Here is a 57,522-nt window from a genome sequence, read left to right as displayed (position 1 = left end):
CTCGTCGCCTCGGGCCGCGAGCTCCCCGTCGCCGACCTCACCCGCCGGGTCGCCACCGACCCGCACCCGGGCCGCGTCGAACACGGCCGTGCCCTCGCCGACTTCACCGGCGGCGCCACCGCCGTCACCGACGCCACCGCGAAGGCCTCGCCCGCGCCCCCGCCGTCCGTCTTCCGCTAGTACGCCCGCTCGGACGCCCGCCGGTACGTCCGCCGGCGCGCCCGGCTAGTGCGTGCGGTCGTCGACCTCCACCCGGGGCGCCGAGTCGTGCCACACGCAGAAGACCGACACCTCGCGGCCGTCCCGCGTGAAGGTCACCCGGATCCACGTCGGCTGCTTCCACACCTGCATCTGCCAGCCCGAGGCCGGGATCGCCGAGACCAGCTCGGCGGAGCTCGCGCCGAGGTCGAAGGTGACCCGGCCGCCGTCCACCGCGGTGGTCTTCAGGGAGGAGGCCGCCGTGGCGGGCGGCGGGGTGGTCCGCGGCGGGGCCGCGGGCCGGGTGGACGGAGCGGCGGCGGTCCTCGGCGACGACGGCGAGGGCGACGCCGGGGAAGGCGACGGAGGAGGAGCCGAGGGAGGGGAGGGGCGGCGCGTCGAGGCCGTCACGGGGTCGCCGATCGCCGTCTCGGCCGGCACCAGGTCCTCCGGCGAGCCGACCGGCAGCGGCAGGGCGCGCGGAGGGTCGTAGACGGTGCCGGACAGCACGGTGTGCACTCCCCACCAGGAGAGCGTGACCGCCGCGCCGGTGGCGAGCGACCAGGCCAGGGCGTGAACGAGTCCTCTTCGCATCGGGGCCATAGTGCACCACGCCCGGCCGGCGCGGACCGGAAGGTACGGAGTGGCCGGGGTGTCCCCCGAATGGCGTACGGTGCGGGCCATGGCAAGTGTGCTCGTGGTCGAGGACGACCAGTTCGTGCGCTCCGCCCTCATCCGGCAGCTGACGGAAGCCTCCTACACGGTACGGAGCGTCGGCACGGCCCTGGAGGCGCTGCGCGAGGTCGCCCATTTCCGCTTCGACGTGGTCGTCCTCGACCTCGGTCTGCCCGATCTGGACGGGTCCGAGGCGCTGAAGATGCTGCGCGGGATCACCGACGTACCGGTGATCATCGCGACCGCCCGCGACGACGAGGCGGAGATCGTCCGGCTGCTGCACGCGGGCGCCGACGACTACCTGGTGAAACCGTTCTCCGTCGAGCACCTCACCGCCCGGATGGCCGCCGTGCTGCGCCGCTCCCGGGCCGTCTCCGGGGAGCCCGCGCCGACCACGGAGCTCCGCGTCGGCGGGCTCGCCATCGACCCGCTGCGCCGCCAGGCCGAACTCGACGGCGTCCCGCTCGACCTGACCCGGCGCGAGTTCGACCTGCTCGCCTTCCTCGCCGGCCGGCCCGGCGTCGTCGTGCCGCGCAAGGAGCTGCTCGCCGAGGTGTGGCAGCAGGCCTACGGGGACGACCAGACCATCGACGTCCACCTGTCGTGGCTGCGGCGCAAGCTCGGCGAGACGGCCGCCCGGCCCCGCTACCTCCACACCCTGCGCGGTGTCGGCGTGAAGCTGGAGCCGCCCCGGGAGCAGCAGCGGTGAGACGGGAGCACCGGCCGTGAGATGGGCCCTCGTGAAGGTGTCGCTGGCCGTCACCGCCATGGTCGTCATCGCCTTCGCCGTCCCCCTCGGCCTCGTCGTCAAGGAGATGGCCCGCGACCGGGCCTTCTCCAACGCCGAGCGGCGCGGCGCCGGGCTCGCCCCGGTCCTCGCGATCACCACCGACCGGACGGAGCTGGAGAAGGCCGTCGCGACCACGGAGGACGGCGCCGCCGGGCGGCTCGCCGTGCACGTGCCGCCCGCCACGCCCGACGGGCAGGCCCTGGAGATCGGCACCCGCCGGGCCGGTGCCGAGGAGCTGACCGCCACCCGCACCCTCGGCCGCGCCTCGATCGCCGAGGTGCCCGGCGGTTACGCCCTGCTCCAGCCGACCGCGCTCAGCTCCGGGAAGGTCGCCGTCGTCGAACTCTTCGTCCCCGAGGGCGAGGTGACCAACGGCGTCGCCACCGCCTGGCTGGTCCTCGCCGGGGTCGGCGTCGCCCTGATCGTCGGCTCCCTCGCCGTCGCCGACCGGCTCGGCATCCGCATGGTCCGCCCCGCGCAGCGCCTCGCCCGCGCCGCCCACGAGCTCGGCGAGGGCCGGCTCGGCGCCCGGGTCGCCGAGGAGGGCCCGCCCGAACTCAAGTCGGCCGCCGTCGCCTTCAACTCCATGGCCGACCAGGTCGTCCAGCTCCTCGCCAACGAACGCGAGCTCGCCGCCGACCTCTCCCACCGGCTCCGCACCCCGCTCACCGTGCTCCGCCTCAACGCGGCCTCGCTCGGCTCGGGCCCCGCCGCCGACCAGACCCGGGCGGCCGTCGAGCAGCTGGAGCGCGAGGTCGACACCATCATCCGCACGGCCCGCGAGGCCAAGCCGCAGACCACCCCGCCGACCGGTCCGGGCGCGGGCTGCGACGCCGCCGAAGTGGTGCGCGCGCGGATGGAGTTCTGGTCCGCGCTCGCCGAGGACGAGGGGAGGCTCGTCCGCGTCGCCGGGGTCGAGCGTCCGGTACGGATCCCGGTGGCGCGCCCCGAGCTCGCCGCCGCGCTCGACGCGCTGCTCGGCAACGTCTTCCGGCACACCCCGGAGGGCACCGCCTTCTCCGTCGACGTCCACAACGGCGACGACGCCGTCATCGTCCTCGTCTCCGACGCCGGGCCCGGCATCGCCGACCCGGACGCCGCGCTCGCCCGCGGCAACAGCGGCACCCGGGCCGGTTCCACGGGCCTCGGCCTCGACATCGTGCGCCGCATGGCCGAGACCACCGGCGGCGACGTCCGCCTCGGCCGCTCGGTCCTCGGCGGCACGGAGGTACGCATCTGGATCGGGCTCGGCGGCCACCGCGCCGACGGCTCCGCCGGCCGCCGCTCGCACCGCCCGGCACGGCGTCGCAAGGCCGCCCGGCGCTGAACCTTTGCCCGTGGTGATGGCCGCCTTAAGCGGATCCTAAGAATCCCGACCGGGGTCCGCTCTGCGGCAATTGCCGGGATGCCCGGCGCTAGCGTGCTGCCCGCACCCCCACACCGCACCCCCCACACCCCGCACCACGGAGGCAGCACGCATGGGCAGCAACGGGCACCGGCGCAGGACCAGCGGCCGTACGAAGGCCGTCGGCGCGGTCGTCGCGGCGGCCGTCACGGCGGGCACGGTCTTCGCCCTCACCGGCACCGCCCAGGCCGCCGCCGTCGGCGCCGCCTACACCCGGACCTCCTCCTGGACCGGCGGCTACACCGGCCAGTACGTGATCACCAACGAGACCTCGGCGGCCCAGTCCGACTGGACGCTGGAGTTCGACCTGCCCGCCGGGACCACGATCGGTTCCCTGTGGAACGGCGACCACACGGTCTCGGGCCGGCACGTCACCGTGAAGCCCGCGAGCTGGAACCGGCAGCTCGCCCCCGGCCAGTCCGTCACCGTCGGTTTCGTGACCTCGGCGGCCGGACAGGCCGGGGACCCGGCGGGCTGCCTCATCAACAAGGCCGCCTGTTCGGCCGGCGGCCCCGCCCCCACCCCCAGCGGCCGCCCCACCGACCAGCCCACCGCCACGGCGGCCCCGACCGCCACCGCGAGCCCGAAGCCGACCGCCACCGCCACGACGAGCCCGAAGCCGACCCCCACGGCCACGGCGACGACCACCGCGCCCCCCAAGCCGACCCCGACCCCGACCCCGACGCCCACCCCGACCCCCACCGGAAGCCCCGCCACCGGCGCCCGGTTCGCCCCCTACGTCGACACCTCGCTCTACCCGGCCTACGACCTGCCGGCCACCGCCGACGCCACCGGGGTGAAGGAGTTCAACCTCGCCTTCATCACCTCCGGCGGCTCCTGCGCCCCTCTGTGGGGCGGGGTCACCGACCTCGGCTCCGACAAGGTGGCCGCCCAGATCGGCGCCCTGCGCGCCAAGGGCGGCGACGTGCGGGTCTCCTTCGGCGGCGCGGCCGGCCACGAGCTGGCGCTGAACTGCGCGAGCGCCGCCGACCTGGCGAAGGCGTACGGCAAGGTCGTCGACCAGTACGGGCTCACCAAGGTCGACTTCGACGTCGAGGGCGCCGCGCTGCCCGACACGGCCGCCAACACCCGCCGCTCCCAGGCCATCGCCGCGCTCCAGAAGGCGCACCCCGGACTGAACGTCTCCTTCACCCTGCCGGTGATGCCCGAGGGCCTCACCCAGCCCGGGGTGAGCCTGCTCGCCGACGCGAAGCGGAACGGCGTCCGGGTCGACGCGGTCAACATCATGGCGATGGACTACGGCCCGGCCTACAGCGCCGACATGGGCACGTACGCGATCCAGGCGGCGACCGCCACCCAGGCCCAGCTCAAGGGCGTCCTCGGCCTCTCCGACGCCGCCGCCTGGAAGGCGGTCGCCGTCACGCCCATGATCGGCGTGAACGACGTCACCACCGAGATCTTCAAGGTCGACGACGCCGCCCAGCTGGTCGACTTCGCGCGGTCCAAGGGGCTCGGCTGGCTGTCGATGTGGTCCTCGACCCGGGACAAGCAGTGCGCGGCCGGCGCCGTGAACCACGCGGACGCCACCTGCTCCTCGATCCTCCAGCAGCCGCTGGCCTTCACGAAGGCCTTCGCCGCCTACCGGTAGACCTTCCCGTCCCCCCACACCGCGTGCCCCGGCCGGACCACCCCACCTTCGGCCGGGGCACGCTTCCGTCGTGCGACGTCAGGGCGTCGGGCGGGCGTCAGACGCCCCGTGAGGTCTTCCACTCCTGGGCGTAGTCGTCGAAGATCGCCCGCAGGTGGTGGCCGATCTTCAGGTAGTCGAGGTCGTCCAGGTTGGCCAGCGAGACCCGGACCGACCACTCGGGGCCGTCGAAGCCGCCGCCGTTGAGGAGGACGACGCCGGTCTGTTCGGCGAGCCGGAACAGCGGGTCGACGGGCTCGTACTCCTTCTCCAAGAAGTCGGCGAAGTCCTTGCCGTGGACCCGCTCGGCCTCCGCCAGCAGGTCGAGCTCGATGTAGTACCCGGCCCGCTTGTCGTCCTCGGCGATCTTCATCCGGGCGCCTTCGAGGAGCAGGTCGAGCCGCTGCCCGACGATCGTCCGCAGCCGCTCCTTGTACGCCTGGCCCTCGGGGAGCATGTCGAAGAGCGAGAACAGCGTCATCATCACCTGCTGCGGCAGCGACAGGCCGGCGGTGTGGTTGAGGGCGACCTGCCGGGAGTCGGCGACCAGCCGGTCGATGAAGCGGATCTTCTCCGGCTCCAGGGAGAGCGTCCCGTACCGCTTGTCCAGCCGTTCCTTCTCGGCCGGGGGCAGGTCGGCGATCATCCGGTCGATGACGTTGTCGTCGTTCAGCCCGATGACGCCGAGCCGCCAGCCGGTGGCGCCGTAGTGCTTGGAGTACGAGTACACGAGGAGGGTGTTCTGCGGCAGGTCGGCGGCGACCGAGCGGAAGCCGGGGACGAAGGTGCCGTAGACGTCGTCGGTGACGATGACCAGGTTCGGGTTCTTCTCGGCGACGATCTCCTTGAGCTGGTTCGCGACCCGCTGACTGAGCGCCAGGGACGGCGGGTTGGAGGGGTTGACCAGGCAGAGCAGCTTGATCGACGGGTCCTCCAGCTTGGCGACCTCCTCCGCCGGGTAGCGCCATTCGCGGACGCCGGTCTCGGCGAAGAGGGAGGCGTTGACGTGGACGACGTCGAACTCGTACGTGTCGAGCTCGGGGATCTCGATGTACGGGGTGAAGACCGGCACCATCAGGGCGATCCGGTCGCCCTTCCTCAGGATCCCGTTCTTCATCAGGGAGTCGAAGACGTAGCACATGGCGGCGGTGCCGCCCTCGGTGGCGAAGTACGAGACGTTCCCCGCGGGCGGCCGCCGGTCGAACATCTCGTCCTCGACGTAGCCGCGGACGACCTGCTCGGTGTGGGTGAGGATCCGGTCCGGCACCGGGTAGTTGTCGCCGATGGAGCTGTCGGTGAGCTCGTGGACGAAGGCGTCCTTGTCGAAGCCGAAGCGCTCGACGGCGTACTCGACCGACTTCCGGAGCAGTTCGATGCCGGGCAGGTCCGGGTGCTGCCGCACGAAGGTGTCGAAGCGGGCGCCGGAGCCCCTGAGCTCGGGCATGCCGCCGAGGTCGTCGGCGGTCCACACCCGGCGGGACTCGGAGAGCGCGAAGTAGCCGAGCGCGTGGAAGGCCTCGCGGGGGCTGGTGGCGGTCCAGTTCGGGTTGCCTCGGCCGGCGTTGAGCATCTGGACCGAGGACTTGTCCTTCTGGCCCGGCTGGTCGGCCTGGGCGGCCCGGGCGAGGGTGATGAACTTGTCCTTCAGCTCGAACGGCGAGAGCTGGGCGAAGGACGTGATCTCCTCGCGGGTGAAGCTGGTCCTGGGCATGGTGCGTCCTTACGTACGGCGGTCAGTGGTTGAGGATGACGATCACGGCGCCCCAGATGGTCAGCAGCACGTTGCCCACCGCGTAGGGGATCGTGTAACCGAGCGTGGGGATCTGGGACTTGGACTGCTCGTTGATCGCGCCGATCGCCGCGGTCGTGGTCTGGCCGCCGGCCAGCACGCCCATCAGGATCGGGAAGCGGATCTTCTGTACGTAGTGGCCGACGAGGAAGCCGACGACCAGCGGGATCAGGGTGGCGACCGCGCCCCACAGGAGCAGCCCCCAGCCGGCCGTCGACAGGCCGCTGGTGAAGCTCGGACCGGCGTTGATGCCGACGACGGCGACGAAGGCGCACAGCCCGAAGGTGTCCATGAACCACTGGGCGCCCGGCGGGACGTTGCCGTACGTGGGGTACTTGCCGCGGATCCAGCCGAAGACCAGGCCCATGATCAGCGCGCCGCCGGAGGTCGACAGCGAGATCGGCACGCCGGAGACGGTGAGCGCCGGGATGCCGACGCAGCCGCCGAGGAAGACGCCGAGGCCGACCCAGAGCATGTCGGTGGCGAAGGAGGTCGGCACCGGCTTGCCGATCTCCCTGCCCGCCGGGTCGACGAGCCGCTTGGGGCCGGTGAGGACCACGGTGTCGCCGCGCTCCAGCCGGGTGGAGAGGCGGTAGGGGAACTCGGAGCCGGACCGGTAGATCTTGTCGATGTAGACGCCGACCATGAAGGGCTCGCGGCGCAGCTCGGCGACGGTCTTCCCGAGCTGCCGCTTGTCCGAGGCGACGACGTGCAGGCTCTCGGTCTCGTAGCCGAGGAGTTCGACGTCGTCGGTCTCGGGGCCGATGTGGGTGCGGGCGTCGAAGTCGACGAGGGAGCCGCGCAGCGCCGAGACGGCGACGGTGTCGCCCTCGCGGAGCACGGTCCCCTGGTCGTGGGGGAGGACCGTGCCGTCGCGCCGGACCCGGGTGACGTAGATGCGGTGGCCGAGCTCCTTCTGCTGGTTCTCGAAGTCGTCGATGGTGCGGCCGACGAGGTCGGGGCGCCGGATCGTGTACGCCCGGAGCACGACCTCGTAGTAGCCCTCGGCGAGGTCGGGGTCGTCGCCGGGGGCGTCCAGCTCCTTGGCGAGGGCGGCGGACTCGGCGGCCAGGTCCCGCTTGTAGAGCCGGGGGAGGATGTTGGCGAGGAGGATGGCGCAGAGGATCGTGCCGAGCGGGTAGGTGACCGCGTACCCGATGGCGACCAGGTTCTCCTCGGTCTTCATCTGGTCGGCGGACAGGCCCGGGAGGTTGCCGATGGCGTCCTGGGCGACGCCGATGACGGCGGACTGGGTGAGCGCGCCGCCGAGCAGGCCGGCCGAGAGCCCGGGGCCGTACCCGAGCATCACGGCGAAGCCCCAGGAGACCAGCAGGCCGGTGACGCAGACGATGATCGCGTTGACGACCTGCGGCAGGCCGTCCTTCTTCAGGCCCCGGAAGAACTGGGGTCCGACCTTGTAGCCGAGGGCGAAGAGGAAGAGCGTGAAGAAGAGGTTCTTCACCGTGGCGTCGATGGTGATCTTGAACTGGGCGCCGAGCAGCAGTCCCGCGACGAGACAGCCGGTCACGGCGCCCAGCGCGATCGCCCGGTAGCGCAGCTTCCCGAAGAGGAAGCCGAGGGCGACGGTGAGGAAGACGAGCAGCTCGGGGTGGGGCTGGAAGATGTTCCGGTTCAGGAAGTCGATCATGGAGGGGGAGGCCGCCTCTCAGGCTCCGAGGATGCCGACCAGCAGCGGTCCGGTCAGCGGGAGCAGGAAGTTGGAGAGGGTGTACGTGATCGTGTAGCCGAGCATCGGGACCGAGCTCTGCGCGACCTGGGTGACCGAGGTGATCGCCGGCGTCGAGCACTGCTGGCCCGCGATGGCGCCGATCAGCAGCGGTTTCTCGATCTTCAGCAGCGTGCGGCCGACGACCAGCGAGATCGTCGCCGGTACGAGGACCATGGCGATGCCCGCGAACGGCAGCAGCGCCCCGTACTCCTTGAGCAGCGGCCCCGCCTGCGGGCCGGAGACGAGCCCGGTGCAGGCGATGAAGATGGCCAGGCCCATGTCCTTGAGCGTGGTCGCGGCCTGCGGAGGGAAGGCGCCGAAGGTCTGGGTGCGGGAGCGGAACCAGCCGAAGAGCAGACCGGAGATGAGGCAGCCGCCGCCGGTGCCCAGCGACATCGGGACGTCGCCGAACTCCACCACGACCTGCCCGAGGAGGGAGCCGGCGGCGATGCCGAGGCCCAGGTAGATGAAGTCGGTGGCGTCGTTCTTCACGATCGAGCCGACCTTGGAGGCGAGCCTGCCGAGCGAGGAGCGGGCGCCCACCAGGGTGAGCACGTCACCGCGCTGGACGACGGTCTCCGGGGTGGCGGGCAGGTGCGACTCGTTGCGGAGCACGTCCGTCACGTAGACGCCGCCGGAGGCGATCTCCGGGTGCTCGGTGGTCAGCTGGTCCAGGGACTTGCCGGCCGCGGACTTGTCGGTGAGGGAGACCTGCTGGGTGGCGAGCGGGGTGTCGAGGCCCGGCACGGCCGGGGTCTCGGGGCCGATCAGCCGGCCCGCCTCGATGATGTTGGCCCGCCGGCCGACCGCGAGGACCAGGTCCGAGAGGGTCAGCTCGAAGCCGGGCGGCGGCGGGGTGAGGATCTCGCTGCCCCGCTTCACCGCCTCGACGGTGACCCGGTTCCCGAACTGCCGCTCCAGGTCGGAGACCTTGGCGCCGTCGGCGAGGGTGACGAGGAAGGTGCGGCCGACCATGCCGGGCAGCGCCTCGCGCTCGTCGGACTCCAGGCCGCCGCCGGTGCCCCGCATCTTCTCCCACAGCTCGCGTGAGGCGTCGCGGAGGTTGATCCGCAGCATCATCGGCATGATCTGGCTGGTGTAGATCACGATGGTGATGAGGCCGAAGAGGTAGCAGACCGTGTACGCGGTGGCCACGTGTCCCTGGTACTGGGTGATCTGTTCCTGGGTCAGGTCGGAGAGCTTGCCGATGGCCTCGGTGGCCGTGCCGACGACCGCGGACTCGGTGGCCGCGCCCGCCAGGATGCCGGCGGCGGTGCCGACGTCCAGGTCGAAGGCCTCGGCGAGTCCGAGGGCGATGCCGACGACGCAGACGACCTCGATGAGGCAGAGGGTGAAGTAGCGCAGGCTCTTCTTGTTGAGGTTGGCGAAGAACTGGGGTCCGGCCAGATAGCCGAGCGAGAAGATGAAGAGCGCGAAGAAGATCGTCTTCACGTCGTCGGAGACGGTGACCTCCGCCCAGGCGCCCATGAGCAGCGACACGATCAGCGTTCCGCAGATGCCGCCGAGCGTGATGGGGCCGACCCGGAGCTTGCCGAGGAGGTAACCCGCGGCGAGGCAGACGAAGAGGGCGAGTTCGGGATGGTCGCGCAGCACACCCATCCGGCCTCACCCCACCCACATGGGGTAAAACCCTTTGATAGCGGACATAAGTGGACGCTAACAGTGGAAGATCGTCAAGGGGCCGCCGCCGCGCCCATCCGGGTGAACACCCGCGCACCGCCGCCGCGCTCCTCCCCCCGCCCCCGTCACCCCTTCACCGCCCCCCGCATCACCCCGCCCACGATCTGCCGCCCGAACAGCGCGAGCACCACGAGCAGCGGCAGCGTCCCGAGGAGCGCCCCCGCCATCACCACCGAGGTGTCCGGCACATAGCCCCGGCCCAGCCCCGTCAGCGCCACCTGCACCGTCGGGTTGCCCGTCTGGGTGAGCGCGAGCACCGGCCAGAAGAAGTCGTTCCACGCCGCCACGAAGGACAGCATCCCCAGGACCGCCATCGCCGGCCGCGCCGCCGGCAGCACCAGGTGCCACACCACCCGCAGCGTCCCCGCCCCGTCCATCCGCGCCGCCTCCAGGAGCTCCGGGGGCAGCGCGCCCCGCAGGTGCTGGCGCATGTAGAAGACGCCGAAGGCCGACACCAGCGAGGGCAGCACCACCGCCTGGAGCTGGTCGGTCCAGCCGAGCCGGGCGACCAGCAGATAGAGCGGCACCACCCCGAGCTGCGGCGGCACCAGCATCGTCGCCCCCACCAGGAGCAGCAGCGGCCCGCGGAAGCGGAACCGCAGCCGGGCGAAGGCGAAACCGGCGAGCGTCGAGAAGAGCACCGTCCCCACCGCCACCGACCCGGCCACCACCGCCGTGTTGGCCAGCGCCTCGCCCATCCCGCCCTCGCCCCAGGCCACCGACAGGTTCCGCGGCAGGTTCCGCCCGAACCAGAACGGCGGCGGCGACTGGGCGAGCCGCCCGCTCGTCCGCGAGGCGGCGACCGCCGTCCACAGCAGCGGGAAGACCGACACCGCCGTGAAGAGCGCCAGGAGCAGATACGTACCCCACCCGCCCCGCTCGTACGACTCCGGGCCCGCGTCCCGCCGCCTCACCGCGCACCCCTCCCGCGGACGAGCCGCACCAGCCCGAAGACCGCCACCAGGAGCAGCAGCATCGCCCAGGCGATCGCCGCCGCCCGCCCCAGGTGCAGGTTCACCCAGCCCTGCTCGTACAGATAGAGCCCGAGCGTCTGGTACTGGTGGTCGGCGCCGCCCGAGGCCCCCGCCCCGCTGCTGAAGAGCAGCGGCTCGCCGAAGAGCTGCACCGCCCCGATCGTCGACACGAGCCCGGTGAAGGCCAGCGCCGGCCGCAGCCCCGGCAGGGTGACGTGCCGGAACCGCCGCCACCGCCCGGCCCCGTCGAGCGCCGCCGCCTCGTACAGCTCGTGCGGGATCGTCTGCATGGCCGCCAGGTAGATCAGCGCGTTGTAGCCGGTCCAGCGCCAGATCACGATCGACGCGACCGCGAACTTCGACGCCCACGGCCCGTTCTGCCAGTCCACCGGGTCGAGCCCGACCAGCCCGATCGCCCAGTTCACCATTCCCTGGTCCCGCCCGTAGAACAGCGCGAAGACCAGCGTCGCCGCCGCCACCGAGGTCGCGTACGGGGCGAGCGCCGCCACCCGGAAGAAGAGCCGTCCGCGCAGCCGCGCGTCGAGGAGGTGCGCCGCGCCGAGCGCGAGCAGCAGCTGCGGCACGGTGGCGAGGACCCCGATCAGCACCGTGTTGGCCAGCGCGTTCCAGAAGAACTCGTCGGTGAGCAGCCGCGCGTAGTTGTGCAGCCCCACCCACTCCCGGGCCTCCGGCGCCGTCAGCTCCACCCGGAACAGCGAGGTCCAGGCCGTCGCCACCAGCGGGAACAGCCCGAAGGCCCCGAACAGCACGAAGAACGGCGCGACCAGCGCGTACGGCGCCGAGCGCGACCGCAGCCTGCCGAGCCGGTCCCGCCGCTCCCGCCGGCCCCGGCCCGCCGGCACCACCGGCGCGAGCGCCCGCTCCACCACCTCCTCGGCCACCGCGCTCACCGGTCCAGGGCGTTGTCGATGGCCTTCATCGCCGCCCGCCACGCCGAGTCGGGCGAGCGTCCCGTCTGGTCGACCTGGAGCATCCCGGTGTCCGACAGGATCTGGTTCACCAGGCCGTCCTTCGGCCCGACCGGAGCCACCGGCACCCCCCTGGCCGCCTCCGAGTAGATCCGGCCCACCGGCGCGTCCCCGAAGTAGGGGTGCCGGGCGTTCCGTACCTGCGGCAGCCCGAAGGCGGCCTCGGCGCTCGGGAAGCTGCCGCGCCGCTCGAAGAGCACCGCCTGCTGCTCCGGCGCGGTCAGCCAGGCCGCCAGCGCGGTGGCCTCCTCGACGTGCCGCCCGGCGGCCGGCACGACCAGGAAGGAGCCGCCCCAGTTCCCCGGCCGGGGCGCCGTCGCGATCTCCCACTTCCCCTTGCCGTCCGGGCCGCCCTTGTCCTGGATGTAGCCGAGCATCCACGCCGGGCAGGCGATCGAGGCGAACCGGCCCTGCGCGAAGCCCTGGTCCCAGTCGGGGGTGAACTGCTGGAGCCGGGCGGTCAGTCCGTGCTCGGCGAACCGCGCGCCGAGGTCCCAGGCGGCCCGCACCGCCGGATTGACCGCCACCACGAGCCGCCCCTCGGCGTCGTAGTAGCGCAGCCGGGCGCCCGAGATGACGGCGCCCATCACCCCGGACGCCGAGTCGGTGAACGCCACGCCCTCCGGTGCCCGCGCGACGAACCGGCGGCCCGTCTCCAGGTACTTCTCCCAGTCCCCGGCCCACAGCCGGCCCACCTCGTCCCGGTCGGTGGGCAGCCCGGCGGCGGCGAAGTGGTCCTTGCGGTAGCAGACGGCCAGCGGCCCGATGTCGGTGCCGAGCCCCAGCACCCGCCCGCCCTCCGTCCGCGCCTGCGCCCACTTCCAGGGCAGGAAGTCGGCCTCCCGGACGCCGGGCGCGCGGGCCAGGTCGACGAGCCGGCCGGCCTGGGTGTCGACGACCTCCGCGATGTTCCCGACCTCGACGGCCTGGACGTCGGCGAGGCCCGCGCCGGCCGTGAGGTGGGTGAGCAGCTGCGGGTAGTAGACGTCGGCGCGGGCGAGGGAGGTCTGCCGGATCGCGATGTCCGGGTGCAGCCGCATGTACGTGTCGTACAGCCCGGCCTCCTTGAGCCCGAAGGTGCCGTACACGCCGACGGTGAGGGTGACCGGCCGCCCCGAGCCGTCGACGGTCTCCCCGCCGCCGGCCGCCGGCGGCACCGGCGGGTCGTCCGCGCAGCCGCCGAGCAGCGCGGCGGCGAGCAGCAGCGCCAGGGCGCGGGCGCGAGCGCCGGTCCGTCGTGGTGTCCCGTTCCTCCGCCCCATGGCCCCGACCGTAGGCGGCGGGGGAGGGGCGGCCGGTGGGGCGGCGCCGGGGTCCGGGCGCGCCTCACCCGTTCGGCCCACCGGCCGCACCGGGTCGTCGAACGTCTTCGACGGTTCCCGTGTATTGACCGTGTTCTGACAGAACTCGGATAGTGGGAGCGCTCCCATACTTCACTTCCCGACGGGATACCCATGCGCAGACCACGACTCCTCGCGGGGCTCGCGGGCCTGGCCCTCACGGGCGGGCTCCTCGCCGGCGCCCTTCCGGCCGGCGCCGCCGAGACCGCCGCACCGGCCCGGACCGCGGCGGCCGCCGCGTACACCTGGAAGAACGTCCGCGTCGACGGCGGCGGCTTCGTCCCCGGCCTGGTCTTCAACCGGACCGAGAAGAACCTCCTCTACGCCCGCACCGACATCGGCGGCGCCTACCGCTGGGACCAGTCCGCCTCCTCCTGGATCCCGCTCCTCGACCACGTCGGCTGGGACGACTGGGGCCACACCGGCGTCGTCTCCCTCGCCTCCGACACCGCCGACCCCGACAAGGTGTACGCCGCCGTCGGCACGTACACCAACGACTGGGACCCCGGCATGGGCGCCGTCCTGCGCTCCGCCGACCGGGGCGCCACCTGGCAGCGCGCCGACCTCCCCTTCAAGATCGGCGGCAACATGCCGGGCCGCGGCATGGGCGAACGCCTCGCCGTCGACCCGCACGACAACCGGATCCTCTACCTCGGCGCCCCCAGCGGCAACGGCCTCTGGCGCTCCACCGACTCCGGCGCCACCTGGGCGAAGGTCACCTCCTTCACCAACCCGGGCAACTACCAGCAGGACCCCACCGACACCAGCGGCTACAACTCCGACGAGCAGGGCATCGTCTGGGTCACCTTCGACGAGTCCACCGGCACGGCGGGCGGCGCCACGCGGACGATCTACGTCGGCGTCGGCGACAAGGAGAACGCCGTCTACCGCTCCACCGACGCGGGCGCCACCTGGACCCGCCTCACCGGCCAGCCCACCGGCTACCTCGCCCACAAGGGCGTCCTCGACGCCGAGAACGGCTACCTCTACCTCGCGTACAGCGACACGGCGGGCCCGTACGACGGCGGCAAGGGCAAGGTCTACCGGTACACGACCGCCACCGGCGCCTGGCAGGACATCAGCCCCGTCGCCGAGGCCGACACCTACCACGGCTTCAGCGGCCTCACCGTCGACCGGCAGCACCCCGGCACGGTCATGGTCTCCGCCTACAGCTCCTGGTGGCCCGACACCCAGATCTTCCGCACCACCGACTCCGGCTCCACCTGGACCAAGGCCTGGGACTACTCCTCGTACCCCACCCGCGCCAACCGCTACACCATGGACGTCTCCTCCGTCCCGTGGCTGACCTGGGGCGGCAACCCCACCCCGCCCGAGCAGACCCCCAAGCTCGGCTGGATGACCGAGGCCCTGGAGATCGACCCCTTCGACTCGGACCGCATGCTGTACGGCACCGGCGCCACCGTCTACGGCACCACCGAACTCACCCGGTGGGACACGAACACGAACTTCACCATCCGGCCCATGGTGAAGGGCCTGGAGGAGACCGCCGTCCTCGACCTGGTCTCGCCGCCCTCCGGCGCCCCGCTGATCAGCGCCCTCGGCGACGTCGGCGGCTTCCGCCACACCGATCTGTCGGCCGTCCCGCCGATGATGTTCACCTCCCCGAACTTCACGTCGACGACCAGCCTCGACTACGCCGAGACCGCCCCGAACACGCTCGTCCGTTCCGGCCACCTCGACGGCGGACCCCGGGTCGCCTTCTCCACCGACAACGGCGCCCACTGGTTCGCCGGGCAGGAGCCCGCGGGCGTCACCGGCGGCGGCACGGTCGCCGCGGCCGCCGACGGCGGCCGCTTCGTCTGGAGCCCCGAGGGCGCCGCCGGCGTCCACGCCGCCACCGGCTTCGGCACCTCCTGGACGGCCTCCGCCGGCATCCCGGCCGGCGCCACCGTCGAGTCCGACCGGGTCGACCCGAAGACCTTCTACGGCTTCAAGGGCGGCACCTTCTACGCCTCCACCGACGGCGGCCTCACCTTCACCGCGAAGGCCACCGGGCTGCCCGCCAAGGGCAACGTCCGCTTCAAGGCCGTCCCCGGCAAGAAGGGCGACATCTGGCTCGCGGGCGGCGCCCCCGACGCCGCCTACGGCCTGTGGCACTCCACCGACGGCGGCGCCACCTTCACGAAGGTCTCCGGCGTCGACCAGGCCGACGCCATCGGCTTCGGCAAGGCCGCCCCGAACGCCTCCTACCCGGCGCTCTACTCCAGCGCCGAGATCGGCGGCGTCCGCGGCATCTTCCGCTCCACCGACGCCGGTGCCACCTGGGTCCGGGTCAACGACGACGCCCACCAGTGGGGCTGGACCGGCGCCACCATCACCGGAGACCCGCGCGTCTACGGCCGGGTGTACGTCGCCACCAACGGCCGCGGCATCGTCTACGGCGACACGAGCGAGACCGGCGGAGGCGACGGGGGCGGCGGCACGGACCCCACGGACCCGCCGGACCCGACCGACCCGCCCACACCCCCGGCGGGCGCCTGCAAGGTCTCCTACAAGGTCACCAACCAGTGGCAGGGCGGCTTCCAGGCCGACGTCACCGTCACCAACACCTCCGCCGCCGCCTGGAACGGCTGGACCCTCGGCTGGTCCTTCGCCTCCGGGCAGACCGTCGGCCAGATGTGGAACGCCACGCCCGCCCAGACCGGCACGGCCGTCACCGCGAAGAACGCCGGCTGGAACGGCGCCGTCGCCGCCGGGGCCTCCGCCTCCTTCGGCTTCACCGGCTCCTGGACCGGCAGCAACCCCGCACCCGCCGCCTTCACCCTCGGAGGTGCCACGTGTTCCGCCGGCTGACCGCCACCGCGGCGCTCCTCGCCGCCGTCCTCACCCCCGCCCTCGCCGGGCCGGCCTCGGCCGCCGACGCCCCGCTCCGCGACCTCGCCGACGCCCGGGGCGTCTACCTCGGCACCGCCGTCACCGGCGGGAAGCTCAGCGGGGCGTACGCGGACACCGCCGCCGCCCAGTTCGACTCCGTCACCCCCGGCAACGAGATGAAATGGGGCTCCGTCGAACCCGTCCGGGGCCAGTACTCCTGGACCGGCGCCGACCGGATCGTCGACTTCGCCGAGGCGCACGGGCAGGAGGTCCGCGGCCACACCCTGGTCTGGCACAGCCAGCTGCCGTCCTGGGTGTCGAACGGCACCTGGACCCCGGACGCCCTCCGCACGGTCATGACCGACCACGTCACCACCGAGGTGAGCCGCTACAAGGGCCGCGTCGACCACTGGGACGTCGTCAACGAACCCCTGAACGAGGACGGCACCCTCCGCCGGTCCGTCTTCGGCGCCACCCTCGGCGAGTCGTACATCGCGGACGCCTTCCGGGCCGCCCGGGCCGCCGACCCGGCGGCGAAGCTGTACGTCAACGACTACTCGACCGACGGCATCGGCGCCAAGAGCGACGGCATGTACGCCCTGGTCCAGCGGCTCCTCGCCCAGGGCGTGCCGATCGACGGGGTCGGCTTCCAGGCCCATCTGATCCTCGGCCAGGTCCCGTCCACGATGGAGGCCAACCTCCGCCGCTTCGCGGACCTCGGCGTCGACGTGGCGATCACCGAGCTCGACATCCGGATGACCCTGCCGGCCACCGAGGCCAAGCTCGCGCAGCAGAAGGCGGACTACGCGGCCGTGACCCGCGCCTGCCTGGCCGTCACCCGCTGCGCCGGCCTCACCGTCTGGGGCTTCACCGACTCCGACTCCTGGATCCCGGACTTCTTCCCGGGCGAGGGCGCGGCCACCCCGTACGACGAGAACCTGAACCCTAAGCCGGCCCGGGCGGGGATCGCCGAGGCCCTGGCCCCGGTCACCCCGCCGGGCCCCGCGGGCTGCACGGCCACGTACACCGTGCAGAGCCAGTGGGGCGGCGGCTTCACCGGCCAGGTCACCGTCCGCAACACCGCCGCCGCCCCGCTGACCGGCTGGAAGGTCGCCTGGGAGTATCCGGCCGGCCAGCGGATCACCCAGGCGTGGAACGCGACGGCCGCCCAGACCGGCACCGCCGTGACGGCGACGAACCTCTCGTACAACGGCACGGTCCCGGCCGGCGGCTCCGTGACCTTCGGCTTCAACGCCTCCTGGACGGGCACCAACCCGCCCCCGGCGACCCTCACCTGCTCCTAGGGGGGAACGCGGAAACGACCGAGGCCCCGGTTCTTCCGAACCGGGGCCTCGGCCTTCAGGGTGAGTAACGGGACTCGAACCCGCGACATCCTGGACCACAACCAGGTGCTCTACCAGCTGAGCTATACCCACCACGACCGGCGGTTTTCCCGAAGGTTTCCCCGACCGGCCGAGAAGAAGTCTACAGGGTTCCGAGGGGTGCTCGCGCACACGTTTTCCCCGGGTGCGCGAGCGGGCCCTTCCGGGGGGTCCTACTCCGCCGGGACGACGTGCCGGGCCGCGATCTCCTTCGCGGTCTCCGAGTCCGGACCGGGCTGCGGCACGAAGACCGCCTCCCGGTAGTAGCGCAGCTCCGCGATGGACTCGCGGATGTCCGCGAGCGCCCGGTGGTTGCCGTTCTTCTCCGGACTGTTGAAGTACGCCCTCGGGTACCAGCGGCGCGCCAGCTCCTTGACCGAGGACACATCGACGATCCGGTAATGGAGGTGGCCCTCCAGGGCGGGCATGTCGCGGGCGAGGAAGCCGCGGTCGGTGGAGACCGAGTTCCCGCACAGCGGAGCCTTGCCGGGCTCCTTCACGTGCTCGCGGATGTACGCCAGGACCTGTGCCTCCGCGTCGGCCAGCGTGGTGCCGCCGGGCAGCGCGTCGAGCAGTCCGGAGGCCGTGTGCATCTGGCGCACGATCTCCGGCATGGTCTCCAGGGCACGGTCCGGCGGGCGGATCACGATGTCCACGCCTTCGCCGAGCACGTTCAGTTCCGAGTCGGTGACCAGTGCGGCCACCTCGATGAGTGCGTCGTCCGTCAGCGAGAGCCCGGTCATCTCGCAGTCGATCCACACCATGCGATCGTTCATGCGTCCTACCTTAGGCGGCGCGCCCCCGGGAGAACCGCCCCGTGCGCCCCTGGAGCCCCGAGAAGGCCCCGGAAACTCCCCGGGGGAGTCCCCGAAGGGGTCCGGGCATGCCGGCGGGCGCCCGGGGGATGGTGCCCCCGGACGCCCGTCGGTACCGCGGTGCGCCGCTTGTGGCGGCGCCGGTCCTCGGCGCCGGTGGCGTGGGCGCCCCCGTCAGGTGGGCACCCACGCCGGTCCGGCGCCGGCGGCTATGGCGCGCTGCGCTGGCCCGGCAGCGCGGGCCGGCCCGGCGTGTAGGCGTCGCCCGGCGGCTTGCCGGGCTCCAGCGACATCCCGGGGCGACGGATTCCCGCCACCACCTGCGTGGGCATCGCCGGCTCCAGGACGGCCGTCGCGGGCTCGCCCTGGGGCCGCCTGGCCCGGTACGCCGCCCGGTAGGCCGCCGGCGAGGAGCCGAGCTGCCGCCGGAAGTGGCCGCGCAGCGCCACCGGCGAGCGGAAGCCGCAGCGCCCCGCGACCTCGTCCACCGAGTAGTCCGAGGTCTCCAGGAGCCGCTGCGCCTGGAGCACCCGCTGGGTGATCAGCCACTGGAGCGGCGCGGAGCCGGTCAGCGAGCGGAAGCGGCGGTCGAAGGTCCGCCGTGACATGTACGCACGGGCCGCCAGGGTCTCCACGTCGAACTGCTCGTGGAGGTGCTCCAGCGCCCAGGCCACGACCTCGGCGAGCGGGTCGGAGCCGATCTCCTCCGGTAAAGACCTGTCGAGGTAGCGCTCCTGACCGCCACTGCGCCGCGGCGGGACGACCAGCCGGCGCGCCAGGGCGCCCGCGGCCTCCGTGCCGTGGTCGGTCCGCACGATGTGCAGACACAGATCGATTCCGGCCGCGGTGCCGGCGGAGGTCAGCACGTCCCCGTCGTCGACGAAGAGCTCCCGCGGGTCCACGTGGACCGACGGGTAGCGCTTGGCGAGCGTCGGCGCGTACATCCAGTGCGTGGTCGCCGGCCGGCCGTCGAGCAGGCCGGCCGCCGCGAGGACGAACGCGCCGGTGCAAAGGCCGACGATCCTGGCCCCTTCCTCGTGTGCCCTGCGGAGGGCTTCGAGCGCTTCCGGCGGTGGCGGCGAGGTGATCGAGCGCCAGGCCGGGACGACGACCGTCCCGGCGCGGCCGATCGCCTCCAGGCCGTACGGCGCGGTGAGTTCGAGCCCGCCCGTGGTCCGCAGGGGGCCCTCCTCTCCCGCGCAGACGAGCAGCCGATAGCGCGGAACGCCCGCGTCCTGCCGGTCGATGCCGAACACGGAGAGCGGGATGGAGCTCTCGAAGATGGGGCCGCCGCTGAACAACAGCACCGCGACGACTTCGCGACGGCGGCGCCCGGACAGCTTCCGTGCCGCCTCCGGTGCGGCGGAGTCCTGGCTCATGGCGCTAAGTTCCCCTCGGTGTTCGCGTCTCCCTGGTCGTGTCGCTGTGCCACGTTTCCCCTCGGTTTTGCACGAGACCCCAGTCGTCGGTACCCATGATCGAATCTACTGTGTCCCGTGCCGCCGGCGTGACAAGTTCGCGATCCGGCAGATTGTCGACAAGGCCACTTGGCGTGAAGCGATCGATCCACGGGCGAGTGCCCGCGCCACCCCCGGGCGGGGCCCGGTGGTGGCGAAGTGGCCGTGTGCGAGGGGTGCGGCCCGGTGGGGCGGGGCTTTCGCGGGGGAGCGGGCGGGCATAGGCGTACCGTTTCGGCAAGGACGCGCCGGGAACTTCAAGTTGGCTGAAAACATATGGGATCGGCTGTGCGAACCTGTCAACTCCAGGGGCTCCGCGGGCGTCCACTCAGCCCCGGTGACGGCTCCCGGGGCCCTCCGCGCGCAGTCCCCGCTCCGCCCGGCGCAGCAGCAGCCGGCAGGCGGCCGTCACGGAGGCGAGCCCGAGGGCGGTCCCGCCGGCCCCGCCCAGCGAGGTGCCGAAGGCGAGCAGCACCAGCGGCACGAGGGCGCAGCAGAACACCGCCCAGCGGACCACGTCGCCCGCGGGGTCGGCGAGCCCCCCTCCGGCCGGCGCCGGCTCCGCCCGGCCGCCCGCCGCGGACCCCGTGGGGCCGCCCGTCTCCGGGGCGACGGGCGCCGCGGGGCCCGGTACCCGGGCGCGGCGGCGGGAGCGGGCCGGGCGGACGGAGGCGGCGGACGCGGCGGAGGCGGAAGGGGACGGTGCGGGCACGGGCGGGCTCCCAGCGACGGTGATCCGGACCTGTGGGGAACGAGGAACGGAACGCTCCGGTCACTCTGAGCGACGCCCGTTCGGCCCTCGGGGCCGCGGCCGGAGGACGCCTGTAGGGCACATCCGGCATTGCCAGATGGTGAATCCTTCGTGCATCCTCCGGAGGACACCGCGCGCACCGACCCGCGCACGAGCGGTCAGCACGCCGGGCGCGACACGGCGGGCCCTGGGCAGGAGAGGAGTGTCGCCGTACCCTTGCGGGTATGGGATTGGGAAGATGATTCCCGGACACAGCTCCGCCGCCACCCGTTGATCCGCTCCTTCCCCCGTCCCTTCCCACGAGGACTTCCCTAGCCGAGACACCGATGGCCGGTCACGAATTCCCCGAACCCGCGGACCGCAAGCGCGTCGCCGACTCCACGGTCGACCCCCTCGCGGTGGAACAGCCACGCCACGCCTGCGACCCGGCCTTCCGGCACGGGGTGGTCGTCGGCTTCGACGGCTCCACGTCCAGTGAGCGCGCCCTGGCGTACGCCATCGGCATGGCCCGGCGCTCCGGCTCCGGCCTGATCATCGTGCACGTCGCGAACCGGCTCCCCACCACCGTGTGGGCGGGGTGCGAGCCGCCGGTCTTCGTCGACGTCCCGGACCACCGCACCGAGGTCCTCGGCCTGGAGCTGGCCTGCGCGGACCATCTCTCCGAGGTGCCGTGGATCCTGGTGGAGCGGGGCGGGGACATCTGCCACGAGCTGGAGGAGGTCGGCCGCGAGTACTCGGCCGACGCGATCGTGGTCGGCTCGACGCACGGGATCGTCGGGCGGATCTTCGGCTCGGTGGCCGGCCGGCTCGCGCGCCGCGCGAAGCGGCCCGTGATCGTCATCCCGTAACGGGCCGCGGGCTCCCTCCCGTACCGTCCGACACTTCCTCAACTCCCTTTGCCCGGCGATATTTTCCGCCTGGCTCAGGTGATTTGTGTGCTTGTGAAGGGTAGCTAAAGAGCACCGGAACACAGCAGCTCAGGCGGCATCACCGCCCGTTCGAAGGGAGCCCCACGTGAACAAGGACGTCGCGTCGGGGAACGGCACCTCCACCCTCGGAAACCTCGCACTCGGACTGACCCTCCTGGCCTTCGGCCTGGGCGGCACCGGTGTGATCGACAACGTCGCGGCAGCCGATGCCGCGGGCCTCGCCACCTGGGTCGGCGGCGTGGCGCTCTTCCTGGTCGGCCTGCTCGCCCTGCGCGCGGGCAGCACCGGCGACGGCACGGCCTTCGCGGCGCTCGGCGCCTTCTGGTTCACCTGGGGGACCGGAGTCGGCGGCGGGGGCTCGGCGGACGCCGCCGGACTCTTCCTGCTCCTGTGGGCGCTGCTCGCGCTCACGCTGACGCTGGCCGCCAAGGGCGGCGGCGTCTTCGGGCAGGGCGTGTACGGCCTGCTCTTCCTCGCCCTGCTGCTCTCGGGCATCGCGGCCCTCGCGGGCAACGAGGGCCTCGGCAAGGCGGGCGGCTGGGTGGCCGCGCTCGCGGGCCTCGCCGCCTGGTACGGCGCGACGGCGGCGGTCGCCGGCTGGCCGACGGCCCTGGGCCGGGCGAGCAGCGGCAGCACGGCGGCGGCGGCGTAGGGCCCGCGCGTCACGCGAGGGAAGCGGAACGGCCCCTCCACGCTCCTGGGAAGCGTGGAGGGGCCGTTCTTCGTGTCCGGTCGGTTCGCCGGGGGACAGGCCCGGCGTACGGCTCCGGGGGACAGGCCCGGGGCCGTGGCGTGCCCGGCGGGTGACAGGTCCCGCCGGGCGACTACTCGACCGTGACGGACTTGGCCAGGTTGCGCGGCTTGTCGATGTCGCGGCCCATGGCGAGGGCGGTGTGGTACGCGAAGAGCTGGAGCGGGATGCCCATGAGGATCGGGTCGAGCTCGTCCTCGTTCTTCGGGACCACGATGGTGTGGTCGGCCTTCTCCTGCGGCTGGTGCGCGACCGCGAGGATGCGGCCGGAGCGGGCCTTGATCTCCTCCAGGGCGGCGCGGTTCTTCTCCAGCAGGTCGTCGTCGGGGACGATCGCGACCGTCGGCAGGGCCGGCTCGATGAGGGCGAGCGGGCCGTGCTTCAGCTCGGAGGCCGGGTACGCCTCGGCGTGGATGTAGGAGATCTCCTTCAGCTTGAGGGAGGCCTCCAGGGCGACCGGGTAGCCCCGGACGCGGCCGATGAACATCATCGACGCGGCACCGGCGTACTCGGCGGCGAGGCGCTTGATCTCGTCCTCGTCCTTGAGGATCTCCTCGATCTGCGCGGGGAGCTTGCGCAGGCCCTCGATGATCCGCTTGCCGTCGGTGACGGACAGGTCGCGGATGCGGCCGAGGTGGAGGGCGAGGAGCGCGAAGGCGACCACCGTGTTGGTGAAGCACTTGGTGGAGACGACGCAGACCTCGGGGCCGGCGTGGACGTAGACGCCGCCGTCGGCCTCGCGGGCGATGGCGGAGCCGACCACGTTGACCACGCCGAGGACGCGGGCGCCCTTGCGCTTGAGCTCCTGGACGGCGGCGAGCACGTCGTAGGTCTCACCGGACTGGGAGACGGCGATGTACAGGGTGTCGGGGTCCACGACCGGGTTGCGGTAGCGGAACTCGGAGGCCGGCTCGGCGTCGGCGGGGATGCGGGCCATGCCCTCGATGAGGGAGGCGCCGATCATGCCGGCGTGGTACGAGGTGCCGCAGCCGAGGATCTTGATGCGGCGGATGGTGCGGGCCTCGCGCGGGTCGAGGTTGAGGCCGCCGAGGTGCACGGTGGAGAAGCGGTCGTCGATCCGGCCGCGCAGCACGCGGTCGACCGCGTCGGGCTGCTCGGAGATCTCCTTGTGCATGTACGTGTCGTGGCCGCCCATGTCGTAGGAGGCGGCCTCCCACTCGACGGTCTCGGGGGTCGCCGTGGTGGAGGCGCCCGCGACCGTGTAGGTGCGGAAGTCGTCGGCCTTGAGGGTGGCCATCTCGCCGTCGTCGAGGGTGACGACCTGGCGGGTGTGGGCGATGAGCGCGGCCACGTCGGAGGCGACCAGCATCTCCTTCTCGCCGATGCCGAGGATGACCGGCGAGCCGTTGCGGGCGACGACGATGCGGTCGTTGAAGTCGGCGTGCATGACGGCGATGCCGTAGGTGCCCTCGATGACCTTGAGCGCGTCGCGGACCTTGTCCTCGAGCGTCTCGGCCTGGGAGCGGGCGATGAGGTGGGTGATGACCTCGGTGTCCGTCTCGGAGGCGAAGACGACGCCGTCGGCCTCCAGCTTGGCGCGGAGCTCCTGGGCGTTGTCGACGATGCCGTTGTGGACGACGGCGACCTTGTTCTCGGGGTCCAGGTGCGGGTGCGAGTTGTGGTCGCTCGGGGCGCCGTGGGTGGCCCAGCGGGTGTGCGCGATGCCGGTGGTGCCGGTGAAGCGCTTGGGGACGCGGGCCTCCAGGTCACGGACCCGGCCCTTGGCCTTGACCATCTTCAGCGCCGCGCTCTTCGGGCTGTTGATGACGAGACCGGCGGAGTCGTAACCGCGGTACTCCAGGCGGGCGAGGCCCTCCAGGAGCAGCGGCGCCACGTCGCGCTTACCGATGTAACCGACAATTCCGCACATAAAGGAAACCCCTCCGGTTGGTGAAAGTGCTGTGGTGCCCGGCCGGTGCTCAGCCGTAGACGATCCGGCGCAGCTGCCGGAGCGAGAGCTCCGGCGGCGCGACGGCCCGGTGCGGCAGTTCGGCGGAGATCCGTTCGAAGATCTCCGCGTTCACCGCTCCGCCGGACTGCAGTTCGCGGTGGCGGCGCCGGACGAACTCCTCGGTGGTCTCGTCGAAGTACGCCAGCACGTCGAGCACCACCCGGGCGGCCTCACCGCGCTGGAGCGCGGTGCTTCGGACCAGATGGTCGATGAGGTCGTCATGGGACGGGCGGCGTTCGAGCACCCATGAATATTGAGGGCTACCGACGGGTTCCCGCAAGAATCCTGCCCGAAATCGGGCAGGGACCGCATGACCATCGGCCTTGAAGGGGTCATTGGTCCAGACTTACCGCCTGGAGCGGGGCTCCGGGCACGCACGGTGACCGCCCGGACATGGATGTGAGCCCCCGGCGGAGGACCGTACTCCGCAGGGGGCTCACATCGGTTTCGGGGGTGCGCCCGTCAGGCGAACCGCGCGATCGGGTTCACCAGGTCGCCGACGAGCTGGAGGGCGCCGGACGGGTCCGCCAGGTCGACCATCTGCTTGTTGTTGCGCAGCTGGAGGCGGTTCAGGGCGGACAGGGCGAAGGTCTCCGCGAACATGTCGTACTGCGCGAAGCGGTCCGCCAGCTCCGGCTTGGAGTCCTGGTAGCGCTTCACGCAGTCGGCGACCGCGCGCCAGAAGACGTCCTCGGCGACCGTGCCCTCCGCCGCCAGGGTCGCCCCCAGGAAGCGGAAGAAGCAGTCGAAGACGTCCGTGAAGACGGACAGGAGCTTCATGGACTCGGGGACGTCGGCGCGGACCCGCTCCACCGCCGGCGGGAGGACCGCCTGCGGGTCCATCACGCAGATCTCCTCGGCGATGTCCTTGAAGATCGCCCGGTCGACCGCGCCGCGCTCGTCCAGGACCAGGATCACGTTCTCGCCGTGCGGCATGTAGACCAGGTCGTAGGCGTAGAAGCAGTGCAGGACCGGGAGGAGGTACGCGTCGAGGTAGCCGCGCAGCCACGCCTCCGGCTCCAGGCCGGACCCCTTGATCAGGGCGCCCGCGAAGGACGCGCCCGCGTGGTCGACGTGCAGCAGCGAGGCCATCGTCGCGAGCCGCTCGCCCTCGGCGATCCGCTCCACCGGGGACTCGCGCCACAGGGCGGCGAGCATCTTGCGGTAGGGCGAGTAGCGGTCCGTCGCGGCCTCGTACTCCAGGTGCCGGTAGCCGACCGCCGCCCGCTCGCGGATGATCGAGAAGCGGGCCGCCTTCAGGACGGAGTCCGACTCGATCAGCTGCGCCAGCCAGTCGTTGATGGCCGGCGTCGCCTCCATGTAGGCGGCCGAGAGCCCGCGCATGAAGCCCATGTTGAGGACCGACAGGGCGGTCTTCACGTAGTGCTTGGCCGGGTCGGAGGTGTTGAAGAAGGTGCGGATCGACTGCTGCGCCAGGTAGGCGTCCTCGCCCTCGCCCAGGTACACCAGGCGCTGCTGCGCCACCTCGGCGGCGAAGGTCACCGACAGCTTGTTCCACCACTGCCAGGGGTGGGCCGGCATGAGGAGGTAGTCGGCGAGGTCCAGGCCGAGGCCGGCGAGGATGCCGGCGAAGCGGTCGACGGCGGCGTCGCCGAGCTCGGCGCGGATGAAGGCGTCGTACTCGATGCCCGCGCCGGCGGTGAAGGCGGCCCGGTCGCGGCGGGCGGCCAGCCACACCAGGTGGATGGGGCTCGCGGCCTCGGGGGCGTAGGCGCGGTACTCGTCGACGCCGAAGCCGAGGCGGCCGTTGTTGGCGACGAAGCAGGGGTGGCCCTCGGTCATACCGGTCTCGACGGCCTGGAAGTCCGCGCGGGCCAGCTCGGCGGCGGGCACCTGCGGCTTGGTCGCCTTGTAGGCGGTGCCGGCGAGGGTGGAGGAGATCTCCTCCAGGTAGACCGGGAGGATCTCGTCGCTCAGGCCGAGCGAGCCGCGCAGCTCGGTGATGAACTGCAGGGCGTCGAGGGGGAGCTGCTCGTCGCCCCGGTGCCGGCTGATCGACTCGGGGTAGACTTGCCAGTGGTCGAGGGCGAAGCGGTCCGCGGTGAAGCGGTACTCGGTGGCGCCGTCGTCGCTGAGCACCCGGTAGCGGGACTCGCCCAGCTCCTGCGGGTTCAGCAGCCGCTCGTGGGCGAACTCGGCGAGGCCCTTGCGGACGAGCGCGCGGTTGGCCGCGGCCCAGCGCTCGGGGGTGAGGTGGGAGACGGGGTTCATATGCCAGCTCCGACGGCGGTGGCGGACTCGAACTGGGCCCGGGTGCAGAAGCTCAGGAGCGCCTTCTTCTCCGGCTTCTGGATCTCGTGCTCGGGGACGAAGCCGACGGCCTCGTTGAGGGCGTGGACGGCCTTGTTGGCGACGTCCGGCTCGACGACCACGCGGGCGGTCGCCGGGTCGGCGAACAGCTCGCGCATGACCTCGGTGATCACCATGCGGGTGAAGCCGTGCACCGGGGTGTCGCTGGGGGCGACGAGGAAGTGCATGCCGACGTCACCGGGGAGCGGGTCGTACAGGCCGACGAGCTCCAGCTCGGACGGGTCGTACCGCTCCATGAGGATGGCGGGGGTCCCGTCCACCAGGCCGACGAAGGCCTGGTGGTGCGGGTTGGCGGCGAAGGCCGCGTACTCGCGCTCGACGTCCTCGACGGTGGCGTCCTGCATCATCCAGAACGCGGCCTTGGGGTGGGTGACCCAGGCGTGGATCAGCTCTGCGTCCTGGGCGGGGTCGAGCGGGCGGAAGCGGACGGTCATATGGAGAACTCCTGGAACGCGATGGTCTTCTCGACGGGGTAGTACTCGGACCCCAGCATCTCGCCGATGATGTACGCGTTGCGGTACGCCCCCATGCCCAGGTCGGGCGAGGTGATCGAGTGGGTGTGGACGCCGGCGTTCTGGAGGAAGACCTCGCGCCCGGTGGTGTCGACCGCGTAGTTGCGGGCGACGTCGAAGCGGCCCTGGCCGTCGAAGCGCAGCCGGTCCTTCAGGGGCTCCAGGAAGGCGGGGACGGCGTACTTGTAGCCGGTCGCGAGGATCAGGCCCTCGGTCTCGATCTCGTACTCCTTGCCCTGCTCCTCCTGGCGGAAGCCGAGGGTGTACGTGCCCGAGGCCTCGTCGTACGCGGCGGTGCGCAGCGCGGAGTTGGTGATCAGGCGGCTGGGGACCGGGCCCGCGAAGTTCTTCTGGTAGAGCAGGTCGAAGATGGCGTCGATGAGGTCGCCGTTGATGCCCTTGAAGAGGCCCTTCTGCTGGGACTCCAGGCGGTAGCGGGTCTCCTCGGGGAGCGCGTGGAAGTAGTCCACGTACTCGGGGGAGGTCATCTCCAGGGTGAGCTTGGTGTACTCCAGGGGGAAGAAGCGCGGGGAGCGGGTCACCCAGTTCAGCTTGTAGCCGTGGACGTCGATCTCCGACAGGAGGTCGTGGTAGATCTCGGCGGCGGACTGGCCGCTGCCGACGATCGTGATCGACTTCTTGCGCTGGAGCGCTTCCTTGTTCGGCACGTAGCGCGAGTTGTGGATCAGGTCCCCGCCGAGCTCGCGGCAGGAGTCCGGGACGTACGGCGGGGTGCCGGTGCCGAGGACGATCCGGCGGGCCAGGAACGTTTCTCCGGCCTCGGTGGTGACGACGTACACCTCGCCGGCCTCGTCGTACGCGACGGAGGAGACGGTGGTGGAGAAGCGGATCGAGGTGACCCGGTCGGCGGCCCAGCGGCAGTAGTCGTTGTACTCGGCGCGCAGCGGGTAGAAGTTCTCGCGGATGTAGAACGAGTACAGCCGGCCCTTCTCCTTCAGGTAGTTGAGGAAGGAGTACGGCGAGGTCGGGTTGGCGAGGGTCACCAGGTCCGACATGAACGGCGTCTGGAGGTGGGCGCCTTCGAGGAACATCCCCGAGTGCCACTCGAAGCCCGGCTTGGACTCCAGGAAGAGGCCGTTCAGTTCGTCGATGGGCTCGGTGAGGCAGGCGAGGCCGAGGTTGAACGGACCGAGCCCGATCCCGATGAAGTCGTGGATATCGGCGATCTCAGGCGTGGACAAGGTTCTCTCCCAGGTACTGCTCGGCGTGGCCGGCGATCAGATCGAGGACCGCGGCGATGTCGGCGACCGTGGTCTCGGGGTTGAGCAAGGTGAACTTGAGGTACTGGCGGCCGTCGACCTTGGTGCCGGCGACGACGGCCTCGCCCGAGGCGAAGAGCGCCTTGCGGGCGTAGAGGTTGGCGCGGTCGATCTCGGCGGGCGAGGTGACGGCCTCGGGGACGTAGCGGTAGACGAGGGTGGACAGCTGCGGGTCCACGACCACGTCGTAGCGGGCGTCGGCGGCGAGCAGGTCGTATCCGGCGGAGGCCAGGTCGCAGACCTCGTCGAAGAGCTCGCCGACGCCGTCCGCGCCCATGACCCGCAGGGTCATCCACAGCTTGAGGGCGTCGAAGCGGCGGGTGGTCTGGAGCGACTTGTCGACCTGGTTGGGGATCTGCTCGGCGACCGTGCGCGCGGGGTTGAGGTAGTCCGCGTGGTAGGTGGCGTGGCGCAGGGTGGCCCGGTCGCGGACCAGCACGGCGGAGGAACTCACGGGCTGGAAGAAGGACTTGTGGTAGTCGACGGTGACCGAGTCGGCGCGCTCGATGCCGTCGAGGAGGTGGCGGCGCTTGAGCGAGGCGAGCAGTCCGCAGCCGTAGGCGGCGTCGACGTGCATCCAGGCGCCGTACTCCTCGGCGAGGGCGGCGATCTCGGGAAGCGGGTCGATGGAGCCGAAGTCGGTGGTGCCGGCGGTGGCGACGATCGCCATCGGGACGAGGCCCTCGGCGCGGCAGGCCTCCAGCTCGGCGGCGAGGACGACGGACTGCATGCGCTTGCTCTTGTCGACCGGGATGGAGACGACCGCGTCGCGGCCGAGGCCGAGGAGTTTGGCCGACTTCTGGACGGAGAAGTGGCTGCACTCGGAGGAGAAGACGCGGAGCTTCGACAGGTCCTCGGTGCCGGCCTCCTCGCGGGCGAACAGCAGCGCCTGGAGGTTGGACTGGGTGCCGCCGCTGGTGAACACGCCGTCGGCGAGGGGGCCGAGGCCGATGCGGCCGGTGGTCCAGTCGATGAGCTTGCGCTCGATGAGGGTGCCGCCGGCGGACTGGTCCCAGGTGTCGAGGGAGGAGTTGACCGCCGAGAGGACGGCCTCGCCGAGGACGGCGGGGATGACGACCGGGCAGTTGAGGTGGCCGAGGTAGCGCGGGTGGTGGAAGTAGACCGCGTCGCGGAGGTAGACCTCCTCCAGCTCGTCGAGGGCGGCGGAGGCGTCACCGAGGGGGCGGTCGAGGTCCACGGCGTCGATCACGGGCGCCAGTTCGGCGGGGGTGACGCCGGTGAACGGGCCGCGCGTCGTGGCGAGTTTGGCCGCCACCCGCTCGACTCCTTCGGTGACGGAGCGTCGGTAGCTCTCCGCCGTCGTGTCGTTGAGCAGGTGCGAACGCATGTGGGGGCCCTTTCGGGGATGAGGACGCGGGACGCGCAACCGTGGGTGCAGAAGTAAGGTTAGCCTAACCTAATTTGATACGACAACGGCCCCCCGGCCGGTGAAGGCCGAGGGGCCGTGCGGTGAACGGCCCGCCGCGCTACGACGCGTCGCGCTCCGCGTCCTGCGTCGTCTCGTCCGGCACCTCGCGCAGGGCGTCCTCGGACAGCCCCTTGCGCCAGTACCCGACGAAGGTCACCCGGCGGCGGTCGAGCCCGCGCTCGCGCACGAAGTGCCGCCGCAGCGCCTTCACCGCACCGGACTCGCCCGCGATCCACACGTACGGCGACTCCCCGGGCAGCTCGGCACCCGTGACCGCCTCCAGACCGGAGGGCGCGCCCTCCTCCCGTACGAGCCAGGTGACGGTGGCGTCCGCCTCCGTCTCCAGCTCCATCCGGTCGCCGGAGTACGGCACTTCGAGGAAGACCTGGGCGCGGGTCTCGGCCGGCAGCCACTCCAGGACGGCCGAGGCGGCGGGCAGCGCCGTCTCGTCGGCCCAGACGAGCACCGAGTCGGCGTCCTCCGGCAGCCGGAAGCGGACCCCGGTGTTGTCGGCGACCGCCGGGCCGAGCACGACCACCCGGTCACCGGGCCTGGCGTGCTGCGCCCAGCGGCAGGCCGGGCCGCCGTCCTCGTGGACGGCGAAGTCGATGTCGATCTCGTTCACCGGCTCCGTGCGCTGGGCGCGGACGGTGTACGAGCGCATCACGGCCCGCACGTCGTCGGGCATGGCCCGCCAGGCGCCGAGGATCCCGTACATGTCGGGGTCGTCAAGCGGCGGCAGGACGGGCGCCTCCTGGCCGGGGTGCGGCAGGAAGAGGGAGAGCGACTGGTCGCGGCCCCCGGCGGCGAAGCCCTTGAGGTCCTCTCCGGTGAAGGTGACGCGGACCAGCGACGGGCCGAGCCGCCGCGTCCGGTCGACCTGGAGGGAGAAGAACTGGAACGGGGCGGTCTCGGCGGTCGTCATCGGGTCAGGACACCTTCTTCGCGTTCTCCAGGGCGGTCGCCAGGTCCTCCAGGAGCGGGGCGCACTTGGCGTAGGAGTAGACGGGCTCGGTCACGCGCGGGAAGACCTGGCCGGCCTTGACGGCGGGCAGCGCGGCCCAGGTGGGCTTGGCCTTCAGCTGCTCCGGCTGGAGGGTGCCGGTGCGGTTGTCGAGGAGGATGACGTCGGCCGCGTAGGCGTCGACGTTCTCCCAGCTGAGGAGCTCGAACCAGCCGGACGGGTCCAGCTTCTTCGGGGTGACGATGTTGAGGCCCAGCTCCTGGAAGAAGAGCGTGTCGGTCGGGCGGACCGGGGTGGAGACGTAGAAGGTGTCGGGCGCGCCGGAGCCGATGAGGACCTTGATGTCCTTCTTCGTCTGGGCGACCTTGCGCAGGCGCTCGGCGGCGGCCTCGAAGCGGGCCTTGTCCTTCTTGACCCGCTCGCTGTCCACGTCGCCGCCGAGGGAGGCCGCCAGGTCGGCGTGGCGCTGGAGGACGGACGGCATGGACTTGCCGGCGGCCCACAGGGCGACGCTCGGGGCGATCTTCGCGATCTTGGCCTTCTGCTCCTCCGGCACGTACCAGAGGGCGTCCTTCTCCCACATGTCGGTGATGAGGACCTCGGGCTGGAGCTTGAGGTACTCCTCGATGTTGAACTCGCCCCAGACGTTGCCGATGACCTTCACCTTGGTGATGTCGAGGTCGCCGGCCTGGACGTCGGGCTTCTTCGCCTTGGTGGTCGGGTCCTCGACGTAGGTCGGACCGAAGACGCCGGCGACCTCCACGCCGAAGTCCTTGAGGGCGGCGGCCATGCCGGTGAAGGCGACGATGTTCTTCGGCGTCGCCTTGGTCTTCACGGTCTGGCCGCGGTCGTCCTTGAACTCCCAGGAGCCGGACTTGGCGGAGGCGGAGGAAGAGGGGCTCGCGTCCTTCTTCTTGTCGCCGTCGCCACAGGCGGCGAGCACGGCGCCGAGCCCGAGGGCGCCGCCCGCGGCGAGGATGCCGCGGCGGGTGAGGGAGGTGGCTCGGGCGTTGCTGGGCATGGCGGGATCGCTTTCGATACGTGCCGGAGTCGGCCTGATCAAGTCGAGGGTAGGTTAGCCTAACCTCACGTCGATCAGTAGGGCCGGGTCGGCGAGGGGTAGATCACATCGCGAGGCCGCCCCGCACCCGCCGTGACGCACTGCTCCTGACGGGGTGCCGGGCGCCCGCCGTGCGGCGCGCCGCCGCGCCCGGGCCGCCGAGCCCGCCGAGGGTGGACGGGGTGACGATCCCCGAAGCGAGTGGCCGTCCGCGGTCCCCGCGCGATCCGCAGCCCGAGGGCGCCCGCCGGCCGCCGGGCCGGGCGTGGCCCCTGGCCGCCGTCGCCGTGGCCTTCGTCCTCGCCCAACTGGCCCTGGCCGTACCGGGAACCGGGCTCGGCTGGGACGAGGCGGTGTACGTCAGCCAGGTCGGCGGCAACGCCCCGCCCGCCTACTTCAGCGCGCCGCGCGCCCGGGGCATCAGCTATCTCGTCGCTCCCGTCGCCGCGTTCACCGCCTCCACCGCAGTCATCCGGCTCTACCTCGTGCTGCTCTCCGGCGCCGCGCTGCTCGGGGTGCTGTGGCTGTGGCGGCCGGTGCTGCCCGTGCGGGTGCTCGCCGTCGCGGGCGCGCTCTTCGCCGGGCTGTGGGTCACGCTCTTCTACGGGCCGCGCGTGATGCCCAATCTGTGGTGCGCCTTCGGGGCGCTCGCGGCCGTCGGCTGCTTCCTGCGCGCCGTCGCCCCGCCGGGGCGGGACCGCCGGCCGGTGGCCGGGCTCGGCGCCGCCGTCGCCTGCGTCACGCTGCTGCGTCCGGCCGACGGGCTCTGGCTCGCGCTGCCGCTGCTCGCCGCCGCGCTCCTGGTCCCGGCCTGGCGCCGCCGCCCCGGGCCGCCGGCCGCGACCGTCGCCGGACTGGTGCTCGGCGCCGTCCCGTGGGTGGTGGAGGCGTACACCTCGTACGGCGGGCTCGCCGCCCGGCTGCACCGCGCGGGGGAGATCCAGGGCACCCTGGGCTGGTACTTCGCCCTCGACGACCATGTGCGGGCGCTCGCCGGCCGCACCCTGTGCCGGCCGTGCGACGTGCCCTGGGAGCACCCGTGGACGGCGCTGTGGTGGTTCCTGCTGCCGCTCGCGGTCGTCGGCGGCCTCGTCGCCGCCGTCCGGGCCGGCCGGGGGACCGCCGCCGTCCTCGCGACCGTCACCGCCGCCTCGCTGGCGTTCCCGTACCTCTTCACGATCGGGTACGCGGCTCCCCGCTTCCTGCTGCCCGCGTACGCCCTGCTGGCCCTGCCCGTCGCGGAGTGCGTCCTGGCCGTGGTCGGCGCGGTGCGCCCGGCCCGCCGGCCGCTCGTCGCGGGGCTGCTCGCCGCCGGCTTCCTCGCCCATCTCGCCGTGCAGTACGCCGTCCTGGACCGGGCGGTCGGCTACAGCCGTTCGGTGCGGGTCCAGTTCACCGGCGTCGCCGCCGCCCTGGGCGCCCTCGGCGTCCGTCCACCGTGCACGGTGACCGGCCGCGAGTACGTGCCGATCGGCTACTACACCGGCTGCTCCTCCCGCCAGCCGCGCGGTCACGACGGCAGCATCACCGAGGCGGGCCTGGCCGAGCTGGCCCGGCACCGGCCGCTGGCCGTCGTCGTCCACGCGGGCAAGGCCCCGCCCGGGTACGCCGCGGACTGGCCCGTCACCCGCCTTCCGTCGGCCCCGGGCTGGCACGGGTTCGACGCCTACGTGTCGCCGAGTGCCCGCCCGGGCGCGGGCTGACCCCTCCGCGGGCCCGCGGACGCGGCGCGCCCGCCGCACACGGTCCGGTGCGGCGGGCGCGGGGATCCGGCGGGGCTCAGCCCGCGAAGCCCAGTTCGCGGGCGATCAGCATGCGCTGGACCTCGCTGGTGCCCTCGCCGATCTCCAGGATCTTGGAGTCGCGCCACATGCGGGCCACCGGGTACTCGTTCATGAAGCCGTAGCCGCCGTGGATCTGGGTCGCCTCGCGGGCGTTGTCGACGGCGACGGTGGAGGAGTACAGCTTGGCGATCGCCGCCTCCTTCTTGAAGGGCTCGCCCATGACCAGGCGGGAGGCGGCGTCGCGCCAGCCGATGCGGGCCATGTGGGCGCGCGTCTCCATGTCGGCGAGCTTGAACTGGATGGCCTGGTTGTCGCCGATCGGACGGCCGAAGGCGTGACGTTCCTTCGCGTACTTCACGGACTCGTCGACACAGCCCTGCGCGAGGCCCGTGGCGAGCGCGGCGATGGCGACGCGGCCCTCGTCGAGGATGCGGAGGAACTGGGCGTAGCCGCGGCCCTCCTCGCCGAGGAGGTTCTCCACCGGGACGCGGACGTCGTCGAAGGAGAGTTCGCGGGTGTCCGAGGCGTTCCAGCCGACCTTCGAGTAGGGGGCGGCGACGGTGAAGCCGGGGGTGCCGGACGGGACGATGATCGAGGAGATCAGCGGGCGGCCGTCGGGCTTGCGGCCGGTGACGGCCGTGACCGTCACCAGACCGGTGATGTCCGTACCGGAGTTGGTGATGAAGCACTTCGAGCCGTTGATGACCCACTGGTCGCCGTCGCGGACGGCGGTGGTGCGGGTGCCGCCCGCGTCCGAGCCCGCGCCCGGCTCGGTGAGGCCGAAGGCGCCGAGCATCTCGCCGGCGCACAGCTTCGGCAGCCACTGCCGCTTCTGCTCCTCGGTGCCGAAGAGGTGCAGCGGCATCGCGCCGAGCGAGACGCCGGCCTCCAGGGTGATGGCGACGGAGGAGTCGACGCGGGCGAGTTCCTCCAGGGCGATGCCGAGGGCGAGGTAGTCGCCGCCCATGCCGCCGTACTCCTCCGGGAACGGCAGGCCGAAGAGGCCCATGCGGCCCATCTCGGCGACGATCTCGTACGGGAACTCGTGGCGCTCGTAGTAGTCGCCGATCTTCGGGGCGACGACGTCGTGGGCGAACGCCTCGACGGTGCGGCGGAGTTCCTCGTGCTCTGCGGAGAGCCGGTGGTCGAGGGACATGGTGTTCGTCACTCCTTGTGGGAGAGGGCGCGGACGGTACGGGACGGGCTCGGGCGGCCCAGCTGTTCGGCCATCCACACGCTCGTGGCGGTGAGGGCGGCCAGGTCGACCCCGGTCTCGATGCCGAGGCCGTCGAGCATCCACACCAGGTCCTCGGTGGCGAGGTTGCCGGTGGCGGACTTGGCGTACGGGCAGCCGCCGAGGCCGCCCGCGGAGGCGTCCACGGTCGTCACGCCGTGCCGCAGCGCGGCGAGCGTGTTCGACAGCGCCTGCCCGTAGGTGTCGTGGAAGTGCACGGCGAGCCGGGAGGTGGGGACCCCGGCCTCGTTCAGCTCCCGCAGGAGCGTCCGTACGTGCCCGGGGGTGGCGACGCCGATGGTGTCGCCGAGGCTCAGCTCGTCGCAGCCCATGTCGGCGAGCGCCTTGGTGACCCGGACGGTCTGCTCGACGGGGACGGCGCCCTCCCAGGGGTCGCCGAAGCACATCGACAGATAGCCGCGGACCTTCAGGCCCGCCTCTATGGCCCGGATGACGACCGGCTCGAACATGGCGAGCGCCTCGTCGACGGTCCGGTTGAGGTTGGCCTTCGCGAAGGACTCGGTGGCGGAGGCGAAGACGGCGACCTCCCGGGCGCCGAGCGCGAGCGCCCGGTCGAGGCCGCGCTCGTTCGGCACCAGGACCGGGAGGCGGACCGGCAGGCCGTTGACGAGCGGGAACAGGGCCTCCGCGTCGGCCAGCTGGGGCACCCACTTCGGGTGCACGAAGCTGGTCGCCTCGACGGTGGAGAGCCCGGCGGCGGCGAGCCGCCGGATGAACTCCGCCTTCACCTCGGTCGGGACGGCCGTCTTCTCGTTCTGCAGCCCGTCCCGGGGGCCGACCTCGTGGATCCTGACCCGGGCGGGCAGGGCCGGGTCGGGGACGGTCATGGGCAGGGCGGTCATTCCGTGGCCTCCTCGCGGGGCGTGACGACGGCCAGGACCTGCTCCATGGCGACGGTCGTCCCGGGCGTGACGTCCAGTTCGGTGACGGTGCCGGCGTGCGGGGCGGAGATGACGTGCTCCATCTTCATCGCCTCGACGACGAGCAGGCTCTGGCCCGCCTCCACCTCGTCCCCGACCGCCACCTTCACGACGGTCACGGTCCCCGGCATCGGCGCGGCCAGCGTGTCCGCCCCGCCGTGCCGCGCCCCGGAGAGCGCGGCGGCCACCGCGTCGTGGTCCATGACGTGCCAGGAGTCGCCGTCCCGGCCGAGCCAGTCGCCGGCCCGGCGGAAGGTGTGGGTGACGCCGTCGAGGACGACCGTGACGGCGGTGCCGGTGACGCGGGCGCCCGCCGGTGCCTCCACCGTGACGGGTTCGAGTCCCGGTACGCGCAGCGGGAAGGCGAGGGGCTTCGGCGTCCCGCCGAGGCGCCAGCCGTCCGGCACGTCGAAGGGATCGGTCCAGCCGCCGCGCGGCCGCGCCGCCAGCCCGGTCCGGCGCACGGCGGCCGCCGCCGCGTACACCTCGTCCGGTACGCCCTCCGGGACCAGGGACTCCGCGTCCCGCTCCACGAGCCCGGTGTCCATCGCGCCCGACACCACGTCCGGGTGGGCCAGGAGGCGGCGGAGGAAGCCCGCGTTGGTGGGGACGCCGAGGGTGGTCAGGTCGGCCAGGGCCGCGCGGAGCTTCCGCAGCGCGGTGGGGCGGTCCTTCGCGTGGACGATCACCTTCGACAGCATCGGGTCGTAGAGGGAGGAGACCTCGGAGCCCTGCAGGAGGCCGGAGTCGGTGCGCACCCCGTCGCCCGCCGGCTCGTGGAGGGAGAGGACCGTGCCGCCCGACGGGAGGAAGCCGCGGGACGGGTCCTCCGCGCAGATGCGGGCCTCGATCGCCCAGCCGTCGAGGCGGACGTCGTCCTGGGCGAAGTCGAGCGGTTCGCCGGCCGCGATGCGGAGCTGCCACTCCACCAGGTCCAGGCCGGTGATCAGCTCCGTGACCGGGTGCTCGACCTGGAGGCGGGTGTTCATCTCCATGAAGTAGTACCGGGACGGGTCGCCGCCCGGGACGATGAACTCGACCGTGCCCGCGCCGACATAGCCGCAGGACCGGGCCGCCTCCACCGCCGCCGCGCCCATCGCCGCGCGGGTCTCCTCGTCGAGGAGGACGCTCGGCGCCTCCTCGATGATCTTCTGGTGGCGGCGCTGGAGCGAGCACTCGCGCTCGCCGAGGTGCACCACGTTCCCGTGCGCGTCCGCGAGGACCTGGATCTCGATGTGCCGGGGGCGGTCGATCCACCGCTCCACCAGGAGCGTGTCGTCGCCGAAGGAGGCGCGGGCCTCGCGGCGGGCCGCCGCGATCTCCTCGTCCAGGACCGCCAGGTCCCGCACCAGGCGCATGCCCTTGCCGCCGCCGCCCGCGCTCGGCTTCAGGAGGACGGGCGGGCCCATCTCGCGGGCGGCCTCGGCCACCCGGGGGTCGGCGTCGCCGGGCACGACGGGCACGCCCGCCGCCTTCACCGTCTCCTTCGCCCGGATCTTGTCGCCCATGAGGGCGATCGCCTCGGCGGAGGGGCCGATGAAGACGAGGCCCGCGTCGGCGCAGGCGCGCGCGAAGGCCGCGTTCTCGGCGAGGAAGCCGTAGCCGGGGTGGACGGCCTGCGCCCCGGTGCGGCGGGCCGCGTCCAGGAGGGCGGGGACGGAGAGGTACGACTCCGAGGCCGCCGCGGGCCCGATGCGTACCGCCGTGTCGGCCTCCCGCACGTGCCGGGCGTCGGCGTCGGCGTCGCTGTACACCGCCACCGAGCGGACGCCGAGCGCCCGCAGGGTGCGGATGACGCGGACCGCGATCTCGCCCCGGTTGGCGACGAGGACGGTGTCGAACATCTGCTGCATCGTCAGGGTCCTCACATCCGGAAGACGCCGAACTGGGGGTCACCCAGGGGCGCGTTGGCACAGGCGGTCAGCGCGAGACCCAGCACCTGGCGGGTCTCCAGCGGGTCGATCACGCCGTCGTCCCAGAGGCGGGCGGTCGCGTAGTAGGCGCTGCCCTGCGTCTCGTACTGCTCGCGGATCGGCGCCTTGAAGGACTCCTCCTCCTCGGCGCTCCACGCGTCGCCGAGCTGGTCGCGCTTGACCGTGGCGAGGACCGAGGCGGCCTGCTCGCCGCCCATGACGGAGATCTTGGCGTTGGGCCACATCCACAGGAAGCGGGGGGAGTAGGCCCGGCCGCACATCGAGTAGTTGCCCGCGCCGAAGGAGCCGCCGACGACGACCGTCAGCTTCGGCACGCGCGTGGTGGCGACGGCGGTGACCATCTTGGCGCCGTGCTTGGCGATGCCGCCGTGCTCGTACGCCTTGCCGACCATGAAGCCGGTGATGTTCTGCAGGAAGACCAGCGGGATGCCGCGCTGGTCGCACAGCTCGATGAAGTGGGCGCCCTTCTGGGCGGACTCGGCGAACAGGATGCCGTTGTTGGCGACGATGCCGACCGGGTGGCCGTGGATCCGGGCGAAGCCGGTGACCAGGGTCTGGCCGTACTCGGACTTGAACTCCTGGAAACGGGAGCCGTCCACCACGCGGGCGATGACCTCGCGCACGTCGTACGGGGTGCGCGAGTCGACCGGGACGGCGCCGTACAGGCCGTACGGGTCGACCTTCGGCTCCTCGGCCGGCTCGGTCTTCCACGGCAGAGGGCCCCGCTCGGGCAGGGTCGCCACGATGTTCCGGACGATCCGCAGCGCGTGCGCGTCGTCCTCCGCGAGGTGGTCGGTGACGCCGGAGATGCGGGAGTGGACCTCGCCGCCGCCCAGCTCCTCCGCCGTGACGACCTCGCCGGTCGCGGCCTTCACCAGCGGCGGGCCGCCGAGGAAGATCGTGCCCTGGTTCCGGACGATCACGGCCTCGTCGCTCATCGCCGGGACGTACGCGCCGCCGGCCGTGCAGGAGCCCATGACGGCCGCGATCTGCGGGATGCCGGCGCCGGACATGCGGGCCTGGTTGTAGAAGATCCGGCCGAAGTGCTCGCGGTCCGGGAAGACCTCGTCCTGCATCGGCAGGAAGGCGCCGCCGGAGTCGACGAGGTAGAGGCAGGGGAGGCGGTTGTCGAGTGCCACCTCCTGCGCCCGCAGGTGCTTCTTCACCGTCATCGGGTAGTAGGTGCCGCCCTTGACCGTGGCGTCGTTGGCGACGATCACGCACTCGCGGCCGGAGACCCGGCCGATGCCCGCGATGACGCCGGCGGCCGGGGCCTGGTCGCCGTACATGCCGTTCGCCGCGAGCGGCGCCAGCTCCAGGAACGGCGAGCCCGGATCGAGGAGGGTGTCCACCCGGTCGCGCGGCAGCAGCTTCCCGCGCGCGGTGTGCCGGGCGCGGGACTTCTCACCGCCTCCGAGCGCGGCCTCGGCCAGCTTGGCCCGCAGCGTCTCCGAGAGCTCCTGGTGCGCCGCCTCGTTGGCCCGCCAGGCCGCCGAGGCGGGATCTGCCGCGCTCGACAGCACAGGTGCCTGCTGCATCGACCGATCTCCCTTGTTCGGTTAATGAGCGTTAACGTACGCGGCTCAGGTTAACGACCGCTAACCAGGTTGTCTAGGATGGAGGGCATGAGCACGAGCCCGACCCCGACGCCCGCCCGGATGGACGCGCCGACCCGCCGCGAGCAGATCCTCAAGGAGGCCGCCCGCCTCTTCGCCGCGCGCGGGTTCCACGGGGTGGGCGTCGACGAGATAGGAGCCGCGGTCGGCATCAGCGGCCCCGGGCTCTACCGGCACTTCCCCGGCAAGGACGCGATGCTCGCCGAGCTGCTCGTCGGCATCAGCGAGCGCCTCCTCGACGGCGGCCGGCTGCGGGTCGCGGAGTCGCCCGGCGACCCGGCGGCCCTGCTGGCCTCGCTCATCGACGGGCACATCGACTTCGCCCTCGACGACCGGCCGCTCATCACCCTGCACGACCGCGAGCTCGACCGGCTCAAGGACGAGGACCGCAAGCGGGTCCGCCAGCTCCAGCGGCAGTACGTCGAGCTCTGGGTCGACGTGGTGCGCGCCCTGCACCCGGCGGCGGGCGAGCCGGAGGTCCGGGCGGCGGTGCACGCCGTCTTCGGCCTCCTCAACTCCACCCCGCACCTCGGCGCCCCCCTGGAGCGCGAGGAGATGGAACGCCTCCTGAGGAACCTCACCCACGGAGCGCTGGGCGCCCTGGCGGTCTGAACCGCCGGCGCCCACACCGCCCCGCCGGGTCGCACCGCCCCGCCGCCGGGCCGGCTCCCGCCGCCCCGCCCGGGCTACGTCGCCGCCGGCCGCCGCTCGCGGGTCAGCCGGCGCAGGACGAGTGCGACGGCCACGCCGGCGGCGGAGAAGACCGCCAGGGCCAGGAAGCCGTCGGCGACCCCGGCGGCGGTGGCGTCCGCGGCGGCGGCGCCCCTCGCCAGCCGGCCGTCGGCGGTGGTGGCCAGGACGGTGCCGATCACGGCGATGCCCAGGGCCGCGCCGCTCTCGTTGAAGGTGTTCAGGAGCCCGGAGCCGACGCCCGACTCCGCCGCCCCCACGTGCGAGGCTCCGATGCCGAACAGTGGGACGAAGCAGGCCGGCAGGCCCGCGCCGACGACGGCGAGTGCCACGACCGTCGGCGCGAGCGCGTCGGGCCCGGTGGCCAGGAAGCCCGCGCCGAGGAGGTGGAGCGCGGCGCCGAGCGCGTACGTCCCGCCCGGTCCGAGCGCGCCGACGAGGGCGGGCGCGACTGCGGCGGCGGCGAGCGCGGCCAGGCCCATCGGCAGCAGGGCGAGGCCGGTGGCGAAGGCGCTCATCCGGTGGACCTCCTGGAAGTACTGGGCGGCCAGGAAGGAGCTGCCGATCATCACGCCGGCGACCAGGAGCAGGCCCACGCTGGACAGCCAGTAGGTCGGCCTGCGCAGCAGGTGCAGCGGCAGCAGCGGGTCCTCCCGGCCCAGCTCCATGAAGGTCACGAGGGCGAGGAGGGCCGCCGCGGCGGCGAGGCCGGCCCAGGCGGCCCGGTCGCCGAAGCCCTCGTGGAAGCGGATCAGGCCGAAGGAGAGGGCGGCGAGCCCGGCCGTGGACACGACGGCCGAGGGGAGCCGGAGCCCGCGGCCGGAGGCGGTCCGCAGCGAGGGCACGGCGCGCAGGGCGGCGGCGAAGGCCGCGACGCTGACGGGGAGGTTGACGAGGAACGCCCAGCGCCAGTCGACGGCGGTGACGATCAGGCCGCCGAGCACGACGCCGAGGGTGGCGCCGATGACGCCGAGGCCGCTCCAGGCGGTCAGCGCGATCCTGCGCTGCTCCTCGTCCCGGTAGACCTCCAGGATGATCGAGAGGGCGGCCGCGGAGAGCAGCGCGGCGCCGACGCCCTGCGCGGCGCGGCCGCCGACCAGCAGTTCCTGGCCGGGGGCGACGCCGCAGAGCGCCGAGGCGGCGGCGAAGAGGGTGAGCCCGGCGAGGAAGGTGCGGCGCCGCCCGTGGACGTCGGAGACCCGGCCGCCGAAGAGCAGCAGGCTGCCGAAGAGCAGGACGTAGGCGCTGATCGTCCACTGGAGGGCCGTCCGGTCCGCGGGCAGGTCCGCCCCGATGGAGGGGAGGGCCACGGTCACGACGGTCGAGTCGAGCATCACCATCAGCTGGGCGACGCCGACCACGGCCAGGGCGGTCCAGGGGGCCTTGGCGGGAGCGGCCGCGACCGGTGTCGGTGCCGGTGTCGGTGTCGGTGCCGGTGGTGCCGGTGGTGCCGGCGTCCGCTGGTTCATGGGGGGTCCCTTCTCGCACGGATTCCGATCCATGCGCATGCATGGAAATCGATCCGCACGCTACATCCATGCGCATGCATAGACAAGGTCGGGGCGGACGCCTAGGATCGGGGCGTGACCGAAGCACCCCTGACCGACCGCTGGATGGCCACGGTCCGCGTCGGCGCGCAGATCGCCCAGGCCGCGGAGCGCCTGCTCTCGGACGCGTACGGCCTGTGCGTCAGCGGCTTCGAGATCATGGACGTCATGGACCGGGAGGGCGACTGGATCCGCGCCGGCGAGCTGAGCGCCCGCGCCTCCCGGAGTCAGCCCCAGGTCTCCCGGCTGCTCGCGCAGATGGTGGACGCCGGATACGTCGAGCGCCGCCCCTGCGCCACCGACCGGCGCGGCTTCGACGTCCGCCTCACCGCGTCCGGCGGGGACCTCTTCGCCCGCGCCACCGGCACCATGGAGGAGCTCCTGGGCGGGCTCGCCGGGGCGCGCCCGGAGGTCCGCGAGGTCCTCGCCGCCCCGCGCGGGGACGTCTGAGGCGCGGAACGCCTCCCCGGCCGCGCGGCGGGCGCGGCAAAATGAGCGCCATGCCGATACTCAGCCGTGACGCCCTCGTCGAGCACCTCGTCCGCAGCCGCATCGCGGGCGACGTCGCCACCCCCCGCGAGAACAACCTCGACCACTACCGCAAGCTCGCCAACGGCGACCGGCACTACTGGCTCGGCCTGGAGCTCGGGGACCGGTGGACGGACGAGCAGGACGTGCTGGCCGTGATGGCCGAGCGCTGCGGCGTCGTCGACGACCCGGCCCACCGCGCCGGGCAGGACACCATCGACCCCGAGCTGACCGTCGACGCCCTCGACCGGATGGCCGTCCGCCTGAAGGAGGCCGCCGCCGCCCGGCAGCGCGTGCTCTTCGCCACCGGCCACCCCGGCGCGCTGATCGACGCGCACAGCCGGGTCGCCGCCGCGCTGCGGGCCCAGGGCTGCGACATCGTGCGGATCCCCGGCGGGCTCGTCGCCGACGAGGGGTACGTCGTGCAGTTCGCGGACGTCGCCGTGTTCGAGCGCGGCGCCAGCCTCTGGCACACCCACTCGCCGGAGCCGATGAACGCGATCCTCGACGGCCTCGCCCTGCTCGGCGAGGCCGCGCCCGACCTCGTCGTCGCCGACCACGGCTGGGCCGGCCGCGCCGCGCAGCGCGGCATCGACTCCGTCGGCTACGCGGACTGCAACGACCCGGCGCTCTTCGTCGCCGAGGCCGAGGGCACCATGAAGGTGACGGTCCCGCTCGACGACCACGTCGTGGACCCGCGCTTCTACGAGCCGATGACGGCGTACCTGCTGAACGCCGCGGGCCTACTGGTCTGACGGCCCCGGCGTCGGGTCCAGATAGACCCGCCGCACCGAGGGGAAGCGGGCCCGGAGGCGTGCCTCCGCCTGTTCGCAGGCCCGCTCCACCTCCGCCGCCGTCACCACGTCCCGGAAGTCGATCTTCGCGGCGATCATCACCTCGCCGGGGCCCTGGATCAGGGTGATCAGGTCGAGCACGTCCACCACGTGCGCGACGCCGAGCAGTTCCTCCCGCACCTCCGCCCGCATGGGCCGGGGCAGCGGGCGGCCGATGAGGAGCCGGGCGTTGGCGCGGCCCAGGACCCAGGCCACGTACACGAGGAGACAGCCGATCAGGATCGAGGCGACGCCGTCCCAGACGCCGGAGCCGGTGATCTGGCCGCCGAGCAGACCGCCGGCGGCGAGCATCAGACCGGCGAGGGCCGCCGAGTCCTCCAGGACCACCGCCTTGACGGTGGTGTCGGGGGTGAGCCGCAGGTAGGCGGCGAAGGGCGCCCGCATCCGTTCCGCCTCCGCCTTGACCTGCTTGACGCCGGTCCGCAGGGAGAAGGCCTCCAGGACGAAGGAGACGGCGAGCACGATGTAGGAGACGAGCGGGTCGCCGAGCTCCTCGCCGTGGGTGAGCGTGTGGATGCCGTCGTAGACCGAGAAGACCGCGCCGCCGACGAAGGTGGCGACGGCGGCGAGCATCGCCCAGACGTACCGCTCGCCCGCGTGCCCGACCGGATGGTCCTCGTCGGCGGGCTTCTCGCTCCGCTTGAGCGCGGTGAGCAGCATGACCTCGGTGACGGTGTCGGCGACCGAGTGGGCGGCCTCCGACATCATCGCGCTCGATCCGCTGATGACGCCGGCGACGGCCTTGGCGACCGCGATCCCGAGGTTCGCGCCCGCCGCCACGATCACCGTGAAGGTGCTCTCACCGTTGTCCGTCCGTGCATCCGTCATGACATCGGACGGTATGTCCGGTGGTCAGCGCGGGACGCGAACGACACCCTCCTGGATGACGGAGATCGCGAGCCGCCCGTCCTGGGTCCAGATCCTGGCCTGGCCGAGGCCGCGCCCGCCGGAGGAGGACGGCGACTCCTGGTCGTAGAGGAGCCATTCGTCGGCCCGGAACGGCCGGTGGAACCACATCGCGTGGTCGAGCGAGGCGCCGACCACGTCCCCGACGGCCCAGCCGCCGCGCCCGTGGGCGAGCAGCACCGAGTCGAGCAGGGTCATGTCGGAGACGTAGGTGGCGAGGACGACGTGCAGCAGGGGGTCGTCGGCGAGCTTGCCGTTGGTACGGAACCACACCTGCGAGCGCGGTTCGCGCGGCTCTCCGACCGAGCCCCACGGCGGGGTCTCGGCGTACCGCAGGTCGACGGCGGCGCGGGCCTCGACCAGCCGCCGGGCGACGTCCCGCGGCAGGTGCCGGGGGAGCATCTCCTCGGCGGTCGGCAGCGCGTCCGGGTCGGGCGCGGCCGGCATCGCGTCCTGGTGGTCGAGCCCCTCCTCGTGCGTCTGGAAGGACGCGGAGAGGTGGAAGATCGGCTGCCCGTGCTGGATCGCGACGACCCGCCGGGTGGTGAAGGACCGCCCGTCCCGGATCCGGTCGACCTCGTAGACGATCGGCGCGCCCGGGTCGCCCGGCACCAGGAAGTAGGCGTGCAGCGAGTGGGCGAGACGGTCCGCGGGGACGGTCCGGCCCGCGGCCACCAGCGCCTGGGCGGCCACCTGGCCGCCGAAGACGCGGGGGACGATCGCGGACCGGGACTGTCCCCGGAAGATGTCCTGCTCGATCCGCTCCAGGTCGAGCAGGGCGAGCAGGTCATCCAGTGCGGAAGGAGCGTCGGGCACTTACAGGCCCATGTTCTTCGCGATGATCGACTTCATGATCTCGCTGGTGCCGCCGTAGATGCGGTTGACGCGGTTGTCGGCGTACAGGCGGGCGATCGGGTACTCGTTCATGTAGCCGTAGCCGCCGTGCAGCTGGAGGCAGCGGTCGATGACGCGGTGCGCGACCTCGGTGCAGAAGAGCTTGGCGGAGGCGGCCTCGGCCGGGGTCAGCTCGCCCGCGTCCAGGGCCTCCAGGGCGCGGTCGGCGACGGCCTCGGCGGCGTCCACCTCGGCCTGGCAGGCGGCCAGCTCGAACTTGGTGTTCTGGAAGTGGGCGACCGGCTTGCCGAAGACGGTGCGCTCCTGCACGTACTGCTGGGCGAAGCGGACGGCGGCCTTGGCCTGCGCGTAGGCGCCGAAGGCGATGCCCCAGCGCTCGGAGGCGAGGTTGTGGCCGAGGTAGTAGAAGCCCTTGCCCTCCTCGCCGAGCAGGTCCTCGACGGGGACCTTGACGTCGACGAAGGCGAGCTCGGCGGTGTCGGAGGTCTTCAGGCCGAGCTTGTCGAGCTTGCGGCCGATCGAGTAGCCCTCGGACTTGGTGTCCACGGCGAAGAGCGAGATGCCGAAGCGGCGGTCGTCCTCGGACGGGGCCGAGGTGCGGGCGCAGACGATGACGCGGTCGGCGTGGACGCCGCCGGTGATGAAGGTCTTGGCGCCGTTGAGGACGTAGTGGGTGCCGTCCTCGGAGAGCTTGGCGGTGGTCTTCATGCCCGCGACGTCGGAGCCGGTGCCCGGCTCGGTCATCGCCAGGGCCCACATCTCCTCGCCGGAGACGAACTTCGGCAGGTAGCGCTTCTTCTGGTCGCCGGTGGCGAGCATCTTGATGTACGGCAGGGCGAGCAGCACGTGCACGCCGGAGCCGCCGAACTGCACGCCGGCGCGGGAGGTCTCCTCGTAGAGGACGGCCTCGAACTTGTGGGTGTCGAGACCGGCGCCGCCGAACTCCTCCGGCACGTTGATGCCGAAGATGCCCAGCTCGCCGAGCTTGTAGTAGAAGTCGCGCGGCGCCTGGCCGGCCGCGAACCACTCGTCGTAGACGGGGACGACCTCGGCCTCGATGAAGGCCCGGATGGTCTCCCGGAACGCCTCGTGGTCCTCGTTGAATACGGTACGGCGCACGGTGCGACTCCTCCGGTGTGCGGGCCCTGTTGTCTAAGCGCTTGCTCAGTCTGTCAGGTCCGAAGTTACCCAGCGGTCACCCGCCCTGTCCAGACTCCCGGCCTGTGATCCAGGCCCGTTCCACGGAGTCGTACCCGTACACCGGCCCTCGCCCCACCCCGCTCGTCCGGAAGGGTTCCCCGTCCTCGTCCCCGATCCGCACCGTGCCGCTCCGCCCCTCCGCGCTCCACTCCAGCTCCAGGAACCAGCGGCAGTCGCACCCCGCCGTCCGCGCCGAGACGAGCAGCTCCTCGGGGCCGGTGGCGGTGACCGCGTACGGGAAGGCGACGGCGGGCAGCGTCCGGCCCTCCTCCCCGGAGGCGTCGTACCCGTCCAGCGCCCGCGCCACCGGCCGCGGCCGGTCCAGGTCGACCTCGAAACGGCGCGGGGTCACCGCCCCGCCGCACCCGTCGCCCATCCGGTACCCCGCCCACGGCACCGGCGCGCCCCGCTCCACCACCCGCACGTGCAGCGCGTGGAGCACCACCGCCGCCGCACCCTTCCCCTGCACCGAAAGCCGCACCAGCGTCTCCCCGCCGTGCACCGCCCCCCGCGCCGCCGCCCACCGCCGCGCGTCGGCCGCCACCGGCGGGGGAGGGGGCGTCCGCTCCACGAGGTAGGTGTGCCCGCATCCGTTGCTCCAGAGGTGCGAGGCGACGGTGAACGTCAGCGGCGGAGGCGCCGGGACCTCCGCTTTTCCGGGCAGGAGTACGACTCCGAGCGTCACCGCCCCGAGCGCCGCCACCGCCCCGCCGACCAGGCCCGCCCACGCCCACCGCCGGCGCCGCCGTCCGGACGGGAGGTCCGGCACGCGCGCGTGCACGGGTTCCGGCTCGGCCGCCGGCTCCCGCTGCGGGGCGGGTTCCGGGGCGGGAGCCGGCACAGGAGGCCGCCGGGCGTCGTCCGCGCGGCGCCAGGCCTCCTCCAGGGCGCGCCGCTCCTCCTCGTCCGCGCCGCACAGCGCGGCCAGACGGCCGACGACGGCGAAGTCCTCCGGGACGGTCGCGCCCGAGCAGTACCGGTGGAGGGTGGAGGCGCTCACGTTCAGGCGCCGGCCGAGCGCCTCGAAACTCCGCCCGTCCCGCGCCTTCAGCGCGCGCACGAGGCCTGCGAACTCCCCGACGACCACGTCCTTCGCCACCCTGTCCCCCTTGCGGATCGGCGTCCCACCCCATCACGTTCTCCCACGTCACCGGGGGTGGGATGGTTCCGGGACGGCCGGTGGGCGCGTCACCGTTGCCGCCGACGGCCGACGGCGCGAATCTGGTGGGAGCACCTGACCGAACGACCCACGGGGGAACCACCACCATGACCAAGCTCCGTACCGCGCTGGCCGTCACCGCCGCCGCCCTGGGCCTCGCGGCCCTCGCCACGGCCCCGGCGCAGGCCGCCGCCCAGCCGGCCTTCCTCGCCGCCTCCCAGCTGCCGCCGTCGTCGACGCCGTGGACCGCCACCCAGGTCTTCACCGGCGTGCCGGAGAACGGCGGCGCCCTCTGCGTCCCGTACAAGATCCCGGCGCAGAACACCCGCTACCGCGAGTTCAGCACCGAGCTCGACACCAACGCCGTCCAGATCACGACCGCCGCCCGCACCGAGGCCGACGCCGTGAAGCTGGTCGACACCCTCCGCAAGGCCCTCGCCGGCTGCGGCCCCCTCCTGGAGCGGCAGAACCCGGGCCTGGACGCCGTCAGCGCCTACCACGGCAAGCTCGCCGTGGAGGAGGGCGCCTGGGTCTACAGCCTGGACACGGCCGACCCCCAGATCGGCAACACCGACATCCACCTCTTCTCCGTCGGCCGCGACGGCCGCACCGTCACCTTCGTCCGCTGGGGCCAGATGGGCGACCTCGCCGACGCCCCGCTGGACGGCTTCCGCACGACGACGAAGACCGCCGTCAACAAGCTCTACTGATCACTTCCGCCTGATCACGTCCGCCTGATCACTTCCGGCCGAGCGCGAACCACAGCTCCATCCGCACGTCCGGATCGTCCAGGTCCCGGTCGAGGAGGACCGCGCAGCGGGCGATCCGCTGGCGGACCGTGTTGCGGTGGACGCCCAGCGCGGCGGCCGTCCGGTCCCAGCTGCCGTGCAGGGAGAGCCAGGCGCGCAGGGTCTCGGCCTGCGCCTCGCCGAGGGGAGCGAGGAGCACGCGCGCGTGGGCGGCGGCCTCCGCCGGGTCGACCAGACCGGCGAGGCCGCCCGCCCGGTGGCGGACCAGGGCCGACCGGGTCGCCTCCGCCCGCCGCAGCGCCCGGCCCGCCTGCGCGTCGGCCGCCGGGAGGGCGGCCGGCTCCGCCGGGGCGGAGACCCCGAGGGTCCAGCCGGGCTGGGCCGTCACGGGCGCGTCCGGCGGCAGCAGGAGCCGTACCGGCGGGCCCGCGTCGACCAGGTCCGTGCCGAGCGCCGCCGCCAGACCGGCCGGCGCGAACGGCGTGCCGTCGCCGCCCCGGGCGTGCACCACCGTCCACGGGCCCGGGGAGAGGACGGCGGCCGCCTCCGCCGCCGGGGCGCCGAGCAGCAGCCGGGTCAGCACCCCGTCCCGGACCGCCACGTCGGTCGCCCGGTGCGGGGCGGTCAGCAGGGACAGCAGCACCACCGCCACCCCGGCGACCGTGTGGTCGCCGGGGTCGCGGCGCTCCGTCGCCACGCCGAGCGTCAGCCCGTCGCCGCCGCCGAGCGCGTACGCCGCCAGCCTCAGCCCGCCGCCCTCGCCGCTCGCCGACGCCGGACCGCCCGGGCGCGGACCGACGACCCCGGCCAGCTCCGCGAGGGCCCGCGCCGCCTCCGCGGGCAGCTCCCGGCCCGCCGCCGCCCACTCCGCGCCGTCCCCGCCGTACAGGACCGCCCGGCCGCCGAGCCGCGAGGCCAGCGCGTGCAGCACGGCCGGGACCGGCGCCGGGCGCGCGGCGGCCGTCGCGAGGGACTGCTGCGCCTCCGTCACCCGGCGCAGCTCCGACAGCCTGGCCTCCGCCATCAGCCGCCACAGCGCCCGCGCCACCGCCGCGAACGGGGTCCCGGGAGGCACCTCCACCAGGGGCAGCCCGTGCCGCACGCACGCCTCGACCAGCTCCGCCGGCACCGTGTCGTACACCGGCGTCACCCCGAAACCGAGCGCCGCCGCCCCCGCCTCCACGACCCGCGCCACGAACCGCGCCGGATCCGCCAGCTGCACGCCCGCCGTCAGCAGCAGCTCACCGCCGAGCAGATACGGATACGGGTCGGCCATCTCCGAGGTGTGCACGCCGTGCAGCGCCACCTCGTCCGTGCCGGTGAGCAGCCGGATGCCCAGCTCCCGGCGGGCCAGCAGCGCGGCGAGCGGCACCGGCGGCGCCGGAGGGGCGGAGCCCGGATCCGTGCGCGCCATGACCATGGTCCTTCCGTACATCTCCCGCCCCGACAGTGGAGGAAACGTACACTTCAATGTGGCTTTCGGGCGACTTACGGTCGAGCCGCACCCCGACGACAGCCCAGGAGGCACCGACCATGAGCAGCGACCAGAGCACCCCGCGCGGCCCGATCGACTCGTCCCGCGTCCCGCGGTACGCCGGTCCCGCGACGTTCGCCCGGCTGCCGCGGCTCGACGAGGTCGGCACCGCCGACATCGCCGTGGTCGGCGTCCCCTTCGACTCCGGCGTCTCCTACCGCCCCGGCGCCCGCTTCGGCGGCAACGCCATCCGCGAGGCCTCCCGTCTGCTGCGCCCCTACAACCCGGCGCAGGACGCCTCCCCGTTCGCCCTCGCGCAGGTCGCCGACGGCGGCGACATCGCCGTCAACCCGTTCAACATCAACGAGGCCGTCGAGACCATCGAGGCCGCCGCCGACGAGCTCCTCGGCACCGGCGCCCGCATGATGACCCTCGGCGGCGACCACACCATCGCCCTCCCGCTGCTCCGCTCGGTCGCCAAGAAGCACGGCCCCGTCGCCCTGCTCCACTTCGACGCCCACCTGGACACCTGGGACACCTACTTCGGCGCCGAGTACACCCACGGCACGCCGTTCCGCCGCGCCGTCGAGGAGGGCATCCTCGACACCGAGGCCCTCTCCCACGTCGGCACCCGCGGCCCGCTGTACGGCAAGCAGGACCTGACGGACGACGAGAAGATGGGCTTCGGCATCGTCACCTCCGCCGACATCTACCGCCGCGGCGCCGACGAGGTCGCCGACCAGCTCCGCCAGCGCATCGGCGACCGCCCGCTGTACATCTCCATCGACATCGACTGCCTCGACCCGGCCCACGCCCCCGGCACCGGCACCCCCGAGGCGGGCGGCATGACCTCCCGCGAGCTCCTGGAGATCCTCCGCGGCCTCTCCTCCTGCAACCTGGTCTCCGCGGACGTGGTGGAGGTCGCCCCCGCCTACGACCACGCCGAGATCACGGCCGTCGCCGCCTCCCACACGGCGTACGAGCTGACCACGATCATGAGCCGCCAGATCGCGGCGAGCCGATAATTCCCGGGGGTGCCCGGCCCTGCTCCGGCCGGGCCGGGCACCCGTCGCGTACGAGACCGACCACCCGGAGGAACCGGCCCCATGACCCACGACCACGACCTGGTCCTGCGCCCCACGCCCGCGCAGACGGAAGCCGCCCTCAACCCGCCCCCCGGCCGCACCGGCGGCGACCTGGTCGTCGAGACCCTCACCGGCCTCGGCGCCACGACGGTCTTCGGTCTCCCCGGCCAGCACGCCCTCGGCGTGTTCGACGCCCTGCGCCGCTCGGACCTCCGCTACGTCGGCCTGCGCGCCGAGAACAACGCGGGCTTCGCCGCCGACGCCTACGGCCGGATCACCGGCGAGGCCGCGCCGCTGCTGCTCTCCACCGGCCCCGGCGCGCTCATGGCGCTCGCCGCGCTCCAGGAGGCGGCCGCCGCCTCCGCGCCGGTCCTCGCCATCGGCAGCCAGGTCCCCGCCGCCGGGCTCGGCGGCGGCCGGCGCGGCTACCTCCACGAGCTCCGCGACCAGCAGGCCAGCTTCCGGGACGTCGTGAAGTCCGTCCACACGGCCCGTACGCACTCCCAGATCCCGTCCGCGATCGCCGCCGCCTGGGAGTCGGCGCTCACCGCCCCGCACGGACCCGTCTGGGTCGAGATCCCGCAGGACGTCCTCACGGCGGAGACGATGCTCCCCGTCGTCACGGCCATGGACGCCACGCCCGAGGACCTCGCGCCCCGCCCGGAACTGACCGCGCTTGCGGCGCACCTCCTGTCGACGGCCGAGCGGCCCGCGATCATCGCCGGCGGCGGGGTGATCCGCTCCGACGCCTCCGGCAAGCTCCGCGCGCTCGCCGAGCGGCTCGACGCGCCGGTCGTCACCACCTTCGGCGGCAAGGGCGCGTTCCCCTGGAAGCACCCGCTGTCCCTCCAGTCCTGGCTGGAGGACCGGCACACCACCGACTTCCTGGAGGACGCCGACGTCCTCCTCGTGGTCGGCTCCGGGCTCGGCGAGCTGTCCTCGAACTACCACACCTTCGCCCCGCGCGGCCGGGTGATCCAGATCGAGGCGGACGCGGGCAAGCTGGAGTCCAACCACCCGGCGCTCGGCATCCACGCAGACGCCCGCCTCGCCCTCCAGGCCCTCCTGGAGACGACGGAACCCCGCACCGACGCCACCGCCCCCGAACGGGTCCGCGCGGTCCTGGACCGCGTCGCGGCCCGTCTGGACGCCCAGGACCTGACCCTGGAGCGCCGCCTGGTGGCCTCGGTCCGCGAGGCGCTGCCGCCCCGCGCGCCGAGCTTCTGGGACATGACGATCCTCGCCTACTGGGCGTGGTCCGCCTTCGACCCCCGGCACCCCAACACCATGCACTCCGCGCAGGGCGCCGGCGGCCTCGGCTACGCCCTCCCCTCCGCCCTCGGCGCGGCGGCGGCCGATCCGACGGTCCCGGTCCTCGCGGTCTCCGGCGACGGCGGCGCGATGTACTCGCTCGCGGAGCTGGCCACCGCGAAGCAGTACGGCTTCGACGTCACCTGGCTGATCGTCGACGACGGCGGCTACGGCATCCTCCGCGAGTACATGACCGACGTCTACGGCGAGGCCACCGGCACGGACCTCACCCGCCCCGACTTCGTCGCCCTCGCCGAGTCCTTCGGCGTCCCCGCCGCCCTGACCACCCCCGAAACCCTGACCGCCGACCTGGCGAAGTCCCTCGCCACCCCCGGCCCGTCGGTCGTCGTCCTCCCGGCCCTCCTGAAGATGTTCGAACCGACCCACCTCTGACGCGCCCGGGCAACTCCACGGTCCTCCCGCGAGTCCTTCCCCCCGAACGGCCCGGCCGGGTCGTTCGAGGTCCACGGGGGGATCCGGGATGCGCGTAATGGGGAAGATCGGCAGGTTCCTCGGCGAGTTCGTCGGGGAGGTGGTGGGGGAGCTCCTGCTGTGCGCGCTCGCCGTGGGGCTCCTCCTCGGCGTCGCGTTCCTCGGCGCCGCGGCGTACGCGGCGAGCCCCGTGGGGGCCCTCGCCGGCGGCGCCGGGCTCCTCGCCTTCGCCGGGTACGGCGGGGTGCAGTACGCCCGGGGGGCCGGACGGCGCCAGGGGTGGCTCGCCGGGGCCGCCCTCGCCGTCTTCGTCGCGCTCGCGGGCGGCGCCGGTCTCGTGACCTACTGCGGCTGCTGGCAGCTCCTCGGCTGACCGGCCGGTCCCAGGACCACCGCCCGGTCTTTGTCGCCGCGGGATGAAAACGCACGTCGGGCGTGTTGTGGCCTTCCGGTAGACCGGGACGGACGGGAGGCGCCACGGTGGCGGTGGTGGAGCGGCAAGAGGGGTGGGCGCGGCGGCTGTGGTCGTACGCCTGGCGGTACAAGACGGACGTCGTGCTCGCGCTGGGGTCGTCGCTGGCCGGCATGGCGCTGCTCGCGCTGGTGCCGCTCGTCACCAAGGTGATCATCGATGACGTGATCGGCGCGGGGACGCGGTCCCTGGCCGTGTGGACCGGGCTGCTGCTCGGCGTCGCCGTGCTCGTGTACGGGCTGACGTACATCAGGCGCTACTACGGCGGCCGGCTCGCGCTCGACGTGCAGCGGGACCTCCGGGACGACATGTACGGGACGATCCTGCGGCTGGACGGGCGGCGGCAGGACGAGCTGTCGACCGGGCAGGTCGTGGGGCGGGCCACCAGCGACCTGCAGCTCATCCAGGGTCTGCTGTTCATGCTCCCGATGACCATCGGGAACGTCCTGCTGTTCCTGATATCGCTGGCCGTCATGGCCTGGCTGTCGATCCCGCTGACCCTCGTCGCGCTCGCCGTCGCCCCCGCCCTCTGGTGGATCGCCAAGCGGAGCCGTACCCGTCTGCACCCGGCCACCTGGGCCGCCCAGCAGGAGGCCGCCGGCGTCGCCGGGGTCGTCGACGGGGCCGTCACCGGCGTCCGGGTCGTGAAGGGCTTCGGGCAGGAGGACCAGGAGACCGGGAAGATCCGGGACGCGGGGCGGAAGCTGTTCGCCGCGCGCCTGCGGACGATCCGGCTGAACTCGCTCTACACGCCCGCCCTGCAGGCCGTCCCCGCCCTCGGCCAGGTCGCCGTGCTCGCGCTCGGCGGCTGGCTCGCGTACAAGGGCCAGATCACCCTCGGCACCTTCGTCGCGTTCTCCTCCTACCTGGCCTCCCTCGTCGGCCCCGTCCGGATGCTCGCCATGGTCCTCACCGTCGGCCAGCAGGCCCGCGCGGGCGTGGAGCGGGTCGTCGAGCTGATCGACACCGAGCCGGTCATCGACGACGGCACGAAGGAGCTGCCGGCCGACGCCCCCGCGACCGTCGAGTTCGACGACGTGAGCTTCGGCTACGGCGACGGTGACGGGCGCGGCAAGCCCGTCCTCGACGGCTTCTCCCTGGAGCTGAGGGAAGGCGAGACCGTCGCCCTCGTCGGCTCCTCCGGCTCCGGCAAGTCGACTGTCTCCCTCCTCCTGCCCCGCTTCTACGACGTCGACCGCGGCGCCGTCCTCGTCGGCGGCCACGACGTCCGCGAGCTGACCCTGGAGTCGCTGCGGGCCGCGATCGGCCTGGTCCCCGAGGACTCCTTCCTCTTCTCCGACACCGTCCGCGCCAACATCGCGTACGGCGTCCCCGACGCCACCGACGAGCAGATCGAGGCCGCCGCCCGGGCCGCCCGCGCGGACCGCTTCATCGCCGAGCTGCCGGACGGCTACGCCACCAAGGTCGGCGAGCACGGCCTCACCCTCTCCGGCGGCCAGCGCCAGCGCGTCGCCCTGGCCCGCGCGATCCTCACCGACCCCCGCCTCCTCGTCCTCGACGACGCCACCTCCGCCGTCGACGCCAAGGTCGAGCACGAGATCCACGAGGCCCTGAAGTCCGTGATGGCGGGGCGTACGACCCTGCTCATCGCGCACCGCCGCTCCACCCTCGGCCTCGCCGACCGGATCGCCGTCCTCGACGGCGGCCGGCTCGCCGACCTCGGCACCCACGAGGAGCTCCAGGAGCGCTCCGCCCTCTACCGCCGCCTCCTCACCGACCCCGACGAGCTCGGCGGCGTCTCGCCCGGCCACGTCCTGAAGGCCACCGAGGAGCTGGTCGAGGACGCGGGGCTGCGGGCCGAGCTGGACGCCGAGTTCGACGCCGAGCGCGGCATCACCCCCGCCCTCTGGGTGCGGGACGAGGCCCCCGACCGGGAGGCGAAGGCCGCCGGGGCCACCCCCGAGCTGCTCGCCGCCGTCGCCGCGCTGCCGCCCGCCGCCGACACCCCGGACGTGGACGAGGCCCGGGCCGTCGAGCCGGAGACCGAGTACGGGCTCCGCCGGCTGCTGCGCGGCTTCGGCGCGCCCCTCCTCATCAGCCTCGGCCTGGTCGCCCTCGACGCCGGCGCCGGACTGCTGCTGCCGGTCCTGATCCGGCACGGCATCGACGAGGGCGTGAACCGGCTGGCCGTCGGCGCCGTCTGGGCCGCCTCCGCGCTCGCGCTCGTCACCGTCCTCGTGCAGTGGGTGGCGCAGACCGCCGAGACCCGCATGACCGGCCGCACCGGCGAGCGGGTCCTCTACGCGCTCCGCCTGAAGATCTTCGCCCAGCTCCAGCGGCTCGGCCTCGACTACTACGAGCGGGAGCTGACCGGCCGGATCATGACCCGGATGACGACGGACGTCGACGCCATGTCGACCTTCCTCCAGACGGGCCTGGTCACCGCCTTCGTCTCGGTCGTCACCTTCTTCGGGATCATGGTGGCGCTGCTCGTCCTCGACCTCCAGCTGGCCCTGGTCGTCTTCGCCTCGCTGCCGTTCCTCGCCGTCGCCACGTACTACTTCCGCCGCTCCAGCGTGAAGGCGTACGAGCTGGCCCGCGAGCGGATCAGCGTCGTCAACGCCGACCTCCAGGAGTCCGTCGCCGGGCTGCGGATCGTGCAGGCCTTCGGCCGGGAGCGGGCGGGCGCCGCCCGGTTCGCCGAGCGCGGCGACGCCTACCGGGACGCGCGCGTGCGCGGCCAGTGGCTGATCTCGGTCTACTTCCCGTTCGTCACCCTGCTCTCCTCGGCCGCCGCCGCGGCCGTGATGATCGTCGGCGCCAACCGGATCGAGGCCGGCACCCTCACCACCGGCGCCCTCGTCGCCTACCTCCTCTACATCGACCTGTTCTTCGCCCCCGTCCAGCAGCTCTCCCAGGTCTTCGACGGCTACCAGCAGGCCGCCGTCTCCCTCGGCCGCATGCAGGAACTGCTCCGCGAGCCGACGTCGACCGCCCCCGCCGCGTCGCCCCGCGAGGTGCCGTCGCTCCGCGGCGACCTCGCCTTCGAGTCCGTGTCCTTCGCGTACGGAGCGGAGGAGGGCCCGGAGGAGGGCAAGGCGAAGGGCAAGGAGGAGGCCGCCCTCACCGGCATCGACCTGCGGATCCCCGCCGGACAGACCGTCGCCTTCGTCGGCGAGACCGGCGCCGGCAAGTCCACCCTGGTCAAGCTGGTCGCCCGCTTCTACGACCCGACCTCGGGCCGGGTCACCGCGGACGGCACCGACCTGAGGGACCTCGACCTCACCGCGTACCGGCACCGGCTCGGCGTCGTCCCCCAGGAGGCGTACCTCTTCGCCGGGACGGTCCGCGACGCCATCGCCTACGGGCGGCCCGGCGCCACCGACGCCGAGGTGGAGGCCGCGGCCCGCGCGGCCGGCGCGCACGACATGATCGCCACCCTGGACGGCGGCTACCTCCACGAGGTCGCCGAGCGCGGCCGGAACCTCTCGGCGGGCCAGCGGCAGCTGATCGCCCTGGCCCGCGCCGAGCTGGTCGACCCGGACGTCCTCCTCCTCGACGAGGCCACGGCCGCCCTGGACCTGGCCACCGAGGCGCAGGTGAACGCCGCCACCGAGCGCCTCTCCGGCCGCCGCACGACCCTGATCGTCGCCCACCGCCTGACCACGGCGGCCCGCGCGGACCGGGTCGTCGTCATGGACCACGGCCGGGTCGCCGAGGACGGCAGCCACGACGAGCTCCTCGCCCGCGACGGCCGCTACGCGACCCTGTGGCGCACCTTCATCGGCGAGGCGGACCCGGAGGCCGAGCCGGAGGGGGAGCCGGCCGCGATCTGAGTACGGGGGCTCATGCCCGGGAGCGGCGGGCGGGGTTGGATCGGTGCCGTGAACGACCACGCCCCCGCCCCCGGCCCCGCCGCCGCTCCTGCTCCCGCTCCTGCTCCCGCTCCCGCTCCCGTCGCCGGTGAGCCCGCCCCCGACCGGGCCGTCCGGCTGCTGCGCCGCAGCGCGCTCTGCGCCGGGCTGCTGTTCCTCCCGGCGGTGCTGCTCGGCGTCGTGCTCGCCCTGGCCTCCGAGAGCGGCACGGCGTGTGTGATGCGGGGGACGTGCGGCGAGGTCCCCGGCTGGCTCTACTGGGTCACCCTGGCCGTCGGGGGCGGCGCCTGGCTCCGGGCGCTCACCGTCCCCTACGGCGCCCCGCCCACCCCGGCCCGCTGGGCCGCCCTGTGGACGCTGATCGGCGCCGAGCTGCTCTTCCTCGGCCTCGTCATGGCGTACTTCAACGGCTGATCGGTGCCGCCAGGGCAACCGTACGGGCGTCCCGAACGTCGTATGCGTGTACGGCAAGAAGCGTGGCGGGGGAGGAGACGGGCATGCCCGGAGGTACTGCGGTCCGGCGGGCCCTCGCACGCGTGCGTGTGCACCCCGTCGCGTACGCCCTCGCCCTCGCCTTCGCCGCCGGGCTGCTGACCCTGGCCGGGCCCGGCGCGGGCACCGCCGAAGCGGTCTCCGTCTGCCAGGGCAGACCCGCCCGCACGGTCTCCTTCGCCACAGGCGAGCTGCGCCTCTACCGCACCCGGCACTACGCCTGCGCCCTGGTCCTCGCCAAGCGGCCGGGCGCCCCGCGCCCCATGAAGGTCACCCTCCAGCCACGCGGCGGCCGGGCCGCCGCCGTCAGCGGGCGCTGGGGCCGGCAGGCCGGACCGGTGACCGTGCACGCGCTCAACCGCTGCGTCCGCGCCACCGCCACCGTCTCCGGACGCTCCGCCGCCACCGGCTGGATCCTGTGCTGAGCCACAGGTAAGGCTCAACCGGGTCTGGCGGCCCGGACGTTCACCCCGCTAGGTTCACGGCACCGTTGTGAATCATGGGAGGGTGAATGCGTAAGTCGCTGAGACTGATGCTGTCGCTTTCGGTGCTCATAGGCACCGTGGGCTCCACCGGCGTGGCCACCGCCACCGCCGCGGAGACGGAGTCCCGCAGCACCGTCGCGGACGCGCAGAGCTCGGACATCAAGGACCGCCTCCTGGCGATCCCGGGGATGAGCCTGATCGAGGAGAAGCCGTACGCCGGCTACCGCTTCTT

The 57,522-nt window shown here is 73.0% G+C and carries 48 protein-coding genes and 1 tRNA gene (2 of these 49 cut by a window edge); 20 read left to right on the top strand and 29 right to left on the bottom strand.

What is annotated here, in order from left to right:
• Positions 1-180: the 3' portion of a fused MFS/spermidine synthase gene (locus tag ABZ621_RS12080; protein ID WP_360603346.1), read on the top strand. It extends 684 nt beyond the left edge of the window; the window shows 180 of its 864 coding nt (coding positions 685-864); its start codon lies beyond the left edge, outside the window; it ends in the stop codon at positions 178-180.
• Between the two features lie 45 nt (positions 181-225).
• On the opposite strand, the gene ABZ621_RS12075 is transcribed toward ABZ621_RS12080, so the two are convergent.
• Positions 226-792 carry a hypothetical protein gene (locus ABZ621_RS12075; RefSeq protein WP_360603344.1) on the bottom strand — a complete coding sequence of 189 codons (567 nt, stop codon included), beginning with the start codon at positions 790-792 and terminating at the stop codon, positions 226-228.
• Between the two features lie 88 nt (positions 793-880).
• On the opposite strand from ABZ621_RS12075, the gene ABZ621_RS12070 reads away from it, so the two are divergent.
• The 3 genes from ABZ621_RS12070 to ABZ621_RS12060 all read left to right on the top strand — a co-directional run bounded on the left by ABZ621_RS12070 (position 881) and on the right by ABZ621_RS12060 (position 4,677).
• Positions 881-1,582 carry a response regulator transcription factor gene (locus tag ABZ621_RS12070; RefSeq protein ID WP_360603342.1) on the top strand — a complete coding sequence of 234 codons (702 nt, stop codon included), beginning with the start codon at positions 881-883 and terminating at the stop codon, positions 1,580-1,582.
• A 16-nt stretch (positions 1,583-1,598) separates the two neighbouring features.
• The gene (locus ABZ621_RS12065) at positions 1,599-2,990 is read left to right on the top strand and encodes a HAMP domain-containing sensor histidine kinase (RefSeq protein ID WP_360603340.1); all 1,392 of its coding nucleotides are present in this window, start codon (positions 1,599-1,601) and stop codon (positions 2,988-2,990) included.
• A 151-nt stretch (positions 2,991-3,141) separates the two neighbouring features.
• Positions 3,142-4,677: a cellulose binding domain-containing protein gene (locus ABZ621_RS12060; protein ID WP_360603338.1), complete on the top strand. Its 1,536-nt coding sequence runs from the start codon at positions 3,142-3,144 to the stop codon at positions 4,675-4,677.
• A 97-nt stretch (positions 4,678-4,774) separates the two neighbouring features.
• Here the strand turns inward: ABZ621_RS12060 and ABZ621_RS12055 are convergent, their stop codons facing one another.
• The 6 genes from ABZ621_RS12055 to ABZ621_RS12030 all read right to left on the bottom strand — a co-directional run bounded on the left by ABZ621_RS12055 (position 4,775) and on the right by ABZ621_RS12030 (position 13,160).
• A complete protein-coding gene (locus ABZ621_RS12055; protein ID WP_360603336.1) occupies positions 4,775-6,427 on the bottom strand; it encodes a bifunctional aspartate transaminase/aspartate 4-decarboxylase in 1,653 nt (550 codons plus the stop codon).
• Positions 6,428-6,449: 22 nt separating this feature from the next.
• Complete coding sequence (gene aspT, locus ABZ621_RS12050) at positions 6,450-8,153, bottom strand: aspartate-alanine antiporter (protein ID WP_360603334.1); 1,704 nt, start codon at positions 8,151-8,153, stop codon at positions 6,450-6,452.
• Between the two features lie 18 nt (positions 8,154-8,171).
• Entirely contained in the window at positions 8,172-9,854 is a 1,683-nt protein-coding gene (gene aspT / locus ABZ621_RS12045) for an aspartate-alanine antiporter (RefSeq protein ID WP_360603332.1), read from the bottom strand.
• A gap of 146 nt (positions 9,855-10,000) precedes the next feature.
• Positions 10,001-10,849 (bottom strand): carbohydrate ABC transporter permease, encoded by an 849-nt coding sequence (locus ABZ621_RS12040; protein ID WP_360603330.1) that lies wholly within the window; start codon positions 10,847-10,849, stop codon positions 10,001-10,003.
• Positions 10,846-11,811, bottom strand: a complete 966-nt coding sequence (locus tag ABZ621_RS12035; protein WP_360603551.1) for a sugar ABC transporter permease — start codon at positions 11,809-11,811, stop codon at positions 10,846-10,848. Before ABZ621_RS12035 ends, ABZ621_RS12040 begins: the two co-directional genes overlap by 4 nt.
• A gap of 5 nt (positions 11,812-11,816) precedes the next feature.
• Positions 11,817-13,160 carry an extracellular solute-binding protein gene (locus tag ABZ621_RS12030; RefSeq protein ID WP_360603328.1) on the bottom strand — a complete coding sequence of 448 codons (1,344 nt, stop codon included), beginning with the start codon at positions 13,158-13,160 and terminating at the stop codon, positions 11,817-11,819.
• A 192-nt stretch (positions 13,161-13,352) separates the two neighbouring features.
• On the opposite strand from ABZ621_RS12030, the gene ABZ621_RS12025 reads away from it, so the two are divergent.
• A complete protein-coding gene (locus tag ABZ621_RS12025) occupies positions 13,353-16,052 on the top strand; it encodes a cellulose binding domain-containing protein (RefSeq protein ID WP_360603326.1) in 2,700 nt (899 codons plus the stop codon).
• Positions 16,037-17,377 (top strand): endo-1,4-beta-xylanase, encoded by a 1,341-nt coding sequence (locus ABZ621_RS12020; RefSeq protein ID WP_360603324.1) that lies wholly within the window; start codon positions 16,037-16,039, stop codon positions 17,375-17,377. The genes ABZ621_RS12025 and ABZ621_RS12020 overlap by 16 nt, the downstream gene beginning before the upstream one ends.
• 59 nt (positions 17,378-17,436) lie before the next feature.
• Here the strand turns inward: ABZ621_RS12020 and ABZ621_RS12015 are convergent.
• From ABZ621_RS12015 to ABZ621_RS12000, 4 genes are all read right to left on the bottom strand, one after another.
• Positions 17,437-17,509 (bottom strand) — tRNA-His (locus tag ABZ621_RS12015).
• A 119-nt stretch (positions 17,510-17,628) separates the two neighbouring features.
• Positions 17,629-18,231, bottom strand: coding sequence for an oligoribonuclease (gene orn / locus ABZ621_RS12010; RefSeq protein ID WP_169084502.1), 603 nt, complete (start codon positions 18,229-18,231; stop codon positions 17,629-17,631).
• A 248-nt stretch (positions 18,232-18,479) separates the two neighbouring features.
• Positions 18,480-19,649 (bottom strand): helix-turn-helix domain-containing protein, encoded by a 1,170-nt coding sequence (locus ABZ621_RS12005; RefSeq protein ID WP_360603321.1) that lies wholly within the window; start codon positions 19,647-19,649, stop codon positions 18,480-18,482.
• 406 nt (positions 19,650-20,055) lie between these two features.
• A complete protein-coding gene (locus tag ABZ621_RS12000) occupies positions 20,056-20,439 on the bottom strand; it encodes a hypothetical protein (RefSeq protein ID WP_360603319.1) in 384 nt (127 codons plus the stop codon).
• Positions 20,440-20,804: 365 nt separating this feature from the next.
• Between ABZ621_RS12000 and ABZ621_RS11995 the strand changes: the two genes are divergently transcribed.
• On the top strand, positions 20,805-21,326 hold the full coding sequence (locus ABZ621_RS11995; RefSeq protein WP_360603317.1) for a universal stress protein: 522 nt from the start codon (positions 20,805-20,807) through the stop codon (positions 21,324-21,326).
• Positions 21,327-21,492: 166 nt separating this feature from the next.
• Positions 21,493-22,059 (top strand): GPR1/FUN34/YaaH family transporter, encoded by a 567-nt coding sequence (locus tag ABZ621_RS11990; RefSeq protein ID WP_360603315.1) that lies wholly within the window; start codon positions 21,493-21,495, stop codon positions 22,057-22,059.
• A 172-nt stretch (positions 22,060-22,231) separates the two neighbouring features.
• Here ABZ621_RS11990 and glmS read toward each other — a convergent pair whose 3' ends face one another.
• From glmS to ABZ621_RS11950, 8 genes are all read right to left on the bottom strand, one after another.
• On the bottom strand, positions 22,232-24,049 hold the full coding sequence (gene glmS / locus ABZ621_RS11985) for a glutamine--fructose-6-phosphate transaminase (isomerizing) (protein WP_360603313.1): 1,818 nt from the start codon (positions 24,047-24,049) through the stop codon (positions 22,232-22,234).
• A 49-nt stretch (positions 24,050-24,098) separates the two neighbouring features.
• Positions 24,099-24,374 carry a hypothetical protein gene (locus tag ABZ621_RS11980; RefSeq protein ID WP_030324756.1) on the bottom strand — a complete coding sequence of 92 codons (276 nt, stop codon included), beginning with the start codon at positions 24,372-24,374 and terminating at the stop codon, positions 24,099-24,101.
• A 218-nt stretch (positions 24,375-24,592) separates the two neighbouring features.
• Positions 24,593-26,362, bottom strand: coding sequence for an IucA/IucC family siderophore biosynthesis protein (locus ABZ621_RS11975; protein WP_360603311.1), 1,770 nt, complete (start codon positions 26,360-26,362; stop codon positions 24,593-24,595).
• Positions 26,359-26,895 (bottom strand): GNAT family N-acetyltransferase, encoded by a 537-nt coding sequence (locus ABZ621_RS11970; protein WP_360603309.1) that lies wholly within the window; start codon positions 26,893-26,895, stop codon positions 26,359-26,361. The genes ABZ621_RS11975 and ABZ621_RS11970 overlap by 4 nt, the downstream gene beginning before the upstream one ends.
• Entirely contained in the window at positions 26,892-28,175 is a 1,284-nt protein-coding gene (locus ABZ621_RS11965) for a lysine N(6)-hydroxylase/L-ornithine N(5)-oxygenase family protein (RefSeq protein WP_360603307.1), read from the bottom strand. Before ABZ621_RS11965 ends, ABZ621_RS11970 begins: the two co-directional genes overlap by 4 nt.
• Positions 28,162-29,601, bottom strand: coding sequence for an aspartate aminotransferase family protein (locus ABZ621_RS11960; protein ID WP_360603305.1), 1,440 nt, complete (start codon positions 29,599-29,601; stop codon positions 28,162-28,164). The genes ABZ621_RS11965 and ABZ621_RS11960 overlap by 14 nt, the downstream gene beginning before the upstream one ends.
• Positions 29,602-29,740: 139 nt before the next feature.
• Positions 29,741-30,607: a siderophore-interacting protein gene (locus tag ABZ621_RS11955; protein WP_360603303.1), complete on the bottom strand. Its 867-nt coding sequence runs from the start codon at positions 30,605-30,607 to the stop codon at positions 29,741-29,743.
• A 4-nt stretch (positions 30,608-30,611) separates the two neighbouring features.
• Positions 30,612-31,667: an ABC transporter substrate-binding protein gene (locus tag ABZ621_RS11950; RefSeq protein ID WP_360603301.1), complete on the bottom strand. Its 1,056-nt coding sequence runs from the start codon at positions 31,665-31,667 to the stop codon at positions 30,612-30,614.
• Between the two features lie 221 nt (positions 31,668-31,888).
• Between ABZ621_RS11950 and ABZ621_RS11945 the strand changes: the two genes are divergently transcribed.
• Positions 31,889-33,409 carry a hypothetical protein gene (locus ABZ621_RS11945; protein ID WP_360603299.1) on the top strand — a complete coding sequence of 507 codons (1,521 nt, stop codon included), beginning with the start codon at positions 31,889-31,891 and terminating at the stop codon, positions 33,407-33,409.
• Between the two features lie 76 nt (positions 33,410-33,485).
• Here the strand turns inward: ABZ621_RS11945 and ABZ621_RS11940 are convergent, their stop codons facing one another.
• The 4 genes from ABZ621_RS11940 to ABZ621_RS11925 are packed head-to-tail and all read right to left on the bottom strand — an operon-like array spanning position 33,486 to position 39,137.
• Positions 33,486-34,646, bottom strand: a complete 1,161-nt coding sequence (locus ABZ621_RS11940) for an acyl-CoA dehydrogenase family protein (protein WP_360603297.1) — start codon at positions 34,644-34,646, stop codon at positions 33,486-33,488.
• 8 nt (positions 34,647-34,654) lie between these two features.
• Positions 34,655-35,587 carry a hydroxymethylglutaryl-CoA lyase gene (locus ABZ621_RS11935; RefSeq protein ID WP_360603295.1) on the bottom strand — a complete coding sequence of 311 codons (933 nt, stop codon included), beginning with the start codon at positions 35,585-35,587 and terminating at the stop codon, positions 34,655-34,657.
• A complete protein-coding gene (locus ABZ621_RS11930; protein ID WP_360603549.1) occupies positions 35,584-37,509 on the bottom strand; it encodes a biotin carboxylase N-terminal domain-containing protein in 1,926 nt (641 codons plus the stop codon). The genes ABZ621_RS11935 and ABZ621_RS11930 overlap by 4 nt, the downstream gene beginning before the upstream one ends.
• 20 nt (positions 37,510-37,529) lie before the next feature.
• Complete coding sequence (locus ABZ621_RS11925) at positions 37,530-39,137, bottom strand: carboxyl transferase domain-containing protein (protein ID WP_360603293.1); 1,608 nt, start codon at positions 39,135-39,137, stop codon at positions 37,530-37,532.
• An 87-nt stretch (positions 39,138-39,224) separates the two neighbouring features.
• Between ABZ621_RS11925 and ABZ621_RS11920 the strand changes: the two genes are divergently transcribed.
• On the top strand, positions 39,225-39,827 hold the full coding sequence (locus tag ABZ621_RS11920) for a TetR/AcrR family transcriptional regulator (protein ID WP_360603291.1): 603 nt from the start codon (positions 39,225-39,227) through the stop codon (positions 39,825-39,827).
• Positions 39,828-39,901: 74 nt separating this feature from the next.
• On the opposite strand, the gene ABZ621_RS11915 is transcribed toward ABZ621_RS11920, so the two are convergent.
• Positions 39,902-41,374, bottom strand: a complete 1,473-nt coding sequence (locus ABZ621_RS11915) for an MFS transporter (protein ID WP_360603289.1) — start codon at positions 41,372-41,374, stop codon at positions 39,902-39,904.
• Positions 41,375-41,488: 114 nt separating this feature from the next.
• Between ABZ621_RS11915 and ABZ621_RS11910 the strand changes: the two genes are divergently transcribed.
• Both ABZ621_RS11910 and ABZ621_RS11905 read left to right on the top strand, forming a co-directional pair.
• Entirely contained in the window at positions 41,489-41,902 is a 414-nt protein-coding gene (locus tag ABZ621_RS11910) for a MarR family transcriptional regulator (RefSeq protein ID WP_360603287.1), read from the top strand.
• Between the two features lie 50 nt (positions 41,903-41,952).
• Positions 41,953-42,735: a phosphatase gene (locus ABZ621_RS11905; protein WP_360603285.1), complete on the top strand. Its 783-nt coding sequence runs from the start codon at positions 41,953-41,955 to the stop codon at positions 42,733-42,735.
• Here ABZ621_RS11905 and ABZ621_RS11900 read toward each other — a convergent pair.
• The 4 genes from ABZ621_RS11900 to ABZ621_RS11885 all read right to left on the bottom strand — a co-directional run bounded on the left by ABZ621_RS11900 (position 42,724) and on the right by ABZ621_RS11885 (position 46,894).
• A complete protein-coding gene (locus ABZ621_RS11900; protein WP_360603283.1) occupies positions 42,724-43,662 on the bottom strand; it encodes a cation diffusion facilitator family transporter in 939 nt (312 codons plus the stop codon). The two genes, ABZ621_RS11905 and ABZ621_RS11900, sit on opposite strands and share 12 nt — an antisense overlap.
• Positions 43,663-43,686: 24 nt before the next feature.
• Positions 43,687-44,556 carry an acyl-CoA thioesterase II gene (locus ABZ621_RS11895; protein WP_360603281.1) on the bottom strand — a complete coding sequence of 290 codons (870 nt, stop codon included), beginning with the start codon at positions 44,554-44,556 and terminating at the stop codon, positions 43,687-43,689.
• Complete coding sequence (locus ABZ621_RS11890; protein WP_360603279.1) at positions 44,557-45,714, bottom strand: acyl-CoA dehydrogenase family protein; 1,158 nt, start codon at positions 45,712-45,714, stop codon at positions 44,557-44,559.
• A gap of 76 nt (positions 45,715-45,790) precedes the next feature.
• Positions 45,791-46,894: a helix-turn-helix transcriptional regulator gene (locus ABZ621_RS11885; RefSeq protein WP_360603277.1), complete on the bottom strand. Its 1,104-nt coding sequence runs from the start codon at positions 46,892-46,894 to the stop codon at positions 45,791-45,793.
• A gap of 167 nt (positions 46,895-47,061) precedes the next feature.
• On the opposite strand from ABZ621_RS11885, the gene ABZ621_RS11880 reads away from it, so the two are divergent.
• Positions 47,062-47,664 (top strand): hypothetical protein, encoded by a 603-nt coding sequence (locus ABZ621_RS11880; RefSeq protein WP_360603275.1) that lies wholly within the window; start codon positions 47,062-47,064, stop codon positions 47,662-47,664.
• Between the two features lie 28 nt (positions 47,665-47,692).
• Here ABZ621_RS11880 and ABZ621_RS11875 read toward each other — a convergent pair whose 3' ends face one another.
• Positions 47,693-49,117 (bottom strand): PucR family transcriptional regulator, encoded by a 1,425-nt coding sequence (locus ABZ621_RS11875; protein ID WP_360603273.1) that lies wholly within the window; start codon positions 49,115-49,117, stop codon positions 47,693-47,695.
• Between the two features lie 119 nt (positions 49,118-49,236).
• Between ABZ621_RS11875 and speB the strand changes: the two genes are divergently transcribed.
• The 7 genes from speB to ABZ621_RS11840 form a co-directional block, all read left to right on the top strand.
• Entirely contained in the window at positions 49,237-50,202 is a 966-nt protein-coding gene (gene speB, locus ABZ621_RS11870; protein ID WP_360603271.1) for an agmatinase, read from the top strand.
• A gap of 81 nt (positions 50,203-50,283) precedes the next feature.
• Positions 50,284-51,966 (top strand): thiamine pyrophosphate-binding protein, encoded by a 1,683-nt coding sequence (locus tag ABZ621_RS11865; RefSeq protein ID WP_360603269.1) that lies wholly within the window; start codon positions 50,284-50,286, stop codon positions 51,964-51,966.
• A gap of 88 nt (positions 51,967-52,054) precedes the next feature.
• Positions 52,055-52,378, top strand: coding sequence for a hypothetical protein (locus ABZ621_RS11860; protein ID WP_360603267.1), 324 nt, complete (start codon positions 52,055-52,057; stop codon positions 52,376-52,378).
• A gap of 116 nt (positions 52,379-52,494) precedes the next feature.
• Positions 52,495-56,274, top strand: coding sequence for an ABC transporter ATP-binding protein (locus ABZ621_RS11855; RefSeq protein WP_360603265.1), 3,780 nt, complete (start codon positions 52,495-52,497; stop codon positions 56,272-56,274).
• A gap of 48 nt (positions 56,275-56,322) precedes the next feature.
• Positions 56,323-56,727: a hypothetical protein gene (locus tag ABZ621_RS11850; RefSeq protein WP_360603263.1), complete on the top strand. Its 405-nt coding sequence runs from the start codon at positions 56,323-56,325 to the stop codon at positions 56,725-56,727.
• A gap of 83 nt (positions 56,728-56,810) precedes the next feature.
• On the top strand, positions 56,811-57,230 hold the full coding sequence (locus tag ABZ621_RS11845) for a hypothetical protein (protein ID WP_360603261.1): 420 nt from the start codon (positions 56,811-56,813) through the stop codon (positions 57,228-57,230).
• Positions 57,231-57,316: 86 nt separating this feature from the next.
• Positions 57,317-57,522 carry the beginning of an aminopeptidase gene (locus ABZ621_RS11840; RefSeq protein ID WP_360603259.1) on the top strand. 1,243 nt of this gene lie beyond the right edge of the window, so only the first 206 of its 1,449 coding nucleotides appear in the window; the start codon lies at positions 57,317-57,319; the stop codon falls past the right edge of the window.

The organism is Streptomyces sp. NPDC007863, from assembly GCF_040633895.1.
Lineage (GTDB): Bacteria > Actinomycetota > Actinomycetes > Streptomycetales > Streptomycetaceae > Streptomyces.
The sequence above is the reverse complement of the archived record's forward strand: the minus strand, read 5'-3'. Positions and strand labels throughout refer to the sequence as shown.

Bases quoted from the DNA above. Each gene is read 5' to 3' on its own strand.
- ABZ621_RS12075 (WP_360603344.1), bottom strand. From the start codon at position 792: ATGCGAAGAGGACTCGTTCACGCCCTGGCCTGGTCGCTCGCCACCGGC.
- ABZ621_RS12070 (WP_360603342.1), top strand. From the start codon at position 881: ATGGCAAGTGTGCTCGTGGTCGAGGACGACCAGTTCGTGCGCTCCGCC.
- ABZ621_RS12060 (WP_360603338.1), top strand. From the start codon at position 3,142: ATGGGCAGCAACGGGCACCGGCGCAGGACCAGCGGCCGTACGAAGGCC.
- ABZ621_RS12055 (WP_360603336.1), bottom strand. From the start codon at position 6,427: ATGCCCAGGACCAGCTTCACCCGCGAGGAGATCACGTCCTTCGCCCAG.
- aspT (WP_360603334.1), bottom strand. From the start codon at position 8,153: ATGATCGACTTCCTGAACCGGAACATCTTCCAGCCCCACCCCGAGCTG.
- aspT (WP_360603332.1), bottom strand. From the start codon at position 9,854: ATGGGTGTGCTGCGCGACCATCCCGAACTCGCCCTCTTCGTCTGCCTC.
- ABZ621_RS12030 (WP_360603328.1), bottom strand. From the start codon at position 13,160: ATGGGGCGGAGGAACGGGACACCACGACGGACCGGCGCTCGCGCCCGC.
- ABZ621_RS12025 (WP_360603326.1), top strand. From the start codon at position 13,353: ATGCGCAGACCACGACTCCTCGCGGGGCTCGCGGGCCTGGCCCTCACG.
- orn (WP_169084502.1), bottom strand. From the start codon at position 18,231: ATGAACGATCGCATGGTGTGGATCGACTGCGAGATGACCGGGCTCTCG.
- ABZ621_RS12005 (WP_360603321.1), bottom strand. From the start codon at position 19,649: ATGAGCCAGGACTCCGCCGCACCGGAGGCGGCACGGAAGCTGTCCGGG.
- ABZ621_RS11995 (WP_360603317.1), top strand. From the start codon at position 20,805: ATGGCCGGTCACGAATTCCCCGAACCCGCGGACCGCAAGCGCGTCGCC.
- glmS (WP_360603313.1), bottom strand. From the start codon at position 24,049: ATGTGCGGAATTGTCGGTTACATCGGTAAGCGCGACGTGGCGCCGCTG.
- ABZ621_RS11975 (WP_360603311.1), bottom strand. From the start codon at position 26,362: ATGAACCCCGTCTCCCACCTCACCCCCGAGCGCTGGGCCGCGGCCAAC.
- ABZ621_RS11970 (WP_360603309.1), bottom strand. From the start codon at position 26,895: ATGACCGTCCGCTTCCGCCCGCTCGACCCCGCCCAGGACGCAGAGCTG.
- ABZ621_RS11960 (WP_360603305.1), bottom strand. From the start codon at position 29,601: ATGCGTTCGCACCTGCTCAACGACACGACGGCGGAGAGCTACCGACGC.
- ABZ621_RS11955 (WP_360603303.1), bottom strand. From the start codon at position 30,607: ATGACGACCGCCGAGACCGCCCCGTTCCAGTTCTTCTCCCTCCAGGTC.
- ABZ621_RS11950 (WP_360603301.1), bottom strand. From the start codon at position 31,667: ATGCCCAGCAACGCCCGAGCCACCTCCCTCACCCGCCGCGGCATCCTC.
- ABZ621_RS11940 (WP_360603297.1), bottom strand. From the start codon at position 34,646: ATGTCCCTCGACCACCGGCTCTCCGCAGAGCACGAGGAACTCCGCCGC.
- ABZ621_RS11935 (WP_360603295.1), bottom strand. From the start codon at position 35,587: ATGACCGCCCTGCCCATGACCGTCCCCGACCCGGCCCTGCCCGCCCGG.
- ABZ621_RS11930 (WP_360603549.1), bottom strand. From the start codon at position 37,509: ATGTTCGACACCGTCCTCGTCGCCAACCGGGGCGAGATCGCGGTCCGC.
- ABZ621_RS11925 (WP_360603293.1), bottom strand. From the start codon at position 39,137: ATGCAGCAGGCACCTGTGCTGTCGAGCGCGGCAGATCCCGCCTCGGCG.
- ABZ621_RS11920 (WP_360603291.1), top strand. From the start codon at position 39,225: ATGAGCACGAGCCCGACCCCGACGCCCGCCCGGATGGACGCGCCGACC.
- ABZ621_RS11915 (WP_360603289.1), bottom strand. From the start codon at position 41,374: ATGAACCAGCGGACGCCGGCACCACCGGCACCACCGGCACCGACACCG.
- ABZ621_RS11905 (WP_360603285.1), top strand. From the start codon at position 41,953: ATGCCGATACTCAGCCGTGACGCCCTCGTCGAGCACCTCGTCCGCAGC.
- ABZ621_RS11900 (WP_360603283.1), bottom strand. From the start codon at position 43,662: ATGACGGATGCACGGACGGACAACGGTGAGAGCACCTTCACGGTGATC.
- ABZ621_RS11880 (WP_360603275.1), top strand. From the start codon at position 47,062: ATGACCAAGCTCCGTACCGCGCTGGCCGTCACCGCCGCCGCCCTGGGC.
- ABZ621_RS11875 (WP_360603273.1), bottom strand. From the start codon at position 49,117: ATGGCGCGCACGGATCCGGGCTCCGCCCCTCCGGCGCCGCCGGTGCCG.
- speB (WP_360603271.1), top strand. From the start codon at position 49,237: ATGAGCAGCGACCAGAGCACCCCGCGCGGCCCGATCGACTCGTCCCGC.
- ABZ621_RS11865 (WP_360603269.1), top strand. From the start codon at position 50,284: ATGACCCACGACCACGACCTGGTCCTGCGCCCCACGCCCGCGCAGACG.
- ABZ621_RS11860 (WP_360603267.1), top strand. From the start codon at position 52,055: ATGCGCGTAATGGGGAAGATCGGCAGGTTCCTCGGCGAGTTCGTCGGG.
- ABZ621_RS11845 (WP_360603261.1), top strand. From the start codon at position 56,811: ATGCCCGGAGGTACTGCGGTCCGGCGGGCCCTCGCACGCGTGCGTGTG.